Annotated in this window: 55 protein-coding genes, 1 tRNA gene and 1 pseudogene (1 of these 57 running past the window's edge); 20 read left to right on the top strand and 37 right to left on the bottom strand. The window is 64.0% G+C overall.

Annotated features, from left to right (window positions below; translation table 11 throughout):
- Window positions 1-1,194: the 5' portion of an amidase gene (locus FJ930_RS24785; RefSeq protein WP_141840481.1), read on the bottom strand. The gene continues 303 nt to the left of window position 1, outside the view; only the first 1,194 of its 1,497 coding nucleotides appear in the window; its start codon is at window positions 1,192-1,194; the stop codon falls past the left edge of the window.
- A gap of 136 nt (window positions 1,195-1,330) precedes the next feature.
- Here FJ930_RS24785 and FJ930_RS24780 point away from each other — a divergent pair, with 136 nt between their 5' ends.
- From FJ930_RS24780 to msrB, 4 genes are all read left to right on the top strand, one after another.
- Complete coding sequence (locus tag FJ930_RS24780; protein ID WP_141840499.1) at window positions 1,331-1,870, top strand: sigma-70 family RNA polymerase sigma factor; 540 nt, start codon at window positions 1,331-1,333, stop codon at window positions 1,868-1,870.
- On the top strand, window positions 1,867-2,589 hold the full coding sequence (locus FJ930_RS24775) for an anti-sigma factor (protein ID WP_141840480.1): 723 nt from the start codon (window positions 1,867-1,869) through the stop codon (window positions 2,587-2,589). The genes FJ930_RS24780 and FJ930_RS24775 overlap by 4 nt, the downstream gene beginning before the upstream one ends.
- Window positions 2,590-2,813: 224 nt before the next feature.
- A complete protein-coding gene (locus tag FJ930_RS24770; protein WP_141840479.1) occupies window positions 2,814-3,371 on the top strand; it encodes a fasciclin domain-containing protein in 558 nt (185 codons plus the stop codon).
- Between the two features lie 198 nt (window positions 3,372-3,569).
- Window positions 3,570-4,073: a peptide-methionine (R)-S-oxide reductase MsrB gene (gene msrB / locus FJ930_RS24765; RefSeq protein WP_140743914.1), complete on the top strand. Its 504-nt coding sequence runs from the start codon at window positions 3,570-3,572 to the stop codon at window positions 4,071-4,073.
- A gap of 117 nt (window positions 4,074-4,190) precedes the next feature.
- Here msrB and FJ930_RS24760 read toward each other — a convergent pair whose 3' ends face one another.
- Together FJ930_RS24760 and FJ930_RS24755 are read right to left on the bottom strand one after the other, a co-directional pair.
- Window positions 4,191-5,786: a DHA2 family efflux MFS transporter permease subunit gene (locus tag FJ930_RS24760; RefSeq protein ID WP_141840478.1), complete on the bottom strand. Its 1,596-nt coding sequence runs from the start codon at window positions 5,784-5,786 to the stop codon at window positions 4,191-4,193.
- Between the two features lie 72 nt (window positions 5,787-5,858).
- On the bottom strand, window positions 5,859-7,046 hold the full coding sequence (locus FJ930_RS24755) for an HlyD family secretion protein (RefSeq protein WP_141840477.1): 1,188 nt from the start codon (window positions 7,044-7,046) through the stop codon (window positions 5,859-5,861).
- Window positions 7,047-7,174: 128 nt separating this feature from the next.
- On the opposite strand from FJ930_RS24755, the gene FJ930_RS24750 reads away from it, so the two are divergent.
- Complete coding sequence (locus FJ930_RS24750) at window positions 7,175-7,900, top strand: TetR/AcrR family transcriptional regulator (protein WP_141840476.1); 726 nt, start codon at window positions 7,175-7,177, stop codon at window positions 7,898-7,900.
- A 23-nt stretch (window positions 7,901-7,923) separates the two neighbouring features.
- Here FJ930_RS24750 and yihA read toward each other — a convergent pair whose 3' ends face one another.
- Both yihA and FJ930_RS24740 read right to left on the bottom strand, forming a co-directional pair.
- Window positions 7,924-8,628: a ribosome biogenesis GTP-binding protein YihA/YsxC gene (gene yihA, locus FJ930_RS24745; protein WP_181763460.1), complete on the bottom strand. Its 705-nt coding sequence runs from the start codon at window positions 8,626-8,628 to the stop codon at window positions 7,924-7,926.
- A gap of 118 nt (window positions 8,629-8,746) precedes the next feature.
- A complete protein-coding gene (locus FJ930_RS24740) occupies window positions 8,747-9,061 on the bottom strand; it encodes a hypothetical protein (protein WP_141840474.1) in 315 nt (104 codons plus the stop codon).
- A 178-nt stretch (window positions 9,062-9,239) separates the two neighbouring features.
- Between FJ930_RS24740 and FJ930_RS24735 the strand changes: the two are divergent.
- The 3 genes and pseudogenes from FJ930_RS24735 to FJ930_RS24725 all read left to right on the top strand — a co-directional run bounded on the left by FJ930_RS24735 (window position 9,240) and on the right by FJ930_RS24725 (window position 12,535).
- Window positions 9,240-9,703: pseudogene (locus FJ930_RS24735) on the top strand (MarR family winged helix-turn-helix transcriptional regulator).
- Window positions 9,696-10,991: an HlyD family secretion protein gene (locus FJ930_RS24730; RefSeq protein WP_141840473.1), complete on the top strand. Its 1,296-nt coding sequence runs from the start codon at window positions 9,696-9,698 to the stop codon at window positions 10,989-10,991. Before FJ930_RS24735 ends, FJ930_RS24730 begins: the two are co-directional and overlap by 8 nt.
- On the top strand, window positions 10,988-12,535 hold the full coding sequence (locus FJ930_RS24725; protein WP_141840472.1) for a DHA2 family efflux MFS transporter permease subunit: 1,548 nt from the start codon (window positions 10,988-10,990) through the stop codon (window positions 12,533-12,535). Before FJ930_RS24730 ends, FJ930_RS24725 begins: the two co-directional genes overlap by 4 nt.
- Before the next feature lie 275 nt (window positions 12,536-12,810).
- Here the strand turns inward: FJ930_RS24725 and FJ930_RS24720 are convergent, their stop codons facing one another.
- The 5 genes from FJ930_RS24720 to rpmH form a co-directional block, all read right to left on the bottom strand.
- Entirely contained in the window at window positions 12,811-14,784 is a 1,974-nt protein-coding gene (locus FJ930_RS24720) for a protein-L-isoaspartate(D-aspartate) O-methyltransferase (protein WP_141840471.1), read from the bottom strand.
- A gap of 147 nt (window positions 14,785-14,931) precedes the next feature.
- Window positions 14,932-15,150, bottom strand: coding sequence for a hypothetical protein (locus tag FJ930_RS24715; protein WP_140744099.1), 219 nt, complete (start codon window positions 15,148-15,150; stop codon window positions 14,932-14,934).
- A gap of 376 nt (window positions 15,151-15,526) precedes the next feature.
- Window positions 15,527-17,338: a membrane protein insertase YidC gene (gene yidC / locus FJ930_RS24710; RefSeq protein WP_141840470.1), complete on the bottom strand. Its 1,812-nt coding sequence runs from the start codon at window positions 17,336-17,338 to the stop codon at window positions 15,527-15,529.
- Between the two features lie 14 nt (window positions 17,339-17,352).
- Window positions 17,353-17,706: a ribonuclease P protein component gene (gene rnpA / locus FJ930_RS24705; RefSeq protein ID WP_140609842.1), complete on the bottom strand. Its 354-nt coding sequence runs from the start codon at window positions 17,704-17,706 to the stop codon at window positions 17,353-17,355.
- A 14-nt stretch (window positions 17,707-17,720) separates the two neighbouring features.
- Window positions 17,721-17,855, bottom strand: a complete 135-nt coding sequence (rpmH, locus tag FJ930_RS24700) for a 50S ribosomal protein L34 (protein ID WP_008833937.1) — start codon at window positions 17,853-17,855, stop codon at window positions 17,721-17,723.
- Between the two features lie 279 nt (window positions 17,856-18,134).
- Here rpmH and FJ930_RS24690 point away from each other — a divergent pair, with 279 nt between their 5' ends.
- From FJ930_RS24690 to FJ930_RS24675, 4 genes are all read left to right on the top strand, one after another.
- The gene (locus tag FJ930_RS24690) at window positions 18,135-19,622 is read left to right on the top strand and encodes a HAMP domain-containing sensor histidine kinase (RefSeq protein ID WP_141840469.1); all 1,488 of its coding nucleotides are present in this window, start codon (window positions 18,135-18,137) and stop codon (window positions 19,620-19,622) included.
- 258 nt (window positions 19,623-19,880) lie between these two features.
- Window positions 19,881-19,957: transfer RNA gene (locus FJ930_RS24685), tRNA-Arg, on the top strand.
- A 219-nt stretch (window positions 19,958-20,176) separates the two neighbouring features.
- A complete protein-coding gene (locus FJ930_RS24680; protein ID WP_141840468.1) occupies window positions 20,177-23,557 on the top strand; it encodes an adenylate/guanylate cyclase domain-containing protein in 3,381 nt (1,126 codons plus the stop codon).
- 35 nt (window positions 23,558-23,592) lie between these two features.
- The gene (locus FJ930_RS24675; RefSeq protein WP_246677016.1) at window positions 23,593-24,885 is read left to right on the top strand and encodes an extracellular solute-binding protein; all 1,293 of its coding nucleotides are present in this window, start codon (window positions 23,593-23,595) and stop codon (window positions 24,883-24,885) included.
- Between the two features lie 547 nt (window positions 24,886-25,432).
- Here the strand turns inward: FJ930_RS24675 and FJ930_RS24670 are convergent.
- The 10 genes from FJ930_RS24670 to gcvA form a co-directional block, all read right to left on the bottom strand.
- Window positions 25,433-26,836: an MATE family efflux transporter gene (locus FJ930_RS24670; RefSeq protein ID WP_141840466.1), complete on the bottom strand. Its 1,404-nt coding sequence runs from the start codon at window positions 26,834-26,836 to the stop codon at window positions 25,433-25,435.
- A gap of 166 nt (window positions 26,837-27,002) precedes the next feature.
- Window positions 27,003-28,589 (bottom strand): FGGY-family carbohydrate kinase, encoded by a 1,587-nt coding sequence (locus tag FJ930_RS24665; protein WP_141840465.1) that lies wholly within the window; start codon window positions 28,587-28,589, stop codon window positions 27,003-27,005.
- A complete protein-coding gene (locus tag FJ930_RS24660) occupies window positions 28,586-29,269 on the bottom strand; it encodes an HAD family hydrolase (protein ID WP_141840464.1) in 684 nt (227 codons plus the stop codon). Before FJ930_RS24660 ends, FJ930_RS24665 begins: the two co-directional genes overlap by 4 nt.
- Before the next feature lie 15 nt (window positions 29,270-29,284).
- Complete coding sequence (locus FJ930_RS24655; protein ID WP_141840463.1) at window positions 29,285-30,763, bottom strand: mannitol dehydrogenase family protein; 1,479 nt, start codon at window positions 30,761-30,763, stop codon at window positions 29,285-29,287.
- 174 nt (window positions 30,764-30,937) lie between these two features.
- Window positions 30,938-31,708: an L-iditol 2-dehydrogenase gene (locus FJ930_RS24650; protein ID WP_140744034.1), complete on the bottom strand. Its 771-nt coding sequence runs from the start codon at window positions 31,706-31,708 to the stop codon at window positions 30,938-30,940.
- Window positions 31,709-31,710: 2 nt separating this feature from the next.
- Complete coding sequence (locus tag FJ930_RS24645; protein ID WP_140744036.1) at window positions 31,711-32,709, bottom strand: ABC transporter ATP-binding protein; 999 nt, start codon at window positions 32,707-32,709, stop codon at window positions 31,711-31,713.
- A 50-nt stretch (window positions 32,710-32,759) separates the two neighbouring features.
- The gene (locus FJ930_RS24640) at window positions 32,760-33,584 is read right to left on the bottom strand and encodes a carbohydrate ABC transporter permease (protein ID WP_140744038.1); all 825 of its coding nucleotides are present in this window, start codon (window positions 33,582-33,584) and stop codon (window positions 32,760-32,762) included.
- A gap of 10 nt (window positions 33,585-33,594) precedes the next feature.
- Window positions 33,595-34,467: a sugar ABC transporter permease gene (locus tag FJ930_RS24635; RefSeq protein ID WP_140744040.1), complete on the bottom strand. Its 873-nt coding sequence runs from the start codon at window positions 34,465-34,467 to the stop codon at window positions 33,595-33,597.
- Window positions 34,468-34,589: 122 nt separating this feature from the next.
- Window positions 34,590-35,900, bottom strand: coding sequence for a sugar ABC transporter substrate-binding protein (locus FJ930_RS24630; RefSeq protein ID WP_140744042.1), 1,311 nt, complete (start codon window positions 35,898-35,900; stop codon window positions 34,590-34,592).
- Between the two features lie 225 nt (window positions 35,901-36,125).
- A complete protein-coding gene (gene gcvA, locus FJ930_RS24625; RefSeq protein ID WP_141840462.1) occupies window positions 36,126-37,031 on the bottom strand; it encodes a transcriptional regulator GcvA in 906 nt (301 codons plus the stop codon).
- A 110-nt stretch (window positions 37,032-37,141) separates the two neighbouring features.
- On the opposite strand from gcvA, the gene FJ930_RS24620 reads away from it, so the two are divergent.
- Window positions 37,142-37,327, top strand: a complete 186-nt coding sequence (locus FJ930_RS24620; protein WP_140744113.1) for a hypothetical protein — start codon at window positions 37,142-37,144, stop codon at window positions 37,325-37,327.
- Window positions 37,328-37,391: 64 nt separating this feature from the next.
- On the opposite strand, the gene FJ930_RS24615 is transcribed toward FJ930_RS24620, so the two are convergent.
- Window positions 37,392-38,351, bottom strand: a complete 960-nt coding sequence (locus FJ930_RS24615) for a sugar-binding transcriptional regulator (protein WP_140744046.1) — start codon at window positions 38,349-38,351, stop codon at window positions 37,392-37,394.
- Between the two features lie 246 nt (window positions 38,352-38,597).
- On the opposite strand from FJ930_RS24615, the gene FJ930_RS24610 reads away from it, so the two are divergent.
- A complete protein-coding gene (locus tag FJ930_RS24610) occupies window positions 38,598-39,230 on the top strand; it encodes an HAD family phosphatase (protein ID WP_140744048.1) in 633 nt (210 codons plus the stop codon).
- Between the two features lie 143 nt (window positions 39,231-39,373).
- Here the strand turns inward: FJ930_RS24610 and FJ930_RS24605 are convergent, their stop codons facing one another.
- The 8 genes from FJ930_RS24605 to ureC all read right to left on the bottom strand — a co-directional run bounded on the left by FJ930_RS24605 (window position 39,374) and on the right by ureC (window position 45,591).
- The gene (locus FJ930_RS24605; RefSeq protein WP_141840461.1) at window positions 39,374-40,141 is read right to left on the bottom strand and encodes a class II aldolase and adducin N-terminal domain-containing protein; all 768 of its coding nucleotides are present in this window, start codon (window positions 40,139-40,141) and stop codon (window positions 39,374-39,376) included.
- A 72-nt stretch (window positions 40,142-40,213) separates the two neighbouring features.
- Window positions 40,214-40,855, bottom strand: a complete 642-nt coding sequence (gene ureG / locus FJ930_RS24600; protein WP_141840460.1) for an urease accessory protein UreG — start codon at window positions 40,853-40,855, stop codon at window positions 40,214-40,216.
- Complete coding sequence (locus tag FJ930_RS24595) at window positions 40,852-41,292, bottom strand: DUF3995 domain-containing protein (protein ID WP_140744054.1); 441 nt, start codon at window positions 41,290-41,292, stop codon at window positions 40,852-40,854. Before FJ930_RS24595 ends, ureG begins: the two co-directional genes overlap by 4 nt.
- A complete protein-coding gene (locus FJ930_RS24590) occupies window positions 41,289-41,960 on the bottom strand; it encodes an urease accessory protein UreF (protein WP_141840459.1) in 672 nt (223 codons plus the stop codon). The genes FJ930_RS24595 and FJ930_RS24590 overlap by 4 nt, the downstream gene beginning before the upstream one ends.
- Window positions 41,953-42,543, bottom strand: coding sequence for an urease accessory protein UreE (locus tag FJ930_RS24585; RefSeq protein ID WP_141840458.1), 591 nt, complete (start codon window positions 42,541-42,543; stop codon window positions 41,953-41,955). The genes FJ930_RS24590 and FJ930_RS24585 overlap by 8 nt, the downstream gene beginning before the upstream one ends.
- Entirely contained in the window at window positions 42,540-43,145 is a 606-nt protein-coding gene (locus FJ930_RS24580) for a glutathione S-transferase family protein (RefSeq protein ID WP_141840457.1), read from the bottom strand. Before FJ930_RS24580 ends, FJ930_RS24585 begins: the two co-directional genes overlap by 4 nt.
- Before the next feature lie 42 nt (window positions 43,146-43,187).
- Window positions 43,188-43,781: a hypothetical protein gene (locus tag FJ930_RS24575; protein WP_141840456.1), complete on the bottom strand. Its 594-nt coding sequence runs from the start codon at window positions 43,779-43,781 to the stop codon at window positions 43,188-43,190.
- Between the two features lie 97 nt (window positions 43,782-43,878).
- Window positions 43,879-45,591, bottom strand: coding sequence for an urease subunit alpha (gene ureC / locus FJ930_RS24570; RefSeq protein ID WP_141840455.1), 1,713 nt, complete (start codon window positions 45,589-45,591; stop codon window positions 43,879-43,881).
- A gap of 167 nt (window positions 45,592-45,758) precedes the next feature.
- Between ureC and FJ930_RS24565 the strand changes: the two genes are divergently transcribed.
- Together FJ930_RS24565 and FJ930_RS24560 are read left to right on the top strand one after the other, a co-directional pair.
- Window positions 45,759-46,148 (top strand): hypothetical protein, encoded by a 390-nt coding sequence (locus FJ930_RS24565; protein WP_140744066.1) that lies wholly within the window; start codon window positions 45,759-45,761, stop codon window positions 46,146-46,148.
- Between the two features lie 114 nt (window positions 46,149-46,262).
- A complete protein-coding gene (locus tag FJ930_RS24560) occupies window positions 46,263-46,757 on the top strand; it encodes a hypothetical protein (RefSeq protein WP_141840454.1) in 495 nt (164 codons plus the stop codon).
- Between the two features lie 71 nt (window positions 46,758-46,828).
- Here FJ930_RS24560 and FJ930_RS24555 read toward each other — a convergent pair whose 3' ends face one another.
- From FJ930_RS24555 to FJ930_RS24535, 5 genes are read right to left on the bottom strand one after another with little or no spacing between them, the layout of a single operon-like run.
- Window positions 46,829-47,134 carry an urease subunit beta gene (locus FJ930_RS24555; protein ID WP_141840453.1) on the bottom strand — a complete coding sequence of 102 codons (306 nt, stop codon included), beginning with the start codon at window positions 47,132-47,134 and terminating at the stop codon, window positions 46,829-46,831.
- A gap of 6 nt (window positions 47,135-47,140) precedes the next feature.
- Entirely contained in the window at window positions 47,141-47,728 is a 588-nt protein-coding gene (locus FJ930_RS24550; RefSeq protein WP_141840452.1) for a HupE/UreJ family protein, read from the bottom strand.
- 35 nt (window positions 47,729-47,763) lie between these two features.
- On the bottom strand, window positions 47,764-48,018 hold the full coding sequence (locus tag FJ930_RS24545) for a DUF1272 domain-containing protein (RefSeq protein ID WP_140744074.1): 255 nt from the start codon (window positions 48,016-48,018) through the stop codon (window positions 47,764-47,766).
- Window positions 48,019-48,027: 9 nt separating this feature from the next.
- On the bottom strand, window positions 48,028-48,330 hold the full coding sequence (locus FJ930_RS24540) for an urease subunit gamma (RefSeq protein WP_140777694.1): 303 nt from the start codon (window positions 48,328-48,330) through the stop codon (window positions 48,028-48,030).
- A 13-nt stretch (window positions 48,331-48,343) separates the two neighbouring features.
- Entirely contained in the window at window positions 48,344-49,186 is an 843-nt protein-coding gene (locus FJ930_RS24535; RefSeq protein WP_141840451.1) for an urease accessory protein UreD, read from the bottom strand.
- 202 nt (window positions 49,187-49,388) lie between these two features.
- On the opposite strand from FJ930_RS24535, the gene FJ930_RS24530 reads away from it, so the two are divergent.
- From FJ930_RS24530 to FJ930_RS24520, 3 genes are all read left to right on the top strand, one after another.
- Window positions 49,389-49,643, top strand: a complete 255-nt coding sequence (locus tag FJ930_RS24530; RefSeq protein WP_140491308.1) for an acyl carrier protein — start codon at window positions 49,389-49,391, stop codon at window positions 49,641-49,643.
- Between the two features lie 4 nt (window positions 49,644-49,647).
- A complete protein-coding gene (locus FJ930_RS24525; RefSeq protein WP_140612672.1) occupies window positions 49,648-50,856 on the top strand; it encodes a beta-ketoacyl-[acyl-carrier-protein] synthase family protein in 1,209 nt (402 codons plus the stop codon).
- A gap of 158 nt (window positions 50,857-51,014) precedes the next feature.
- Window positions 51,015-51,719 (top strand): glutathione S-transferase N-terminal domain-containing protein, encoded by a 705-nt coding sequence (locus tag FJ930_RS24520; protein WP_141840450.1) that lies wholly within the window; start codon window positions 51,015-51,017, stop codon window positions 51,717-51,719.
- 55 nt (window positions 51,720-51,774) lie between these two features.
- On the opposite strand, the gene FJ930_RS24515 is transcribed toward FJ930_RS24520, so the two are convergent.
- The 3 genes from FJ930_RS24515 to FJ930_RS24505 form a co-directional block, all read right to left on the bottom strand.
- The gene (locus FJ930_RS24515; protein ID WP_141840449.1) at window positions 51,775-52,092 is read right to left on the bottom strand and encodes a hypothetical protein; all 318 of its coding nucleotides are present in this window, start codon (window positions 52,090-52,092) and stop codon (window positions 51,775-51,777) included.
- A gap of 93 nt (window positions 52,093-52,185) precedes the next feature.
- Window positions 52,186-52,797: a nucleoside triphosphate hydrolase gene (locus FJ930_RS24510; protein WP_141840448.1), complete on the bottom strand. Its 612-nt coding sequence runs from the start codon at window positions 52,795-52,797 to the stop codon at window positions 52,186-52,188.
- A 95-nt stretch (window positions 52,798-52,892) separates the two neighbouring features.
- Entirely contained in the window at window positions 52,893-53,993 is a 1,101-nt protein-coding gene (locus FJ930_RS24505; RefSeq protein ID WP_141840447.1) for a hypothetical protein, read from the bottom strand.
- Window positions 53,994-54,196: 203 nt separating this feature from the next.
- Between FJ930_RS24505 and FJ930_RS24500 the strand changes: the two genes are divergently transcribed.
- Window positions 54,197-55,090 (top strand): D-alanyl-D-alanine carboxypeptidase family protein, encoded by an 894-nt coding sequence (locus FJ930_RS24500; RefSeq protein ID WP_141840446.1) that lies wholly within the window; start codon window positions 54,197-54,199, stop codon window positions 55,088-55,090.
- Window positions 55,091-55,331: the final 241 nt, after the last annotated feature.

The following is a 55,331-nucleotide window of genomic DNA, read 5'->3' as shown; positions in this document are numbered from 1 at the left end:
GCCTTTCGGGTCCATGGCGCCGCAGACAAGCGGCGGGTGGGCTATGATGGGCATCAGCACGGCGTCATATTGCGCGGTCTCGGCGATCAGTTGCCGCGAGGCGGCGTGCAGCCGCTGCAGGCCGGCATAGGTCTCGCCGGCCGAGATCATTTCGCCCAACCGGCCGAGCACCCGCGTGGCGCGCTCGATGTCGCCGGTGACGGAACGGCCGACGCGCAGCTTTTCCGCCCGCAGCATGCCGGCAACGGCGGAAGCGACCGTCCTGCAGAAGTCGGCGAAGAAATCGCGGCCGATGAAGGGCAGGTCGATGTCCTCGACCGTATGGCCGCCTTCGCGGGCGAGCGCCACCGCCGTGTCCAGCGCGACAAGCGTCTCGGCCGAAATCGGCAGGCCAAGCGGCGACTTGCGATACACGGCCAGCCTGAGCTTGCCGGGATCGCGCGCCGCGGCGGCGGCGAATGTGCCCTTCGGCGGCAGCGCCGCATAGGGCGACAAGGAGTCGGGGCCATGGGTGAGGTCGAGCAGCAGCGCGCAATCGCGCACCGAGCGGGTAACGGCATGGTCGACCACCATGCCGTACCAGCTTTCGCTCACCAGCGGCGTCAGCGGGATGCGGCCGCGCGAGGTCTTGAGGCCGACAAGCCCGGTGCAGGCGGAAGGCACGCGGATCGAGCCGCCGCCATCGGAAGCATGCGCCACCGGCACGACGCCGGCGGCGACCAGCGCCGCCGCGCCACCCGACGAGCCGCCGCTGGTGTGGCCGATGTTCCAGGGATTGCGGGTGATGCCGAAGGCTTTTGATTCGGTCATCAGCCGAAGCCCATGCTCGGGCGATGTCGAGGTGACGATCGGGATCAGCCCGGCGGCGAGGTAGCGCTCGGTCATGGTCGAATTGAAGTCGGGCAGCCAGGCCGGAATGCGACTGCCGCCATGCGACGGCACGCCTTTGATGGCAATGCCGAGGTCCTTGATGGCAAAGGGAACGCCGGCCAGCGGCAGCGAGCGGTCGATGGTCTTTGCCCGTGCCCGTGCCGCGTCATAGAGCGGTTCGGCCGTGGCATTGATCTCGGGCCGGGTGGCCTCGGCGCGCGCGATCGCCGCATTGGTCAGTTCGATCGCGGACAGGTCGCCCTTACGCACCATGCTGGCGAGGCTGGTTGCGTCTTCCTCCCAAAGGATCCGTTCGATCGACATCAGTGCTTCCCCACTCCCCCAAGTTAGCCAGCGGCGATTTACTTGGCAATTGAAGCCGGCGCCGGAACGCCGGAACTTTAGGCGCACGGAATATTCCGTCGTTGCAAATACAATGCAATCACCTAATTTGCCCCGCATGACGCCGCAGGACATCACGAAGCTGATCGTCCGGACTTCCATGAAGGATCGGGCCGCGTTCGATCTGCTCTACCGGCGGACCAGCGCGAAACTTTTCGGCGTGTGCCTTCGTGTATTGAACGACCGGGGAGATGCGGAAGAAGCGTTGCAGGAAGTCTTCGTCAAGATATGGACAAAGGCGGACCGCTTTGCCGTCTCCGACCTGAGCCCGATCTCCTGGCTGGTGGCGATCGCCCGCAATCACGCGATCGATCGCGTCAGGGCGCGGCGCAAGCCATCCGCCGATATCGATGCCGCGCTCGACGTGGCCGATCCGGCGCCTGGACCCGAAGCGATGGTGGTGGCGGGCGACGAATCCGAACGCGTCCATCATTGTCTCGACGAGCTGGAGAAGGACCGGGCGGCGGCCGTCCGGGGCGCTTATCTCAAGGGCGAAAGCTATGCCGAACTTGCGGAGCGCCACGGCGTGCCGCTGAACACCATGCGTACCTGGCTGCGCCGTAGCCTGATGAAACTCAGGGAATGCCTGGAAAGATGACGCTGGCAGAGGACAATGGACCGGAACGTGGCGGCGACGACCTGTTCGCCGCCGAATACGTTCTCGGCGTTCTGCCGGCGGAAGAACGGCGGATTGCGTCCAGGCGGATCGACGCCGAGGCCGATTTCGCGCGGCTCGTCGACGGCTGGGAGGCCCGCCTGTCGCCGCTCGCCGCCGCCTATCCGGACGTCGAGCCGCCGGCAGCGGTGAAGACCGCGGTCGATCGCCGCCTGTTCTCCGGCGCCACCGAGCCGGCCGCCGAGCCGCGCGCCGGCCTATGGTCCAGCCTCGCCTTCTGGCGCGGGCTGGCCACCGCGGCTGTCGCGGCACTGGCACTCTATGTCACGGTCCCCTATGTCAATCGGCCGGCGGAACAGCCGCAGACGCGGCTGGTCGCCTCGCTCGCCGCCGACGGCAGCGACGTCAAATATCTCGCCGTCTATGATTCAGAACGGCATGAAGTCAGCCTGTCGCATGTTTCCGGTGCGCTCGCATCCGGCAAGGACTTCGAACTGTGGATGATCGAGGGCAAGAACGCGCCGGTCTCGATGGGCGTCATCCCGGCCGGTGCGACGGCGCATATCGGCGTCTCGCCCGCCACGCAGCAGAAGCTCGCGCAGGGGGCTGTGCTGGCGGTCAGCCTGGAGCCATCTGGCGGTTCGCCGACCGGCCAGCCGACCGGACCGGTGGTCGCGGCCGGCGATCTGAAGGGCATCTGACCCGCCACCTCTCACCGCGAGGCCGCCGCCAGAATAATTACAATCCATCTTATGTCACGCATGTCCAAGCGACCGCGTGAGCCGGCAAACTTTGGGTGGAATAAATCCCTTCACTAAAGCTAAATAAGCTAAATAAGACAAAACATTCTGAAACTCCCGCATTTGTGCTCCGTATCTTTCGCGTCCCCAAAAATGGGAAGAGAAACCCGAGGAGTTTGAACATCATGCGCAGATTCGCCACCCTTTTGCTCGCCGGTTCGATCGTTGTCTCCGCGCTGGCCACCGCCGCCTATGCCCAAAACCCGATGGTTGGCGGCGCCGCCATGTATGCCAACAAGACCATCGTCGACAACGCCGTCAATTCGAAGGATCACACGACGCTGGTCGCGGCGGTCAAGGCCGCCGGGCTGGTCGACACGCTGCGGGGCGCCGGACCGTTTACGGTCTTCGCGCCGACCAATGAGGCCTTTGCGGCGCTGCCTGCCGGAACGGTCGAGACGCTGCTCAAGCCCGAGAACAAGGACAAGCTCGTCAAGATCCTGACCTGCCATGTGATCGGCGCCAAGGCGATGGCGGCGGACGTAGCCTCGATGGCGAAGGCCGACGGCGGCACGCACAAGGTCAAGACGGTCGGCGGCTGCGAGTTGTCGCTGAAGGCCGCTGGCGGCAAGGTCACCGTCACGGACGAGAACGGCAATGCAGCCGATGTGACGATCGCCGATGTCGAACAGTCCAACGGCGTCATCCACGTCATCGACAAGGTTTTGCTGCCAAAGATGTAACAAAGGACTTGCCGCCGACGAAGTCGCAGCAAGAGCTCTCGTCGATTGCATGGTCCCGCTCCCGTGATCGGCAACCGGCACGCGCTCCGCGCCGTTCACATCGAACGGCGCGGAGTTCGTTCGGGAGTGAACCGTCACCGGCTTTTGATTTCCGCGTGGCGGCGCGGTCTGGCAAAAGGACAACAGGAGGAATTGGTGATGAACCGTCGCGACTTTCTTTTGAGCGGCGCCGCCGCCATCGGCATCGTAGGAGCCGCGGCGACAATGCTGCGCATGGGCAGCCCGCAGCCCGCACGGGCCGCCGAAAAATTCGAGGTCACCAAGACCGACGACGAGTGGAAGGCCATCCTGTCGCCGGCCGCCTTCGACGTGCTGCGTAAGCAGGGCACGGAGTATCCCGGCACCAGCCCGCTGCTCAACGAGCATCGCAAGGGCATATTCGCCTGTGCCGGCTGCGATTTGCCGGTCTATCCGTCCGAGACGAAATTCGATTCCGGCACCGGCTGGCCGAGCTTCTGGCAGGAGATCGCCAATGGCATCGGCAAGACCGAGGACCGGTCGCTGGGCATGACCCGCACCGAGGTGCACTGCCGCCGCTGCGGCGGCCATCTGGGCCACGTCTTCGACGATGGCCCGGCGCCGACCGGCCTGCGCCACTGCATCAACGGCGTGGCGCTGACCTTCAAGCCCGCCACGGCCTGAAAGCTCTAATCCGAATTAAAAAACTCCGGGCCTTGCGACCCGGAGTTTTTGCGCGGTCAGGGTTTTCGGGCGTGGACTGGAGGAGCTTCCCGATCACCGCTGCCACGGTTCCTTGCTTCAGTGCCCGCCGCCGCCACCGCCACCGGGCGCTGCCGGCTTCTTGATCAGCATGGTGAACAGGCCAAGCGTCGCGAACAGCACCGTCAGCAGGTAGAACACATCCATGAAGGACAGCAGCGCCGCCTGCTGATGGACCATGCCCGACAGCTTGGAGATCGCGGCGGTGCTGGCGTCGAGGCCAATGCTCTGCTCGAAGTTGAGCGTCATGTTCTGCAGCTTGGTCTGCGCGGCCGCACTGCCCCACTGCACATGCTCGGCGAGCCTTGCATAGTGGAAGGCATTGCGGTCGATCAACACGGTGTTGATGAGGGCAAGACCGACCGCGCCGCCCAGATTGCGGGTGAGGTTGAACAGGCCGGACGCGTTCTTCAGCCGGTCGGGCGGCAAGGTGCCGAGCGCGATGTTGTTAATCGGCACCATGCACAGCATCATCGAGCAGCCGCGCAGGATCTGCGGGATGAGCAGCTCATAAAAATCCCAGTCGGCGGTCAGATGCGTCATCCACCATGTGCCGGTGGCGAAGCCGAAGAAGCCGATCATCATCATCAGCCGCAGGTCCATCTTGCTCGACAGGAAACCGGAGATGGGCGCGGTGACGAACATGGCCAGGCCGCTGACGAACAGCGCTTCGCCGATCATCATCGAATCGTAGCCGCGGATGTGGCCGAGGAACACCGGGTAGAGATAGGTGAGCCCGTAGAGGCCGATGCCGATAACGAAGGAAAACAGCGAGCCGAAGGCGAAGTTGATGTTGCTGAACGCCTTGAGGTCAACGATCGGCTCCTCGGCGGTGAACACACGCCAGAAGAAGATCACCGCGCCGATGGTCATGACGATGGCGCAGATAAACACGGCCTGGTCCTGCAGCCAGTCATTGTTCGGACCCTCTTCCAGCACATATTCCATGCAGCCGAGAAAGGCCGCCATGCCGGCCAGGCCCCACCAGTCGAACTTGTTGAACAGTTTGAGGTTGGGCTTGTCGAAATCGATCAGCGACCAGGCCGCGGTCGCCACCAGGATGCCGGGCACGACATTGACCAGGAACAGCCAGTGCCATGAAAAGGCGTGACTGATATAGCCGCCGACGGTCGGGCCGATGGTCGGCGCCAGCGTCGCCACCAGGCCGATCATCGGCGAGACGATGGCGCGGCGCGAGGGCGGGAAGATGGTGAAGGCCGCGGCAAAGACGCTCGGGATCATGCCGCCGCCGATGAAGCCCTGCACGGCGCGATAGACGATCATCTGGTCGATATTGGTGGCTGTCGCGGCAAGAGCGCTGGCTGCGGTGAAGCCCGCCGCCGCGATGGTGAACAGCACGCGCGTCGACAGCATGCGGCTGAGGAAGCCGGACAGCGGGATCATCACCACCTCGGCGATGAGGTAGGCGGTCTGCACCCACGGGATCTCGTCGGAGCTGGCGCTGAGGCCCGCCTGGATCTCGGCCAGCGAGGCCGAGACGATCTGGATGTCCAGGATCGCCATGAACATGCCGAACACCATCGCCAGGAAGGCGATGACGCGTCGGGTCGAGATGGTGTCGGGAACGGCCGGCCTTGCCGGCGGCGATCCTGCGGTGATGATTGCGGTTGCCATTTCCTGAGCCTCCTTGAGGCAGGCCGGGCGGTCCGGCGCTTGATAAGCCGCCGAGCCGCCCTCCGAAAGCGCTTAGTTGCTGGTCGTGGCCGGCGCCGTGCGGCTGTCGACGGCGACGACAACGCTGAGCCCGGCGCGCAACTTGCCGGTCTTCAGGGCATCGGCCGGGACATCGATGCGGACCGGGATGCGCTGCACCACCTTGGTGAAGTTGCCGGTGGCGTTCTCGGGCGGCAGCAGCGAGAACACCGCGCCTGACGCCGGAGCGAGTGACGAGACGGTTCCCTGGATGGGCTTGCCGTCGATGGCGTCGACCGAGATATTGACCTTTTCGCCCGGCACCAGCCGGGCAAGCTGCGTCTCCTTGAAATTGGCGACGATGTAAAGCTTGTCCATCGGCACGACGACGGCGAGTTTCTGGCCGGGGCTGACGAGGTCGCCCTGCTCGACCGAACGGTTACCGACGATACCGTCATAGGGCGCCTTGAGCACGGTGAAGGACAGGTCGCGCGCGGCCTTGTCGTGGCTGAGCTGCAAGGATGCGAGCGTGCTCGCCGACTCGGCGCGCTGCGCCTCGAGCACGCCGATATTGGCCTGGGCGGCCGCGATCTGCGCGTCGGCGCCGACGAGAGCGGCATTGGCCTGGTCGAGCGCGGTCTGGGCGTCGTCCAGCTGTGCCTGGGTGCCGACATGCGTCTTGACCAGTTGCGCGGCGCGCTGCTGGGCGCGGGCGGCGTTGTCGGCGGCCGCCTGGTCGGCGACCTTCTGCGCCTGCGCCTGCTGCAGGGACGCCTGCGCGGCCTTGGTCTGCGCGTCGATACGGTCGAGCGTCTTCGCCAGCGTGGAAATCTGCGCCTCGGCCTGGGCAACGGCTATTCTGTAGTCGCCGTCGTCGATCGTCAGCAGCGGGTCGCCGGCCTTGACCACCTGGTTCTCGCTGACCTTGACCTGATCGACATAGCCGGAAATCTTGGGCGAAACGAACGCCATGTCTGCCTGGACGTAAGCGTCGTCGGTCGAAATCATGAAACGGCCCGTGGTCCAGTAGTCATAGCCATACCAGGCGCCACCGGTCAGAAGGGCAAGGCCAATGATCGGCAGCAGGAACGAGCGCACCGAACGCTTCTTCCTTGCCGGCGCCTCCGCGGGCGGCGGTGCAACGACAGGCTGGAAAGGGACTTCCGGTGCTTCCGTCGCCGGGGCAACCTTGGCGTGGGGAAAAGGACGGACTTCGGCGGTCGAGGGCGCGTTCGAGGACATGACATCTCTCTAATTGTTATAATACTGAACCGTTCGGTTCGATCCGGCCGTTGACATAGCGCGAAAAGAGGACCATATCAAGAGGCAATCGAACCGGTTGGTTCGAATTATTTTCGAGGTGTCATCCGATGGCCGAACCCGATGTTGACAAGGAACAGTGCGACCTGTTGGAGAGCCTGCGCCGTGGCCGCCCGGCGGCTGGACAGGATCCGGTCAAGCGCAGCCAGATCATCGATGGCGCCCGCCGTGTCTTCATCGACAAGGGCTTCGAGGCCGCGTCGATGAACGACATCACGCGTGAAGCCGGCGTGTCGAAAGGCACCATCTATGTTTACTTCGCCAACAAGGAAGAGCTGTTCGAGGCGCTGATCGAGGAAGAGCGCGGCACCATCTTCAAGAACATGTACGACATGCTCGACCGTGCCGACGACCTGCGCCAGACGCTGGTGAAGTTCGGCAAGGTGCTGTCCATGAAGATCACCTCGGCCAAGGTCATCCAGGCGCAACGCACGGTGATCGGCGCTTCCGACAGGATTCCCGACATGGGCGCGCGCTTTTACGAGCGCGGCCCCAAACGCGGCCATGACAAGGTCGTGACGTTCCTCAATGCAGCCGTCGAACGTGGCCTGCTCAAGATCGACGATGTCGATCTTGCCGCCTATCAGTTCACCGAGCTTTGCCTGGCCGGGCTTTTCCGGCAGTGCATCTTCGCCTACCGGACCAAGGCTCCGAACCAGGAAGAGATCGACCACATCGTCAGGTCGGGTGTCAACATGTTCCTGAAGGCCTACGGCACCGAACAGCTCGCCGAGGAAGAAAGCCACGAGATGATTGGCCTGGAGGCCAAGTCATAGCCACCGGTCCTTACCTCTGTTCCCTAGCCGCCATTGGCCGCAAGCACGATCGCGGCCTGCAATTCCTCAAGGCCTTCGCCCTTTTCCGATGATGTCGCGAGCACGAACGGAAAGGCCGCCGGACGCTTCTTGATCTTGGCCAGCGTCTCCTCGATCAGCCTTGGCACGCCGGCAGCCTTGATCTTGTCGGTCTTGGTCAGCACGATCTGGTAGGACACCGCCGCCTTGTCGAGCAGCGACAGGACCTCGTCGTCCTTGGCCTTGATGCCGTGGCGGGCATCGATCAGCACATAGACCCGCTTCAGCGTGACACGGCCCTTGAGGTAATCGAAGACCAGCTTCGTCCACTCGTCGACCTTCTCCTTGGGCGCGGTGGCGTAGCCGTAGCCCGGCATGTCGACCAGCGCCATCGGCGGCAGGTCGGCGCCCTCGCCCGAAAATCCGTCCGGCACGAAATAATTGAGCTCCTGCGTTCGCCCGGGCGTGTTGGAGGTGCGCGCCAGCCCCTTCTGGTTGACCAGGGCGTTGATCAGCGAGGACTTGCCGACATTGGAGCGACCGGCAAAGGCGATTTCCGGCGGGCCTTCCGGCGGCAGGAATTTCATCGCCGGCACGCCGCGGATGAAGATCCATCCGCGCGTGAACAGGTCGGTGCCGATCACGGCGCTGTTTTGAGTGTTCAAGCTGCTGCCTCCAGAAGAGAGATGTCGGCGCCCCGGTCCGTCCATGTCGGTTCGTCCGGGAATTGGCGGATCGGCGCATCCGGAAACGGAAGGCGCCGGTCAAAATAACGTGATCCGCCCTATAGCACCAAACGGGGGAGCGAGTCTTCGTTGGCGGACAAGCTCATTTGTTGCCGCGGCAGATCACGATCGGATTGGACAGCGCGCTGTCGAAACCACTGCCCTGATAGACGGTGACGTTGGCGGCGCCGGGCGGCAGCATGAAGGTGCCTTCGACCACTTTCTGGTCGCCGGATGTCGTATGGAGATCCCAGCTAAACGTGCAGAATTGCTGGGGCGCCTTGGGTTCGACGTGGCTGCAGTTCAGCTGCGCGCCACCCAGCATGGCGGCACCGCCGCAGCTGACCGCCTCCTTTGCCACCGCCGCGCCCGGGCACCCGACGAGAGCCGTCACGGCTGCGATCCTGATCCAATCCATCGTCGAAATCCTTGCCGGAAAATTCTCGCCGCCTGGGCGCCTCTTGGGCGCCGTGGCCCATGCAATTTTCCTTCCGCGCGGCTTAATCCGTCTTGCACGCGCCGTCCAGCAGGATTATGTGCATGATGATAATAAGCATGCTCACGAAAAAGCTCCCGGCAGACCCTGATCTCCTTCCATGTCCTCCTCGCCCAATATCAGCTTCGTGCTGCACGATGTCGCGCGTCTGCTACGGAAGCGGTTCGAGCAGCGTTCGCGCGCATCGGGGCTGACGCGGGCACAATGGCAGGTGCTGGCCTATCTTCGCTGCATGAAGGCATTTACCAGAACAAGCTCGCCGATCTCATCGAGATCATGCCGATCACATCCGCCCGGTTGCTGGACAAGAGGGAAGCCCGGGGCTTCATCGAGCGCCAGCCCAATCCAACCGACCGCAGGGCCTGGCTGTTTTATCTGACGCCGCAGCCCCACCCGCTGCTCGAGCTCATGCGCGGCAACGGCCAGAAAACACGAGACGAGGCCTTCGCCGGCCTTTCGTCGGATGCACGGCAGCATCTGCTGCAAACCCTAAGCTTGACCAAATCCAATCTGCTCGCGGCTTGCACCCAGCCAGCCGTCGACCGGGAGAAATTACATGGCTGAATCAACATCACCCAAGAGGCCTGCTGACAAGGAAAGCGTCGGCGAAAGAACCGGCGACCAGGTCATCCGGCTGGACAGCGAGCGCGAACAGAGGCGCGCCAACGTCGTCATCGACAATGACGAGCTGGAAGCGCCGGTCGCCCTGGAGCCGGCGGCGCTCGAGGCCCCGTCCAGGGAGCCGCAGCCACGGCAGGCCCCGGTCGCGGCTGTCGCTCCCGGGCCGGTCAAGCCGAGACGCAGCCTGACGCGGCCGGTGCTCTTTGCCTTGCTGCCCGTCGCGCTGATTGTCGGCGGCTATTACTATGTCACCGGCGGCCAGGTCATGACGACCGACAATGCCTATATCCAGGCCCAGTCGCTTGGCGTGTCCACCGACGTCTCCGGCACCGTGCGGGAAATAGACGTGCACGAGAACCAGGCTGTGAAGAAGGGTGACGTGCTCTTCCGCTTGCGGCCGGCCTCCTTCGAAACCGCCCTCGCCGCCGCCCAGGCCCAGCTCGGGACCGTGCGCAACCAGGTGCTGACCTTGCAGGCGAGCTACCAGCAGTCGCTGGCGCAGATCGAGCAGGCCGAGGCCGACATTCCCTATTACGAGGCCGCCTTCCAGCGCCAGCAGGATCTGCTCAAGACCTCTACCGCCTCCAAGGCGTCTTTCGACAGCGCCCAGCACGACCTCGTCGCGGCGCGCCAGAAAGTGTCCGTTGCCAAGTCACAGGCGCAGGCCACCCTTGCCCAGCTTGGCGGCGACGCCAACCAGCCGGTGGAGAAGAACCCCTTCTACCTCCAAGCCCAGTCTGGCGTGGACGACGCCCGGCGCAACCTTGACGATGCCATCGTCAAGGCGCCGTTCGACGGCATCGTGACCAATGTCGATGCGCTTCAGGTCGGCAAGTATCTGCCGGCTTCGCAGCCGGCCTTCGGCCTGGTCTCGTCGACCGATCTGTGGATCGCGGCCGAGCCCAAGGAAACCGAGCTGACCTATGTGCGGCCAGGACAGACGGCGACGATCAGCGTCGACACCTATCCGGGTGCCGTGTGGCACGGCACGGTTGCCTCGATCAGCCCCGCCTCGTCGTCGTCATTCTCGCTGCTGCCGGCCCAGAACACCACCGGCAACTGGGTCAAGGTCGTGCAGCGCATCCCGATGCGCGTGACCGTGGACGATATCGGGGGCAAACCGCCGCTGCGGGGCGGCATGAGCGTCGTGGTCGACATCGATACCGGCCATGCGCGCGGCCTGCCGGACTTCATCACCAATCTTATCAAGAGCTTCGGACAAAAGTCATGACCAGCGCGACCGCGGCAGGTGCCACACCGGTGGTCGCCAATCGCGGCGCCATCACGGCTTGCGTGATCCTGGCCGTCATCATGCAGGCGCTGGACACGACCATCGCCAATGTGGCGCTGCCCTACATCCAGGGCAGCGTTTCGGCGAGCGCCGACCAGATCAACTGGGTGCTGACCTCCTATATCGTCGCGGCCGCGGTCATGACGCCGCCCTCGGGCTACCTTGCCAACCGTTTCGGCCGCAAGCGCATCCTTTTGACCTCGATCACCGGCTTCGTGGTCGCCTCGGTGCTGTGCGGTTTCGCGCAGTCGCTGCCGCAGATCGTCGGCTTCCGCCTGCTGCAAGGCCTGTTCGGCGCGGCCCTGGTGCCGCTGTCGCAGAGCATCCTGCTCGACATCTACAGCGTGGAAGAGCGCGGCTCGGCGATGGCGCTGTTCGGCGTGTCGGTGATGGTCGGACCCGTGCTGGGACCGGTCATCGGCGGCTGGCTGACCGAAAATGTCAGCTGGCGCTGGGTGTTCTACATCAACGTGCCGATTGGGGCGCTGGCCTTCGCGGGTGTGTCGATGTTCGTCCAGGAAACGAAGCTGGACTTCAAGGCAAGGCTGGACTGGCTGGGCTTCGGCATGCTCAGCATCACCATCGCCTCGTTGCAGATGTTTCTCGACCGCGGCGAGCAGCTCAACTGGTTTTCATCGTCCGAGATCATCGTCGAGTCCCTGATCTGCGCATCGGCTTTCTACATTTTCCTGGTCCACACCTTCACCGGCCGCAACACCTTCGTGAACCCGAGGCTGTTCCTCGACCGGAATTTCGCCGTCGGCATGGTCTTCATCTTCATCATCGGCATCACCTATCTCGCCTCGCTGGCGTTGATGACGCCCTACCTTCAGACGCTGATGGGATATCCAGTGGTGACGGCCGGCATCGTCATGGGCCCACGCGGCCTCGGCACCATGGCCTGCATGTTCCTCGTCGGCCGGCTGGTCGGCAAGGTGGACACCCGCTGGCTGCTGTTGACCGGCCTGCTGATCACCGCCTGGGCGATGTATGACATGACCGGCTGGACGCCCGACGTGTCGCAATGGACGATCGTCAGCACCGGCTTCATCCAGGGCGCCGGACTGGGCTTCCTGTTCGTGCCGCTGACCACCATCACCTTCGCCACGCTGGCGCCGGAACGGCGCGCGGAAGGCACCGGGCTCTACAATCTGTCACGCAACATCGGATCCAGCGTCGGCATATCGGTGGTCACCGCTCTGCTGACGCAGAACGTGCAGATCAACCATGCCAACATCGCCACCTATGTGACGCCCTTCAACCAGGCGTTCGGCAATCCGGCGATCGCGCAAGCGATGAACCCCTACACCGCCGCCGGCCGCGCCGCGCTGGACGGCGTGGTGACGCTGCAGGCGACGATCATCAGCTACATGAACGACTTCAAGCTGATGATGATCCTGTCGCTGGCCGCCATTCCGCTGGTGCTCCTGCTGCGCAAGCCCGGGACGCCGGCCAAGGTCGACCACAGCGCCGTCATGGAGTGACGCCAGAACCCGGCTGATTGCGTCGGGGTATCGCGCGGCGACGCCTCAAAAGAAACCGCAAGCGCATGTGGGTCTTCCACCGGGTGAGGGCTGATCGGAATTGACAGCCTTTGGAAACGCGCAAGCAGTCACGCCGCGCGGGTGCTTTCAGTTTCGCCGATCACGGGAACAGATGCCCGCCCCCCAAAAGAGCTCCGACGGAACCAGGCTTTCTCGACAGGCCGTGCGGTTGAGGACGTCTGACCCGCCAATGCACTGGAACGAAGATCCGGACCTCAGATGCCGAAGGGGAATGTATCCGGTACCTTGCCGGTGCTGTCGGCCGACATGGCGAGCGGCGTGACCGCGGACGTTCGATCGAACCAGACGAAGGCATCGAACTGGAGGGAAACGGACGAGTCCATGTAATGGCTGAGCCGTTCAGTCTCCGGCCGGTAGATGACGCCGATATAGCGTTCCGGCCTCGGCGCCGCCAGATCGGCCCCGAGCTGGCCATGGCGCCCAAAATCCAGCAGGAACGACGGTTTGCCGCTGTCGTGACACAGCCGCTCGAAGCTGTGCGGCAGCGAAGGTTTCACATCCTTCACCTCCATCTCACCGTCCCAATCCGAGGCACAGGCGACAGTACCGGTATCTGTTCCGAAGCCGATCAGCGCCGCCCGGGCACCGAAGCGTTCCCGGCAGAGCTGGCCGATGTTGAGCTCGTCGCGGACAGTGCCCATATCGGTATGCCGCGCATCGCCGATATGCGAGTTATGCGCCCACACCACGGCCTTCGAAGCCGGTCCTTGCGCTTCGAGAAGCTGATCGAGCGTTTCGAACATGTGCCGATCGCGGAGATTCCAGGTCTCGGCGCCACCATAATACATCACGCGGTAGTACCGCTCGGCCGATGCGACCAGACGTGCGCTCTGCTTGGCGTCGAGGAGATCGCCGTCGCCCTCAGCCATCGATCGTTCGAACAGATCCATGCACTGCCGCACCACGGCCTCTTCGCAGGTTCTGTAGCCCGGCCGCAGCGCCGCGCGTCCGTAGGTGGTGGGCTCGTTCTGCCAAGGCATCAGACAGCCATAGCGCTCGCGCGCGACGGCGGCCGCTTCGGGATCAACCTTTTCCAGGTAGGCAAGCACCGTGGCGATCGAGCCGCTCATATTATAGAGATCCAGCCCGTAGAAGCCTGCTTTCCGCGCATGATCGGACACATCCCGGTTGTGTTCACGCAGCCAGCCGATGAATGCGGCCACCTCGGTGTTGCGCCACATCCAGGTCGGGAAGCGCTGGAAAGGCGGCTGCGCATCCGACTGCCGGTCCTCTGCGCGAACATATCGATTGATCTGCGCCGCATCCGGCCAGTCCGCCTCGACGGCCACGATGGTGAACCCGTGTCGCTGGAGGAGGCGTTGGGTGACCGCCGCGCGCGCGCGATAAAATTCCGAAGTGCCGTGGCTGGCTTCCCCGAGCAAGACGACGCGCCGGCTGCCGAACCGGTCGAACATCGCGCCGAAGGCCGGATCGTCGATCGGCGGCAGATCTTCGGCCGCCCGCGCGATTTGCCGCGGCAATGGAGGAGGGCGTACCTCGCGCGCCGACCGCGGGCTTTCGTCCTGCCCGCCATGCTCGCCGATCAACGGCACGAACATGACACCGCCGAGGTCCTCCTCCTCGAACTTGTTTGCCGCAATCCGCGTGAGCCGAACGAGCCGCTGGGAGTAAGGGTCTTCACCGACCGGAATGATCAGCCTGCCGCCGATCTCCAACTGCTCCTGCAAGCCGAGGGGAATGGATTTGCCGGCGGCCGCGACGACGATAGCGTCGAAGGGTGCCTTTTCCTGCCAGCCTTTCGTGCCGTCGCCGACCCTAACCTCGATGTTTCGGTAACCGGCGGCATTCAGCCGCCGCTCCGCCTGTTGCGCGAGCGATCGGTGCCGCTCGATGGTGAAAACGTGTTCAGCAAGTTCGGCCAGTACGGCTGCCGCGTAGCCCGAGCCGGTGCCGATTTCCAACACGCGATCGGTAGCCTCGATTTCGGCCATCTCAGCCATTTTCGCCACGATGAAGGGTTGCGAGATCGTCTGTCCGCTGCCGATCGGCAGCGGGCTGTCCTCATAGGCGAATTCCTCAAAACCTTCGTCGACGAATTGCTCCCGCGCGACCCGGCGCACCGCATTCAGAACCCGCTTGTCACGCACACCGCGGCGCGCGATGTGCGCCTCCACCATCCGATGCCTGGCGTGCTCGAAATCCAGCATGACAGCCTCCAATCAGGCGGTTGATCGGGTCGACGTGACGTCATTGACGAGCGAACTCTTTTCCGCGGTATCCGCTCTCCCGGCTTCCGGCCCCGGACCATCGCTGCCGGTCTTCCTCCGCACGCTCGACGCCGGTCGTGCCGGCTCCTATTCGTTAGTTCGCCCGGTCTGACGAGGATTGACCCCGCCTTGCGGTGTGGTGTCGTTTTCGACATCTCCCTCAAAAGTGTTCTCGCCGTCCAGTTCCTCGTCCTCGTCGAGAAGATCGCCACCTTTGATCGTGCCCCTGGAGGCGCCAATTCCGGGATTCTGCTTCAAATCCTTGTCGGTGACCTTGCGTGTCTTTGGATGAATGTTGCTGCTCATCGGAATGCCTCGCTGCAAGTAGCATGTGATGAGGTCGATCCGCTGCACTGCCTTGAATTTAACGGGCGCGTCGACCTGATCCTCCCACGCGGGAGCTTTTAGGAAGCCTTGTGCGCGAACTCTTGAACGCAGGATAAGTTCCATACGGACAATCCGGCAGCAGCGAGGTTCGATTTGCGGCAATGAGGTAGGCGAAGATGCCGGCTCGGTCCCTGGTCTCTATCGCGTGCCGGGCCACGGCATCGCGCGCTGCATCACTGAAATGAAAGGCTGAGCCCTGCAGGACACAGGACCCAGCCATCAAATCCGCTCTTGCCCAAACCGCCCAACTTTATGGTTCGGTTTACCGGGGCGGGCTCTTTGCCGAAGAAGCCCTCTATTCCGCCGGCGACGGTTTCTTGCGGAACAGGGCCATCAGATTGTCCCACAGTTCGATCTTGGCGCCCTGGCGTTTCATGATCACGCCCTGCTGCAGGATCGACAGCGTGTTGTTCCAGGCCCAGTAGATGACGAGGCCGGCCGGGAAACCCGCCATCATGAAGGTGAAGATGACAGGCATCCAGGTGAAGATCGCGGCCTGCGTCGGATCCGGCGGCGTCGGGTTCATGCGCATCTGCAGGAACATGGTGATGCCCATGATCAGCGGCCACACGCCAATCATCAGCATATGCGGCAGGGTGACCGGAACGAGGCCGAACAGGTTGAAGATCGAGGTCGGATCGGGCGCCGCCAGATCCTGGATCCAGCCGAAGAACGGCGCGTGCCGCATCTCGATGGTGATGTAGAGCACCTTGTAGAGCGAGAAGAAGACCGGGATCTGCAGCGCCACCGGCCAGCAGCCGGCGAGCGGATTGATCTTCTCGGTCTTGTAGAGCTCCATCATCGCCTGCTGCTGCTTCATCTTGTCGTCCGCGTATTTCTCGCGGATCTCGAGCATCTTGGGCTGCACCTTCTTCATGTTCGCCATCGACGCATAGGACTTGTTGGCGAGCGGGAAGAAAATGGCCTTGACGATGACGGTGGTGGCGAGGATCGCCAGGCCGAAATTGCCGAAGAATTTGTAGAGCGTGTCGATCAGCCAGAACATCGGCTTGGTGATGAAGTAGAACCAGCCCCAGTCGATCACAAGGTTGAACTGGCGAATGTGACGGTCCGCCTCATAGGCATTGATCTTGGCGACTTCCTTGGCGCCGGCGAAGATTTCCGTCTCGACGGTCGCGGACTGGCCGGCCTCGACATTGATCGGGTCGGTCAGGAAGTCGGACTGGTAGCGGTGGCGGCCATCCTCGAAATAGGCGTAGCGCGGCTGGAAAGGCTGTTTCTCGGTCGGTACCAAGGTGACGGCCCAATATTTGTCGGTAATGCCGAGCCAGCCGTCGGTCGACTTGCCCGGCGTGATCTGCTTGTCCGACTCGATCTTGGAGTATTTGTATTCCGCCAGACCCTCGGTTCCGGTAACGCCGATCAGGCCTTCATGCAGCACGTAGGTGCTGGCGACCGCCGGCTTGTCATAGCGCGTGACGCGGCCGTAGTTGAACAGCGAAACCGCGCTGCTGCCCGAGTTCTGTACCGTGTCCGAGACGGTGAACATGTAGTCATTGTCGACGGATACCGTACGCTTGAAGGTCAGGCCCTTGTCATTGGTGTAGGTGAGCGTCACCGGCGTCGACGGGGTCAGCGTCGGATTGCCGTCCACGCTCCACACAGTGTCCGCACCCGGTACCGTACCCGTCTTGTCGTTGCCGACGAAACCGATCTCGGCGAAATAGCCGGTCGGCAGGGCCTGCGGGTTGAGAAGCTCGATCTCGGGCGAATTCTTGTCGACGGTTTCGGTGTAGTGCTTGAGCCTGAGGTCGTCGAGGCGTGCGCCGGTCAGGTTGATCGAACCCATCAGGCTCGGCGTGTCGATCTTGACACGCTTGGAAGCCGCCAGGGCCTGATCGCGGCTGGCAGCCGTGACGGCATCACCGCCGGGCGCGTTGGGAATGGTGCCCGGCGCCGGCGCCGGGGTTCCAGCCCCCGGATTGGTGGCCTCGGCCGCCTTCTTCTGCTCTTCCACGCGCTGCTGCTCGACCTTGGCGGCCTCGCGCTGCTGTTCGACGCGCGGGTTCATGTAGAAAACCTGCCACAAAGTCAGGATCAGCACCGACAGCGCGATGGTGATGAAGAAGTTCCGGTTGTTTTCCATCGAGAGCCCTTGGCCTATCGTGTTCCGCGAAGTCGGCGGGAGAGTTCGGCCTTCAACTGGCCGAAGGGGGCGCGCAGCGCATCATCGCGCCCGACGATGACATAATCATTGCCGGGCATCATGTCATCGGCCGCGTGGACGCGGACGGCTTCTTTCAGCCGCCGCCTGATGCGGTTGCGCACAACGGCTTTGCCGACCTTCTTGGTGACCGTGTAGCCGACACGCGGCATCCCACCGTCGTCGCGGTCGAGGACCTCGACGAGGAAAAACCGCCCGCGGCGCTTTTCACCACGGCGGACGGCCAGGAATTCCGCGCGCTTCAGAAGCCGCTTGGGATTTTGCCCCACTGGCTTGCCGGTTGCGGGCAACGATCTCGTCTCGCTTAGGCGCTGAGCCGCTTGCGGCCGCGGTTGCGGCGAGCCGCGACGACGCCACGACCACCCTTGGTGGCCATGCGGGCACGGAAGCCGTGCCGACGTTTGCGGACGAGTTTGGACGGTTGGTAGGTACGCTTCATTTGTTTTAATACCGCGGGGTGCGGCCCTTCTTGATTCTGTCACTTTGTAACAGGAGCTTTGCCGGGCCGGTTTTGGCGCGATCGAAACCGCGCCGGGACGAATGGCCCGAGCGTGAGCGGGCTTATAGAAAGAAGGGTTTTTAAAGTCAATCCGGCGTCGTCTCGCCAGGGCGGCGGGCCATCTGGCGCAAATTTAATGTTCCGACCAAGGATAAAATTGGCAAAAAAGCCGTAATCGCCTAATCTTGGCTGATCAAGTGATTGTGAAGACAGAGTCGCATGAGCGAAACCAGCCAAGCGGGTGAAGGGACCGGAACGGCGCCAGCCGCCGTCCGCACGGTGCCGCTGTCGCGCGGACTGTCGACAAAGCTGCTGCTGCTGACGATCGTTTTCGTGCTGCTGGCCGAAGTGCTCATCTTCCTGCCCTGGATCGCCAGCTACCGGGTGAGCTGGCTCAAGGAGCGGCTGAGCACCGCCGCCGCCGTATCGATCGTGCTGGTGCAGGGCGAATCGACCTCCTTGTCGCGCGCGGCCCAGAATGACGTGCTGATGGCGATCGGCGCCAAGGCGATCGCGGTGCGCGATGGCGGCGTCTCGCGGCTTCTGGTGGTGGCCGACATGCCGCCGCAGGTCGATTCCCATATCGACCTCGCCAATGTCGGCATGATCAAGGGCATGACCGGCGCGCTCGACACGCTGTTCTTCGGCGGCGACCGCATGCTGCGTGTCTTCGGGCCGGTCGGCGACAGCGACAAGGAATTCGAGCTGATCATGCCGGACTACAGTCTGCGCAAGGCCATGCTGATCTACTCGCGCAACGTCGCCTTCGTCTCGCTGCTGATCTCGCTGTTCACGGCCATGCTGGTCTATGCCGCGATCGACCTGATCATGATCGGGCCGATCCGCACGATGACGCGTTCGATGCTGACCTTCTCCGAGGCCCCTGACGACCCTGCGCGCATCATCCATCCCGCCGACCGCGCCGACGAAATCGGCGTCGCCGAACGCGAGCTGTCGCAGATGCAGATACGGCTGCAGAAAATGCTTTCCGAACAGAAGCACCTGGCCGACCTTGGCCTTGCCGTGTCGAAGATCAACCACGACATGCGCAACATCCTGTCCTCGGCGCAACTGATTTCGGACCGCCTGCGCCAGGTCAAGGATCCGACCGTGCAGGCCTTCGCGCCGAAGCTTCTGCGCACGCTCGACCGCGCCGTCTCCTATTCGGAGGGCGTGCTGGCCTATGGCCGCACGCAGGAGCCACCACCTTCGCGCCGCCGGGTGAGGCTGCGCCAGCTGGTCGAGGACGTGCACGGCCTGCTCGACATCGAACACGGCATCGAGTTCATCAACGCCGTCGAGACGGCGTTCGAGGTGGACGCCGATTCCGACCAGTTGTTCCGGGTGCTGACCAATCTGTGCCGCAACTCGGTGCAGGCGATGGCGGCCGACACCGAAAGCGCCGTCGTGCGCCGGCTGGCCGTGTCGGCCGAGCGCATAGGCAGCGTCAGCCGCATCGCCGTCACCGACACCGGACCCGGCTTGCCGCCGAAAGCGCGCGAGAACCTGTTCGCGGCATTCCGCGGCTCGGCGCGCAGCGGTGGAACCGGCCTTGGCCTGGCGATCGCGCACGAACTGATCCGGGCGCATGGCGGCACGGTGGAGCTGGTCGAGAGCATTGGCGGGCGCACCACTTTCGCCGTGACCATCCCCGATCAGCCGGTGCGGCTCGACCAGGCCCGAGGCACCCTGCGCCGCCCGGCGTGACGCTTGCGCGCTGTCTTTCCGAGGCGCGTCGGACGTGACACTTTCGCTGAAGCTTCTTTCCTCCCAGCTTGAAACCAGACCGGCTCCCGGCAGCTTCGAAGCCCGGGAATCGGGACCGTCGTCACCGGATGACAGGACCACGACAAAACTTTTGCCGGATCGACTTGCTTTTCGCGATTTCAGTCGTTAGGGAACTGCACACATTCGCGGCCGGTCTTTCGGATCGGATCGCGGGCCGTTGAAAACACGGCCTGTTGCGCGCCCGTAGCTCAGCTGGATAGAGCACCAGACTACGAATCTGGGGGTCAGGAGTTCGAATCTCTTCGGGCGCGCCAATCGTGACATACTGATTTGGCGCGACATTTTCCCCAGCACTGGAACAAAACTGGGCACCTGCGCCTGCTTCCGGCCCGAAGAAGACGCCTGGACGGCTCAACTCGACTGACTTGTGGGCGACCCAAAGCTGACACTGCTCCTCGCATAAGAGGCGCGACCCTACTTAGTGTTTGCGGTATAGTGCTCGGGCAAAGCCACCACCGCCTGGGAGTAGGCACGTGGATGTTCGAGCATGGCTGGTGAGCCTCGGCCTCGGCGAGTATGCCGACGCCTTCGGCAGCCAAGATATCGATGAAGAGGTGCTCCCGAGCTTGACCGCCGACGACCTGACGGCGCTCGGGGTCACGTCGATTGGCCATCGGCGCAAGTTGCTCAGCGCCATTGCGGCCCTCGCCGAGAGTCCGACCCGGCCAACAACGGCCCAGCCCGCGCCCGCCCCCTCGGATTCTCGTGCAGAGCGACGGCAACTCACTGTGATGTTCGTCGACCTCGTTGGCTCGACCGAGCTTGCGCAGGCGCTCGACCCGGAAGACATGCGCGAGGTCATTCTCGCCTATCAGCAGGTGGTTGCGCGGGAGATCGCTCGCTACGACGGGCGCGTCGCCAAGCTGATGGGCGACGGCGTGCTCGCCTATTTCGGCTGGCCACAGGCGCACGAGGATGACGCCGAGCGCGCGGTGCGAGGCGGCCTCGCCGCTGTTTCCGCCACCGGCCGGCTGGCCGCGCCCGGCGGCAAGCCGCTAGCGGCGCGCGTCGGCATCGCCACGGGACTGGTGGTCGTCGGCGATCTGGTCGGCGAAGGCGCTGCACAAGAGGAAGCCGTTGTCGGAGACACGCCCAACCTCGCAGCCCGGCTGCAGGCACTCGCAGAGCCAGGCGCGGTCATCATCGCCGACGCTACGCAAAAGCTGGTCGCGGGGCTGTTCGTGACAGCTGACCTCGGTGAGCGCCTTTTGAAGGGCTTTGCCGCTCCGGTGCGGTGTCGGCGCGTCGTCGGCGAAACAGCCGCCGAAAGCCGGTTCGAAGCGCGGCACGCCGTGCTTGCACCTCTGGTCGGGCGGGACCGTGAGCTGGCACGCCTGCTCGAACGCTGGCACCGCGCGACAGCGGCAGAGGGTCGGGTCGTGCTGCTCGGCGGCGAGGCGGGCATCGGCAAGTCGCGCCTGATTGCCGCGCTCGCGGAGCGGGTTGCCGCCGAACCGCATGCCGAGCTGCGCTTCTTCTGCTCCGCCTATCATACGAACAGCGCGCTGCATCCTCTCATAGCGCATCTCGAGCGAGCGGGGGGTCTCGTCAGTGACGACAGTGCCGATAGCAAGTTCGACAAACTCAGGGCACTGCTCGCCAGGCTCCATATGGAGACGGACGAGGCGCTGCCGCTGCTGGCGATCCTATTGTCGATCGACCCAGGCGGACGCTACCAGCCGCCCAGACTGCCCGCGCCGACACTCAGGGCGCGCACGCTGGCAGCGTTGATACGGCTGGTCGAGGCGTCGGCGGCGAATAGGCCGGCGCTTGTGCTGGTCGAAGACACCCACTGGATAGACCCGACGACGGCAGAGTGGCTCGGAATGCTGGTTGAGCGGCTCGCCGGCCTGCGCGCCTTGCTGGTGGTGACGGCGCGACCGGAATTCGAGCCGCGCTGGACGGCGCTATCGTCTGTGGAGATCGTGCGGCTCGGACGGCTCGAACAGGAACACGGCATAGCGATCATAGAGCGCGTTGCAGGCAACAAAAAACTGCCGCCCGATATTTCCGACCGGATCCTGGCCAACACGGAAGGTGTACCGCTGTTCGTCGAGGAGCTGACGCGGACGGTTCTCGATTCCGGGCTACTGCTTGAGGCCGATGGGCGCTATCTCGCGATCGGGTCGCTGCCCAACCTGGCAATTCCCTCGACCCTGCAGGACTCGCTGATGGCGCGCCTCGACCGGCTGTCGCCGGTCAAGGAGACGGCCCAGATCGGCGCCTGCATCGGGCGCATCTTCGGCCACCGGCTGCTCGCTGCGGTGAGCGGTACGGACCAGGCGCGGCTCGACGATGCGCTCCACCAGCTCGAACAGGCCGAGCTGGTGTTTCGCAGCGGCGTCGCGCCGGAGGCGACCTATACGTTCAAGCACGCGCTGGTGCGCGATACCGCCTACCAGAGCCTGCTGAAGAGCCGGCGCCAGCAAATCCATGGCAGGATCGCCGCGGCGCTCGAAGCCGAGTTCGCCGAAATCACCGAAGCCGAACCCGAGACCGTCGCGCAGCATTACACGCTGGCCGGACTGGGCGAGGGCGTGCCATGGTGGCTGCGGGCGGGGCAGCGCGCGATGGCAAGGTCTGCCAACCGCGAGGCCGCAGCTCACTTCGCCAAGGGGCTCGAGCTTGCCGCGTCGCTGCCCGCTTCCGAGACCCGGCTCGGGCAGGAAGTTTCACTGTGGACGGCGATGGGCTCGGCTCTTGTCCCCGCCAAAGGTTGGGCCGCCCCGGAACCCCTGCAGGCATTTTCGACCGCGCGGGAACTTGCCGCGCGGCTCGGCGATAAAGTCAAGCTGTTCGCAGCGGTGCGCGGCGAGAGCGGCTGCCGCACCATCTCGGGCGACCTGCGCGCCGCCGAAGCTCTTGCCATGCAGTGCAAGACGCTCGGGATGGAGCTTGCCGAGGCATCCGGCGATTCTGAGTACCTGCTGGAGGCACACCATCAGCTCTGGGGCGTCAATTTTTATCTCGGCAGGTACGAGTCCGCTGAATCGTTTGTCAGATATGGCCTCGAAACCTACGACTACGAGAGGCACCGCCACCTTGCGTGGGGCTATACCGGGCACGATCCCGGCGTCTGCTGCAGGTCGTTCCGCGCGCAGATGCTCTGCATATGCGGCAAGCCTGACAGGGCGATCCAGCAGGCAAGGGAAGCCGTCGCTCTGGCCCGGCGCGACTCGCATCCCCTTAGCTTGGCCCAGGCACAGATGGCCCTCGGCGTTGTCCACCTCCTGCGGCGAGAGCCCGGAGAGGCGCGAGGCTGGACTGAAAAAGCCATTGCGGTGTGCACCGAGTTCGCCCTCCCGCTGCTGCTGGGGCAGGCCCGCGCCTTCTTCGGCTGGGCGCTTGCCGGCCTGGGTGCGTTGGACGATGGGATTGGCGAGATGCGTGATGGGATCGCGGCGATGGCCGCGACCGGCGCCGACATGGGAATGGCCGCTTATCTGTGCGCGCTCGCTCGGGCCTGCGGCGAGCGCGGCGAGGCAAGCGAGGGGCTGGCCGTTCTGGAGCAGGCGTTCGACACGCTCGCCAAATCAGGCTCCACATATCAGCTGCCCGAGCTGTTGAGTGCGAAAGGAGAGTTGCTGTCACGGCTGGACCCGCGCGGCGACGCCGCCGAAGACCCTTTGCGGCAATCTCTGGCCGCCGCCCGCGAGCAGGGCGCGATACTGGCCGAGTTGAGGGCCGCCTTTCGCCTCGCGGGGCTTTGGGCCAACCACGGCCGCCGCAAGGAGGCGCGAGAGTTGCTCGCACCGGTCTATGCGGCATTCAACGAAGGCCTCGACACGCCTGACCTGATGGAGGCCGGCCGCCTGCTGCAACGGCTTCCGCAAGGAGCGACCGCGGTGCCCTAGGGAGGAGTGCCATGCTCAAACGAATGTGGATCGGCATGCTGGCGGGCGCTGCACTGCTGCCGCTTGGTGGCCAGGCTGCCTCGACAACCGAACTCACGATCCTGTGGGCAGAATGGGATCCGGCCAACTATCTGCAGGAGCTCGCCAACGAGTATGAGAAGGAGACCGGGGTCAAGGTCACGGTCGAGACCGTGAACTGGCCCGGTTTCCAAGACAAGGCATTCATGGAGTTCAATGCCCACTCTGATTCCTACGACATGGTCGTCGGCGATTCGCAATGGCTTGGAGCCGGCGCCACGGAGGGTCACTACGCCGAGCTGACCGATCTCGTGAAGGAGAGCGATCTGACCAAGGTCATGACCCCGGCGTCGATGACTTATTATTCCGAATATCCAAGGGGCAGCGGACGCTACTGGGCCGTTCCGCTCGAGGCCGACGCGGTCGGCTGGGCCTACCGCAAGGATTGGTTCGAGGATCCCGCCGAAATGAAGGCCTTCAAAGAGAAGTACGGCTACGACCTCGCCCCGCCGAAAACCTGGATGCAGCTGCGCGACATCGCCGAGTTCTTCTACCGACCGCACGCCAACCCACCGCGCTATGGTGTCGCGATCTATACAGAGCAGCACGGCGACGGGCTGATCATGGGCTTCATGTCCGAATTGTTCAGCTATGGCGGCGAGCTCGGGAACTACAGCACTTGTGCGGTCGAAGGCATCGTTAACTCGCAGCAAGCCATCAAGGCGCTTGAGGCTTACAAGGAACTCTATTCCTTCACGCCGCCGGACTGGGGTAATACCACCAATCGAGAGGAAGACCTGGCGATCACCGGGGGGCTGGCGGCAATGAGTATGAACTTCTTCGCCTTCTTTCCGGCGCTGGCGAATCCAGCGATAAATCCGAACGCCTCCGTTACTGGATTCTTCGCCAGCCCGGCTGGACCGGGCGGGGATCGATTCACGGCGCTGGGGGGCCAAGGTATCTCGATCGTCTCTTATTCGCGCAAACAGGCGGAAGCCAGGAAGTTCCTTGAATGGCTCGCTCGCGACGACACGCAGCAGAAATGGGCGGACCTTGGCGGCTATACCGCCGACGCCCACATTCTGGAGTCGGAGAAGTTCCGCAACGCTACGCCGTACAATGAAGCGTTTTATCAGAGCCTCTTCGTGGTGAAGGACTTCTGGGCAGAACCCTACTACGCCAAGCTCGTCGATCAGATGAACGCACGTCTGGCACCCTACCTGCTCAAGGATGGGGGATCGGCAAAGGAGACGCTCGACGGGATCGCGGCCGACTGGAAGATGACGATCGCCGAAAACGGCTGCAAATAGACGCCCTTGATCGCAAAATTGCGTCGCAAGGCGCGCGGCCTGGGCCTACCAATCGAGCCGCGCTCTCGAATGTTATTACGCCAATTGCTGCACTTTGTACATTATTCGCTTGGATTTCCATTACTTCTAATTGGCATCCGCCAAGGATGTTCTTGCAGCAATTCACGGATGGAAATCATTCGAGTGGGGCAGAGACGGACGCGGCCATCACCCAGATTCTCCAAAAGAGCTTCCGTACAGGAATGGCCGTTAGAGACTTGAAGTTTTCGTTGTCCGATGAGGGATTTCGAGACGTTCCGCCACCGCCGCCTGATTGCGTTCCTGTGGAGAAGCAAGCAGGGGCGCGAACAGTCTATACACCCTGCTATGACAACAGCAATCATATGGAATATTCGTGGACGATCGGATTTGTGTGCAGCGAGCACATCTACGTCAAATGGTCGACGGACGAAGACGGCAACGCTATTCGTCTTGAAGGCCACCACGGCAGTGCTTGCCTTTAGGTTGGGATGCAGGGCGGCAGAGCATTGCGACGCACCGTCTGGCTTCAATGTTCGAACGCCAGCGGCGGCGCGATCCTGTCCCGGCGCAGCCAGCGCGCCAGAAGCAGCGCCGCCACCACGGCCAGCCCGCTGGACAGCCCCATCCAGATGCCGACGCCGTGAAAGCCGAAATGAAAGGCGAGCAGCACGCCGAGCGGCAGGCCGACGCCCCAATAGCCGATCGCGGCATAGATCATCGGCACCTTGGTGTCGTGCAGGCCGCGCAGCATGCCGGCCGCAACCGCCTGGGCGCCGTCGAAGACCTGGAACAGGGCGGCAAAGATCAGGAACGACACGGCAAGCGCGATCACCCTGGCGTTGGCCGGGTTGGCGAGATCGATGAAGGCGCTGATCAGGAGATGCGGCCACAGGATCATCACCAGCCCCATCAATGCCATGAACGAGACGCCGATGACGAAAGCGGTCCAGCCGGCACGCGACACCCCCTCCGGGTCGCCCGCGCCATGGGCAAGCCCGACGCGTACCGTCACCGCCTGGTTGAGGCCGAGCGGCACCATGAAGGAGATCGAGGCGATCTGGATGGCGATGGCGTGTGCTGCCAGCGAATCCGCGTCGATCAGGCCCATCAGCAGCGCCGCGGCATTGAAGATCGTCACCTCGAAGGCGAGGATGCCGGCAATCGGCAGGCCGAGCCGCAGCAGGCCCTTGAAACGCGGCCAGTCGGACCGCCAGAAGCGGCCGAACAGGCGGTAGCGCCGGAACTTCTTCTCCCACATGACCACTACGGCCATGCCGACGAACATCAGCGTGCTGGAGAGCGTCGTGGCAAGGCCCGAGCCGGCGATGCCCATGGCAGGAACGCCGAGATTGCCGAACATGAACACCCAGTTGAACAGGGCGTTGCAGGCGACGGCGACGAAGACGATGATCAACGCCCAGCCCGGCCGCTCCAGCGCCGAGATGAACGAGCGCAGCACGATATAACCATAGAAGGGCAGCACCGCCCACTCCAGCCAGCGCAGGTAGATGCCGGCCTGATGCGCCAGCGCGGGCTCCTGGCCCATGGCCAGCAGAATGGCCTCACCGTGCCAAAGCACGAGCCAGATCGGGATCGAAATCAGGATCGCCAGCCACAGGCCCTGGCGCACGGTGCGGCGCAGGTCGCGCACGGAATGGCGGCGGCGGCCAAGCTCGGTGGCGATCATCGGCGAGGTCGCCAGCATCAGGCCGAGCCCGAAGATCAGCGGCATGAAATAGAGGTTGGCGCCAAGCGCGCCGCTGGCCAGCGTGTCCGCACCAAGGCGCCCCATCATCATGACGTCGGTGGCGGTCATCGCGGTCTGGCCGAGATTGGTCAGCACCATGGGCCAGGCGAGCGCCAGCGTCGCCCTGATTTCCTGACGCCAAAGATTTTCCGGCGCGCGAGCGCCGGCTCCGATCGCAGACATTGTTCCGCTCTTCCAGGCGCGGCACGTCGGCGAAAAGCCGGAAGCCGCATGTCAAACCGCAAAACCTTCGGCTTCGCTGCGTTTGCGTCAGCTTTTGTACGAAACGCGACATGAAGGCAAGGGAGGAGGTGCCGGAACAGATTGAGCCAGGCAGTCGGCCTTGGCTCTACCCGATCGCGTCGAGCGCTTGCCGCTGCCGGTGCATCTCCAGGAAAATCCGGTAGTCGCGATCGAAGCGCGCGCCGGCTGCCGGATTGGCGGCGCGCGTCTTGCCGCCCTGCTGCATGGCAAGACAGGCGGCGTTGAGATCGGAGAACAGCCCTGCTGCGGTTGCGGCGACCATGCCGGTGCCGAGCAGCACCGCCTCGTCGGCCAGCGGCTCGACCACCGTGCAGCCGGTCGCGTCGGCGTAGAGTTCCATCAGAAGCGGGTTCTTGGTGTGGCCGCCGGTGACATGCAGCGTGTCGATCAGATAGCCGTTCTCGTTCAACGCCTCCAGCACATGGCGCACGCCGAGCGCGATGCCGACGGCGGTGCGCCAGTAGAGCTTGCACAGGCTGTCGAAGGAGGAATCCAGCGTCAGCCCGCTGACGACGCCGACGGCGTGCGGGTCGGCGAGCGGCGAACGGTTGCCGTGGAAATCCGGCAAAACGTGCAGCCTTTCGGCCAACTTCTCGCCCTCGGCGGCGCGCAGTTCGGCGACACGCTTGGCGATCCTGGCGTGCATGGCGGCGTCCGGCTCGCCGCCGGCGCCGTGCCAGCGGATGATGTGGTCGAGCAGGGCGCCGGTGGCCGACTGGCCGCCTTCCGACAGCCACAGCTTCGGCAGCGCCGCGCCATAATAGGGGCCCCAGACGCCGGCGAAAGGCTGCGGGTCGGGCGACATCGCCATCACGCAGCTCGATGTGCCGGCGATCAGCGCCAGATGCCGGCCGATACCCTGTTCGTCGCCGGCGAAGCCGCCGAGCACGCCAAGCGCGCCGGCATAGGCATCGATGACCCCGGCGCCGACACGGCATTTTTCCGTCAGGCCGAGTTCGGCCGCCGCTTGCGGCGTCAACTGGCCGATGTCGGCGCCAACCGGGCTTGCCCTTTCAGGGAGATTACCGTGGTCGAAAAGATCGTCGAGCCCGACGATTTCGAAGAAATCGCGTTGCCATGCGATTTCCTGGTGCGCCAGATAGGTCCATTTGGCCGTCAGCGTGCATTGCGAGCGGGCCAGCGAGCCTGTCGCCTGCCATGTGAGGAAATCGGTCAGATCGAATAGATAGCCGGCTTCATTCCATGTCCTTGGCAGGTTGCGCTTCAGCCACATCAGCTTCGGCGTCGCCATTTCCGGCGACATGACGCCGCCAATATAGTTGAGCACCTCGTGGCTGCTTGCCGTGCATTCGTCGGCCTCGGCAATGGCGCGGTGGTCCAGCCAGACAATGGTGTCCCAGCGCCTGTCGCCCGACACCGAGACACTGAGCTGTTCGCCCTGTCGGTCGCGCACGACCAGTGAACAGGTGGCATCGAAGGAGATGCCGACAATATCGTCAGCGGCAACGCCAGCTTTCTGCCGGGCGGCGTGCACGGCGGCGCAGACGGCGGACCAGATATCGCGCGAATCATGTTCGGCGTGATCGGGCTTTGGCTGGTTCATGGCGATCGGCCGGTCGGCGCGGCCAAGCAAGGTGCCACTGGTGTCGAGAATGCCCGCGCGAGCGCTCCCGGTGCCGACATCGACCGCGCAGACAAACTGTTTCGTCAAGATGCTCTAACTCTCGCTCCCAGGCCTGCAATCAGATCGGGCAATTGCAGCATGTCAGCGAATATAAAGTCAGGTTCGGTCGACGCAAGCCGCGCTTTCAGGGCCGGGTTGCCGGCATGCGACCCGCCGGTGAAGGCGAAGACACGCATATCAGCCGCGCGCGCCGCCGCGATGCCGGCCGGACTGTCCTCGATGACGAGGCATTTGCGCGGCTGCGCCCGCATGCTGGCGGCGGCATGGAGGAAAAGATCGGGCGCCGGCTTGCCCCTGGCGACCATGGCAGCGCTGAACAGATGCGGCTCCATGAACCCGAGCAGGCCGGTGACGTCCAGCGCATAACGGATGCGTTCCAGCGTGCCGGAGGAGGCGACACAGAATGGTTGGCCGAGCTTGGGAAGCATCTCCTTGACGCCGGGGATCGGTTTCAGCTCTTCACGGAACTTGCGCATGAGATCGACACGCATGGCGGTGAGATGCTGATCGGTGATATCGAGCCCGAAATCGCGGCCGAGGATCTCGCGCACGCTTTTCATGCTCTTGCCGAGGAAATGCTCATAGGCGGCGTCCTCGCCGATGCTGCCACCGGCAAGTTCGATCATGCCGAGCAGCGCCGAGACGGAGAGCGCTTCGCTGTCCACCAGCACGCCATCGCAGTCGAAGATGACCAGTTCAGGCGTCATGGCGTCGGATGGCTCTCAGAGCTTGCCGTCGAGATAGCGTGTCAGCGTGGCGCGCGCGCCATTGGCCCACAGCACGTTGAGCGCATGGGCAAACGCCTCGACGAATGCCGTGGCGCGGCCGACATCGCCATAGATGTCGTCCATGGCCAGCCAGGCGGCGGGTGCGTCCTTCGCCGCCTTTGCCGTCGCCTGCAGCCGGTCCCAGCTCGGGTCGTTCGGCTCGATTACGGCGCCGCTGTCGGTGGTACCGAAGCAGTAGCGGCACCACAGCGCCGATTCCAGCGCTAGGCCGGCGACGCTTTTTCCCGCCTTCAGGCGGTCGGCGATGGTCGGGATGATGAATTTCGGCTGGCGGTTGGAGCCGTCCAGGCAAAGCCGGCGCACCGTGTCGCCGATCTTGGGGTTGGAAAAGCGCTTCTCGATGAGTTGGTAATAATCCTCCAGCACCGTGTCCGGCACCGGCGGCACGGTCGGAATGATCTCGTCATGTTCGAGCTTGTCGAGAAAGCCGCGAACCAGCGGCTCCTGCATCGCCTCATGGACGAAATGGATGTCCATCAGCCCGGCGGGATAGGCAATGGTGGCATGGCCGCCATTGAGGATGCGGATCTTCATCAATTCATAGGGAGCGACATCCCTGACGAACTGCACGCCGACCTTCTCCAGCGCTGGGCGGCCGGCGGTGAAATGGTCCTCCAGCACCCATTGCTTGAACGGTTCGCAGAATACCGGCCAGCTGTCCTCAACCCCAAAGTCCTTGGCCAGGATGCCGCGCTCGCGATCCGTGGTGGCCGGCGTGATGCGGTCGACCATGGCGTTCGGAAAGGCGACATTGTCGCTGACCCAGGTCGCCAGGTCCTCGTCGATCAGGCGGGCGAGCCCGATGACGCCATCCGAGGTGACATGGCCGTTGTGAGGGATGTTGTCGCAGGACATCACGGTGAACGGCACGATGCCGTCGTCGCGGCGGCGCATCAGGCCGGCGAGGATGATGCCGAACACCGTCTTCGGCACAGCGCCCGGCTGGGCGTCGGCGACGATGTCGGGATGGGTCGGATTGAAGACGCCGGAGGCCGGGTCGATGAAATAGCCGCCTTCGGTGATGGTCAGCGAAACGATCCTGATCGCCGGGTCGGCCAGCCGTTCGATGATACCGGCCGCATCGCCCGGCATCAGGAAATCGACCATCGCGCCGGTGACGCGGGCGCTCATGTGGCCCTCATCCTGTTCGACCACGGTGGTCAGCCAGTTCTGCTCTTCCAGCTTAGCGCGGCCGATCTTCTCGCCGGCGAAGACGCCGGCGCCGACCAGCGCCCAGTCGTGGCCGAGTCCGGCATTGAACAGGTCGTCGAGATAGACGGCCTGATGCGAGCGATGGAAGTTGCCGACGCCGAAATGCACGATGCCGGCCTTCAATTTGGAACGGTCGTATTTCGGTCCCGCGACGTTGGCGGGAAGCCTGGCGAGATTGGAAGAAGAGAGTTTCACGGTCATCTGCTTTACCCTTTGGCCGGGCTGCGGCCCTTGATCATTCTCCCTCTCCCCGTCCTTCACGGGGAGAGGGTAAGGGTGAGGGGCAGCGCCAACGCTTCTGATGTCTGCGATGCCCCTCATCTGCCTGCCGGCCTCCTCTCCCCGCGGAGGTACGGGAAGAAGAGGCCGCCCCCCTCAACTCATCCACTGGCCGCCATCGACGTTGTAGGTCTGGGCGACGATGTATTCGGCGTCGCTGCTGGCCAGAAACACCGCCATGCCGGCAAGATCCTGTGCCGTGCCCATGCGTCCATAGGGCACACTCTCGCCGACCAGCCTCTTCTTCTCGCCCTTCGGCCGGTTCTCGTATTTGGCAAACAGCGAATCGACGTGGTCCCAGTGCTCGCCATCGACGACGCCGGGCGCGATGGCGTTGACGTTGATGCGATGCTTGATGAGGTCGAGCCCCGCCGACTGGGTCAGCGAGATGACGGCGGCCTTGGTGGCGCAATAGACGCCCACCAGGGCCTCGCCGCGCCGTCCGGCCTGGCTCGCCATATTGATGATCCTGCCGCCCTTGCCCCGCGCGATCATCGAGCGTGCCGCCGCCTGCAACATGAACAGCGTGCCGGCGACATTGACGGCGAACAGCTTTTCATAGCTCGCCCTGGATATTTCGACGATCGGCGCCAGGTCGAACAAGGCGGCGTTGTTGATCAGGATGTCGAGGCCGCCGGCCTTGTCTTCCACCGCCTTTACCGCGGCGTCGATGGATGCCTGATCCGTGACGTCGAGCTTCACCGCATAGGTGCCGCCGCCAATCTCGGCGGCTGTCTTCCGAGCGGCCTCGAGGTTGATGTCGGCAATCGCGACGATAGCGCCTTCGCGCACATAGGCTTCGGCGAAGGCCTTGCCGATGCCGCGCGCCGAACCCGTGATCAGCGCCGATTTGCCAGCCAGTCGCATGCTTACATCGCCTTTCCGTCAGGACCGAAGCGATGCAGCTTGGCTTTGTCTGGCGTCAGGTAGATCGTGTCGCCGTGATGGACGGCCAGTTCGCCGTCGGCGCGGACCGTCAGTGGGCCGACGCTATCGGCCTGGACATGCAGGAACGTGTCGGATCCCAAATGCTCGGCCACGCCGACAGTCGCCTTCCAGTCGCCCGCCGTTGTCGAGATCTGCATGTGCTCGGGTCGGATGCCGATGGTCTTGGCGCCGTATTTGGCGGCGGGCGCGCCCTCGATGAGGTTCATTTTAGGCGAGCCGATGAAGCCGGCGACGAACAGATTGTTCGGGCTTTTGTAGAGCTCCATCGGCGAGCCGACCTGCTCGATGTTGCCCGCGTTCAGCACGACGATCTTGTCGGCCATGGTCATGGCTTCGACCTGGTCGTGGGTGACGTAGACCATCGTGGTCTTGAGCTGGTGGTGCAGTTCGCTGATCTCCAGCCGCATCGTGCCGCGCAGCGCCGCGTCGAGGTTGGACAGCGGCTCGTCGAACAGGAAGGCCGAGGGCTGGCGCACGATGGCGCGGCCGATGGCGACGCGCTGGCGCTGGCCGCCGGAGAGTTGGCCCGGGCGGCGCTCGAGATAGTTGGTGAGGTTCAGGACGCGCGCTGCGTCCTTCACCTTCTTGTCGATCGTCGCCTGATCCTCGCCCGCCATCTTCAGCGGGAAGGCGATGTTCTTGGCCACGGTCATGTGCGGGTAGAGCGCATAGGACTGGAACACCATCGCGAGCTTGCGCTTGGCCGGCGCCTCGCCGGTGACGTCACGGCCGTCGATGTTGATGGTGCCGCCGCTGGTGTCCTCCAGCCCGGCGATCAGCCGCAGCAGCGTGGACTTGCCGCAACCCGACGGGCCGACGAAGACGACGAACTCGCCATTCTCGATCACCAGGTCGAGGCCGGGGATGATGGAGGTCGATCCGAAGGATTTGGAGACGTTCTTGAGCGTGATGTTTCCCATGATTTCCTCCCCGAGGGGTTATTGTCCGTCGTCCATTGCTTGCGGCGGTATTATTTCACGGCGCCGAATGTCAGCCCGCGCACCAGCTGTTTCTGGCTGAACCAGCCCATGATCAGGATCGGCGCGATCGCCAGCGTCGAGGCCGCCGAAAGCTTGGCCCAGAACAGACCTTGCGGGCTGGAGAACGAACTGATGAAGGCGGTGAGCGGCGCGGCATCCGTGGTGGTCAGGCGGATCGTCCAGAACGCCTCGTTCCAGGCCAGGATGATGTTGAGCAGCATGGTCGAAGCAATGCCCGGCACCGCCATCGGGGTCAGCACATAGATGATCTCGTTCCATAGCGAGGCGCCGTCCATGCGCGCCGCTTCCAAGATCTCGCCGGGGATTTCGCGGAAGTAGGTGTAGAGCATCCACACCACGATCGGCAGGTTGATCAGCATCAGCATCACCATCAGGCCGATGCGGCTGTCGAGAAGGCCGGTGTCACGGAAGATCAGGTAGATGGGGAACAGCACGGCGACCGCCGGCATCATCTTGGTGGACAGCATCCACATCAATATGTCCTTGGTCCGCTTGGTCGGCGAGAACGCCATCGACCATGCCGCCGGTATCGCCACCAGCAGGGCGAGGATGGTCGAGCCGACCGAGAGCAGCACCGAGTTCAGGAAGAACTTGAAGTAGCCGCTCTGCGCCTGAACCTCGGAATAGCTCTCGAATGTCCCCGACGGGATCAGGTTGAAGCCCTGGATCGCCTCCTGTTCCGACTTGAACGAGGTGATGATCGTATAGAGGATCGGGAAAAAGATCAGCAGGGCGACGATCCAGGCGGCTGCCGTCGCGATGGTCTTGTGCCGGGTGGTGACTGCGCGTGCCATCTTTTCCTCCTTACTTGTCCAGGTTCTTGCCGACGGCGCGCATGGCGAAGAAGGCGACGATGTTGGCGAGAATGACGGCGATCACACCGCCCGCGGATGCCTGGCCGATTTTGAACTCCAGCAGCGCCTTCTGGTAAACGAGGAAGGGCAGGTTGGTGGAGGCGTAGCCGGGGCCGCCATTGGTGGTGACCAGGATTTCGGCATAGACCGAGAGCAGGAAGATCGTCTGGATCAGGATGACGACGGTGATCGCCCGCGACATGTGCGGCAGCGTCAGATAGATGAAGCGGCTGATGAAGCCGGCGCCGTCCATCTCGGCGGCTTCCTTCTGCTCGCCGTCGAGCGACTGCAGCGCGGTCAGGAGGATCAATGTCGCGAAAGGCAGCCACTGCCAGGCGACGATGATGATGATTGCCGTCATCGGATGCTGCCCGAACCAGTCGATTGGTTGTGCCCCGAAGAAGCGCGCTATGTCGGCGAACACGCCATATTGCGGGTGCATGATCATGTTCTTCCAGACCAATGCGGCCACCGGCGGCATGACGAAGAACGGCGAGATGACGAGGATGCGCACGATCCCCTGACCCCACATCGGCTGATCGATGAGCAGCGCCAGCAGGATGCCGCCGATCACCGTGATCAGCAGCACGCTGATGACGAGTGTGAGCGTGTTGAGGATCGATTGCAGGAAGGCCGGGTTGGAATAGAAGAGCTTGTAATTGGAGAACCAGACAAATCCATCGTGGACCGGATTGAGCGGGTTGTACTGGAGGAATGAGAACCAGATGGTGAAGATCAGCGGCACGATCATCCAGACGAACAGCAGCACCACGGAAGGCGCCATCATGAATCGGGCAAGCGAACGGGTCTGCTGAGTAGCCATGACGGTCACCCTTCAAGGATCAGGCTGAATTTTCAGAGGCATTGAAGACGGCCGCCCGAACTGGGTTTCGGGCGGCCGTTGCCGGTCAGCAAGCTGGCCGGCATTCGGCACCGGGAGGAGCCTTACTTGATATACCCGCCCTCGGTCATCGTCGCGGTGGCGGCGTCCTGGGCCTGCTTCAGCGCATCGTCGACGCTCGACTGGCCGGCAAGAGCCGCCGAGAAGAGTTGGCCGACGGTGGTGCCAAGACCCTGGAACTCAGGGATGGCGACGAACTGCACGCCGACATAGGGCACCGGCTTGACGGTCGGATGCGTCGGATCGGCGGCGTTGATGGACTCCAGCGTCATCTTGGCGAACGGAGCCGCCTTCTGGTACTCGGGGTTGGCGTAGAGCGAGGAGCGCGTGCCCGGAGGAACGTTGGCCCAGCCTTCCTTCGACGCGACGAGCTCCGCATAGTGCTTGCTGGTCGCCCACGACACGAACTTCTCCGCGGCGTCAGCCTTCTTGGTGCCGGCGGGAATGGCCAGCGACCAGGCCCACAGCCAGTTGCCGCGCTTGCCCAGGCCGTTGTCGGGCGCCAGCGCATAGCCGACCTTGTCGGCGACGGTCGAATTCTTCGGATCGGAGACGAAGGATGCCGCGACGGTGGCGTCGATCCACATGCCGCACTTGCCCTGCTGGAACAGCGCCAGGTTCTCGTTGAAGCCGTTCGACGAAGCGCCTTCCGGACCGTCGGCCTTCATCAGGTCTACGTAGAACTGCAGCGTCTTCTTCCATTCGGGCTGGTCGAACTGCGGCTTCCAGTTCTCGTCGAACCAGCGGGCGCCGAAGGAGTTCGACATCGCGGTCAGGAAGGCCATGTTCTCGCCCCAGCCGGCCTTGCCGCGCAGGCAGACCCCGTTCACGCCGTTGGCGCGGTCGGTCATCTTGTCGGCGGCCTGCTTGATGAAGTCCCACGTCGGCGCGTCGGGCATCTTGAGGCCGGCCTTCTCCATCAGGTCCTTGCGGTACATGACGAAGGAGCTTTCGCCGTAGAAAGGCGCGGCATAGAGCTTGCCGTCGACCGAAAGGCCACCGGCGATGGCCGGGATGATGTCCTTGACATCGTAGTCGGCGCCGAGCTTGTCGAGCGGCAGGAGCCAGCTCTGCTTGGCCCAGATCGGAACCTCATAGGTCCCGATGGTCATCACGTCATACTGGCCGCCCTTGGTCGCAATGTCGGTGGTGACGCGCTCACGCAGGACGTTTTCCTCGAGCGTGACCCAGTTGAGCTGGATGTCGGGATTGGCCTTGGTGAAGTCGTCGGTCAGCTTCTGCATGCGGACCATATCGCCATTGTTGACGGTGGCGATGGTGATGGATTCGGCATGTGCGGCGAAGGCGAGGGCGCTGGCCGACAACAAGCCCAGGGTGAGCGTGCGAAGTTTCATCAAATTCCTCCCATAAACCAAGATGAGCATTTGCCTTGGCTGTGAGCAATTACTCACTAAGTCTTAATTATGTCAAGACGGATTCGATGCTGCAGCGCAGCACGCGACCCCAGAACGGCGACAAACGGCCGAGGATCGGGGGCGCAATGGTCGGGTTACCACCGCCTGAAGAAAGGCAGCGGGATCAAAATCTCTGAATCGTATGTTGGTTCCGTCGCCTGCCGATCAGCAGGCGATTTCAGCCAACAGCCAGTCGCGGAAGGCGCGGATCTTCGGCACGTTGCGGCGCGCTTCGGGATAGACCAGCCAGTAGGCGTGGCCATCGTCGCCGACCAGGTCGAAGGGCTGGATCAGGCGGCCGTCGGCGAGTTCGGCCTTGAACAGCGCTCTGGTCAGGATCGCCACGCCATGGCCGGCGATCGCGGCATTGGCCTCGTAGGCCTGCGCGCCCATGCTGCTGCCGGGCCGCTTGGCAAGGTCGTGCGCGTGCACGCCGGCGGTTTCGAACCACTGTGTCCACCAGATGTCACCGGGATCGAGGATCGGCAGCCGCAGCAGGTCGGCCGGCTCCTTGATGCCGCCAATGCTCGCAGCGAGCTTGGGGCTCAGCATCGGCGTGAAATCGGCGTCAAGCAGCTTGTGGGCTTCCAGCCCCGGCCATTTGCCGCCGCCCGAACGGATGGCGAGGTCGACGTCCTCGCGGGCGAAATCCGTCAATCGACTTGACGTCTCCAGCCGCACCGCGAGGGACGGATGAGCGATCTGGAAAGAGCCGAGGTGGTGCGCCAGCCAGTTCGAGGCGAAGGTCAGCACAGTCGTGACGCACAGCAAACCATCCGCGCCGCCACGCGCCGCGGCATAGGCCTGGCCGAGAATGGCAAAGGCTTCGCTGACAGCTGGTGCCAGGCGCTGTCCGGCTTCGGTCAGCGCAATCTGGCGTGGGCGCCTCAGGAACAGCGGCGCGCCGATCCGCTCCTCCAGCACCTTGATCTGATAGCTGACCGCCGCCTGCGTCATGGCAAGCTCCTCGGCGGCCTTGGTGAAGGAAAGATGCCGCGCCACCGCTTCGAACACCCGGATCGCCTGCAGCGGCGGGAGCTGCGAAACCTGGCGCGAGCTGAGGTCCGGCATAAAACCTCCTTATGGGTCCTTATCGACGTTCGATTGGCAAAGCTGGCCGGTAAGACCGACATTCAATGTCAACCCGTCATTCGGGTTCAGGATAGCGAAGGTTGACGATCATGACCATGGCGCAGCAAAAGTGCACTCCCGCTCCGGATCACCGCTGGATTTCGTGGCTCACGGACGGTTTTGGCTGGTTCGCGATCAGAAAAAGGGCGCATCTCGACATCAGGGACCTGTCGCCGCATCTGCAGCGCGACCTCGGTTTCCTCGATGGCAACGACCCTTTCGGGCGGCACAGATAGCCCTGTTGGCTTTATCGCGACGCAGACGACATCGGCCCATTCCGCCGGCAGCAGCGGCTGTCGGTCAGACGCCGGCCAAAAGGGCGGTCGCCGTCCGCTCATCGGTGATGAGCCCGTTGACCAGACGGCGGTTCACGGCCGCCAGTATGCCCGGCAGCTTGCGCTCGCCCATGGCCAGCGCAATGACCAGCGACTTCTCGCGCGATGGCAGCGACGCCGACGACACCCGGTCGTTGGTGATGCCTTCGATCATCCGTCCGTCGCGATCGAACACCCAGCCGACGATCTCGGCGATGCCGCCTGCCTTCTGCAAGGCCTTCAACTCGGTTTCGGAAATGAAGCCGTCCTCGTAGAGCGGCGCCTTTGGGCCGAGGTCGCCGATGCCGACGAAGGTGACGTCGGCTTCGGCGGCGAGCGCCAGCGTCGGCTGGATCATCGGCTGGTTGAGCAGCATCTCGCGCTCCTGCGGCGAGGAGGCGATGACCGGCAGCGGCATCGGGAAGGAGCGCGCCTTGACCCTGTCGGCCATGGTGAAGATGACGTTGTAGAAGGCGGCCGAACCGTCCGGCGAGATGTTGCCGGTCAAGGACACCACCTTGTGCTGCGGACATTCCATCGGCGGCAATTGTTCGATCGCCGCCTTCAGCGTGCGGCCTGTGCCGATCGCGAGCACGATCGGAATCGGCGATCTCAATCGCCTTTCGATCTCGGCTGCAGCCGCCTCGGCAATGCCGATAGTCGTCGACGACGAGGTCGGGTCGCTCGGCACAACCTCGACGAGGTCGAGCGCGAAGCGCGATTTCAGCCGCGCCGCCAGGTCCAGGCAGTTGGCGATTGGATGGTCGACGCGGACCTTGATCAAGCCTTCCGACACAGCCAGCGACACCAGCCGCTGCGCGGTCTGCCGCGAGATGCCGAGTGTGGCTGCGATCTGGTCCTGTGTGTTGCCGGCAACATAATAGAGCCAGCCGGCGCGCGCCGCGTCGTCCAGCCTGTTGCTGCCGCCATCCTGCCGGGTATTCACGTCCTGCCTCCCAAACCCGCTGGTCACACGAGCGGTCCGCTTCTAGTTTCGCAGGGAACGGCTCTCTGCGCAATTGTCAATCTCAAGAGCAAATGCTTGCTTTGCGTATCCGGGTTGATTTTGCCGCACGATGTCTTTGCCGGGCCAAGCGGGTGCTCTTGTTCCCGGCCGATGGCACGTTCTGTCGCTCGGATGGTTTATCTCCCGGTGTAAACCCTTTAAGGGATCGCAAAAAAGGAGCGCTGCATGACACCGAAGGCGGTTTTCTGGGACATGGACGGCACGCTGGTCGACAGCGAACCGCTGCATGCGGCGGCCCTGGTGGCTGCAATGCACAATGCCGGCCTCGAGCCGCCGGCCGACCTGCACGAGCGCGTGCTGGGCGTTGCCGCCTGGCCGGTCTACGAGATGATGCGCGACGAGTTCGGTCTTGATATGCCTTTCGACGACTGGATCATGCGCAAGTACGAGCACTATCTGCCATTGGTGGAAGGTCTCAAGCCGCGTCCCGGCGCCGTCGAGGTCTTCAATGAATTGCGCGCGCTTGGCGTGCAGCAGGCGGTGGTCTCCAATTCGGACCGGATGATCGTGGACGCCAATCTGCACATGGTCGGGCTGACCTATCCCGGCATGAAGTCGATCAGCCGCAACGACGTGCGCGAAGGCAAGCCGCACGCCGAACCCTTCCTGCGCGCCGCCTATCTCGCGGGTGTCGATCCCGCGCACGCGGTTGCGGTCGACGACAGTTGGCCGGGCGCCATGGCCGGACTGGCGGCGGGGATGAAGACGATCTTCTGGCCGGAAGCGCCGATGGAAGGGCCGCCTGGCGCTATCGTCATCAACAGCGCGGTGGAATTGCGCAGGGAACTCGGGCTCTGAGCGAGAATTAACATAGGTTCGCGCTGCCCCTCATCCGCCTGCCGGCACCTTCTCCCGTGAGGAACGGGGAGAAGGGCAGCGCCAAGCTCCCAAAATCAAGTGGAGCTCGCGAGAGCCGCAGCATCAGCTAAAACGCGGGATCTTCAGTTCCGGTAGATCGGTTCCTGCTCGTCGAGGATCGCCTTCAGCTCGGCGAGGTGCCGCTCGGCCTGGCCGGGATAGTCGTCCATCTCGGCCGCGGCCTTCTCGGCGATGGCGTCGGACAGCGTACGCAGCGGACGGCCGGTCCACAGCGCCTTGATGTAAGTCTCGGCGGCGCGCTCGAAATAGAACATGCGGTTGAAGGCATCGGCGACCGTATCGCCGATGACCAGCACGCCGTGATTGCCCATCACCATCACTCTGACCTTGGGATCGGTAAGAAGCTGCGAGCAACGCTCGCCCTCCTCCTCGAAGGCCAGCCCGCCATAGTGGGCGTCGACGACATGGCGATTGAAGAACATCGCCGAATTCTGGTCGATCGGCGGCAATGTCGAGTCGGCGAGCGAGGCCAGCACCGTGGCGTGGATGGAATGGACATGCATGACGCAGCGCGCGTGCGGCACATTGCGATGGATGGCGCCGTGCAGGCCCCACGCCGTCGGGTCGGGCGCGGCGGGGCCGGACAGCGTGTCGGGGTCGTTGGCATCGATCTCGATCAGGTCGCTCGCCTTGATGCGCGAGAAATGCACCTGGTTGGGATTCATCAGGAACCTGGTGCCGTCCTCGTTGACGGCCAGCGAGAAATGGTTGGCCACCGCTTCATGCATGTTGAGCCGCGCCGTCCAGCGAAAGGCACAGGCGAGATCGACGCGCTCCTCGTAAAAGGGCAGGTTGGTCAGCGTTTCCCTTGGCAGGCGGGCAATGCTCATGAAAAATCCTCCGAGTTTTGGAAAGAATGCCGCGCTCCGCTGGTGCCCGCAACCGCTTTCGTTTGGTGCAGACTACGCTGCGGTGCTCGCGGTAGCGCTCGCCCTCAGCCCGCCATGCTCGACGATGAAGTCGACGACTTCCTGCAGGCCCTTGCCGCGTGACAGGTCGGTGAAGCCGAACGGCCGCTTGCCGCGCATGCGGGCGGCGTCGCTTTCCATGACATCGAGGTTGACGTTCACATAGGGCGCCAGGTCGCTCTTGTTGATGATCAGGAAATCGGAGCGGGTTATCGCTGGACCGCCCTTGCGCGGGATTTCCTCGCCCTGGCAGACCGAGATGATATACAGCGTGAGATCGGCAAGGTCAGGCGAGAAGGTGGCGGCAAGGTTATCGCCGCCGGATTCGATGAAGATGATGTCGAGGTCCGGGAATTTGCGGTTCAGCTCGGCGATCGCCTGCAAATTGATCGAAGCGTCCTCGCGAATGGCGGTATGCGGACACCCGCCCGTCTCGACGCCGACGATGCGGTCCTCCGGCAGCGCCTGCAGCCGGGCCAGTATCATGGCGTCTTCCCTGGTGTAGATATCGTTGGTGACGACGGCGATGGAAAACGCATCGCGCAACTTCTTGCAGAGTTTTTCGGTGAGCGTCGTCTTGCCCGAGCCGACGGGGCCGCCAATGCCGATGCGAAGAGGACCGTTGGGCTGCGTCATGTTGGGAACTCCGTGACGGCAAGGACTGCGAAACCGAGCCCGATCAATACGCACAGCGGCGAATAGTAGCGGACATCGAGCCGCGCGAAAGGCTGCTCGGGCGCCAGCCGCCGCCACCACGGCGTGAAGCCGGCAATACCGCGCCCCAGGAACACCAGTCCGATGAGCAGCGACGTGGCGGCGAGGCCCTCGCGGGGAAAGGGCGAGGCAAAGAAGCCGATGAGCGCCAGCGGCCAGAGCGTTGCCAGGCAAAGGCACGCCGCGACGGCGAAACTGGCGAAAGGCGTCGGCATTTCATCGACGCCGCGAAATCCGACCACCGCGCGGGCGCAGGTCGCGGCGTCCTTGCCCGGCCAGACGCCGCCGATACCCCAATAGACATGCAGCGCGGTGATCAGCAGCAGGACGAATGAAAGGATGAAGGCAAGGAGGATCATGAGCGGAACAGCCGCGAATACTGGGTTTCGTGCCTCATCGCCATGATTTCGGAGACGAAGGCGCAGCCGCCGAGATCATCCAAAGTCGAGCGCGAAGCGCGGGCGGCGGTCGCCAGGGCCAGCGGCTCGAAGCCGGCCAGCAGCGCAGTGGCTTCGTTCTGCCCGATGGTGCCGAGGCGGATGGCCGCCTGGACGAGATTGGAGAAAAAGGCTTGCAGGAAGGCGGACAGCGCACTTGGAAGCGCAATGCCATGGCCGCCGGCCACCGCGCCGACGGCGACGCAATAGGCGCAGCCGGCCGGCAAGCGCTTCAGCACCGGATTGGGCCATGCGGCGGCGGCCTTCAGGAAGGCGGCGCCTTGCAGCGTGGTCTCGGTATGGCGTTCCCGCGAGCCGGCGAGCGCCTCGGCCAGTGCGGCAACGTCGTCGAGGTCGACGGCGTCGCGGGCGCGGCGCCAGCTCTCGGCGAACAGCACGGCATCGTTCCAGCCCGAACCCATCTCGACCAGCGTTTCCAGCCAGGCAGCCAGGCTCCCGGCGTCGGCAATCAGCCCATCATGCACCGCCCGCTCCAGGCCGTGGCTGTAGGCAAAGCCGCCGACCGGAAAGGCAGGCGACAGCCACGCCATCAGCCGCAGCAGCGCCATGTTCGAAGGTTGGTCAGTCATGATCGTGATGGTCGTGCGAATGGCTGTGTGAATGCGCCTCGCTGTGACTGTGGCCATGACTGTGCGCTTCGGCGTGGGCATGAGCGTGGCCGCGATCATGTCCATGCGCGCCGCCATGGGCGGAATAGGCGCCGCGCACCGGCTTGAACGGCTCGGAGACGTCGGTCACCGTGGCGCCCAGCCCCTGCAGCATCGCCTTGATGACGTGGTCGCGCAGGATGAGGATGCGGTGCGCCTCGATCGCCGCCGCCAGATGGCGGTTGCCGATGTGCCAGGCAAGCTCGGCCAGATGCACGGCGTCGCGGGCGCGGATGTCATGGACCTCTTCCGGCGCGGCGGCGATCTCGATATGGCGGCCATCCTCCAGCACCAGCCGGTGGCCGTCGTTCAGGGCAACGGGCTCGGGCAGGTCGACCAGCACCTTGCTGCCGTCGGCGAGTTCGATGGCGCGGCGGCGCAGATGCCGCTCGTCATGAGCAAGAACCGCGCGGCCCGCCGGTGCCGTGGTCCCGGCCTCGTTTCCCGTTAGCACCGAAACGGCGCGCGGGAATTTGGTGAAATCGGTCTTGATATCGAGCTTCATGTCATGGCTCCGCCATTGGCTTGTGCCCGCGCACGGGCAGGGCGCGTCAGCACCCGGTCGAAATAGGCGTTGACGCGCTCGGAGTCGATCGGGAAACGGCCGGCGCGCGCCCAGGCGCCCATGTCGCCGAGCAGGATATCGACAGCCGAGAATCGGTCGCCGAGCGCGAACGGCTTGTCGCCAAGCCGGCGGTCCAGCGCCTTGACCTCCGAGGCGAAATCGTAGGCCACCGCAGGACCGACATCGACCCGGACGTCCTTGGGCAGCAGGAAGCGGTGGCGCAGCTTGTTCCACAGCGGTGCCTCGAACTCGCTCTGGGCGAAATGCATCCAGGAATCCATCTCCGCGCGGCCGGCAACACCGGGATTGGCGCCCATCCCCTTGTCGGCGTGCTTGTCGGCCAGATAGACGCAGATCGCCGCCGAATCCGTTACCGTCAGCTCGCCGTCGATGAGGATTGGCACCTTGCCCGACGGGTTGAGCGCATAGGCCTCCGGCGAGCGCAGTTTGACCTCGGTGAATTCATAGTGTTGCCCGAGTTCCTCGAGCATCCAGAGGACGCGGCTGACCCGGGATCCGCGCGATCCGATGGCCTTGTACATGAGAACCTGCCTTTCCCAGTAAGCCTAAAGCATCGGCGGTCGTCATACGATCGTGTCGAAGAGCCGCAGGATGAACGATATCTGGTAGATGAGCGCGGCCGCGACGAAAGCGATGTGGAAGCGGCGGTCGCGCACCAGGATCGCGGCGATGCAGAGCGCGACGAAGACCGGCGTGCGGAACAGATATTCGTTGCCGAAGCGGGCGAAATGCTCCGGTCCTTTCAGCAGCGTGTCGATCACATCGAGCAGGTAGGTCGCGGCCAGCAGGCCGAAGAACCAGGCGCGGCGCGAATAGAAGAAGTCCTCGTAGCTGGTGTAGTCCAGCATCGAGTCCGGAAACAGCAGCGCACAGAGCAGGAACAGCGTGATGGCGTAGAAGATGATGAAAAGGTACTTGCCGAACGTCCATGTCTCGATGGCGTAGAGGCCAAACTCCCACCACCAGAAATGCACCAGCGTCAACAGCACCGAGGCCACCCAGGCCAGGTGCACGGGATAGAGCCGGTATTGGCCGGGATGCTGGACGATGCGCGCCACCCCTGACAGCAGGCGGGCGACGCCGAGCCCGATCACCATGCCCATGACGATGCGGATATGCGGGAAGATGTCGTGCGGAGAGGCTATTTCGCTGGCCATGCCTGATCACGATGCGGCTTTTCGAGGCCGCATATTGCGGTGTCGTATCCTCTGCTGCAACGGATTTTGCAGCACCTGTCGCAATCCCGATTCTGCCTCAAAACAGAAAATACCGCTGCGCCATCGGAAGCACCGTTGCCGGTTCGCAGGTCAGCAACTCGCCATCCGCGCGCACCTCGTAGGTTTCGGGATCGACCTCGATATGCGGCGTGGCGTCGTTGAGCACCATCGAATGTTTGCCGATGCCGCCCCGAGTGTTTTCGACGGCGACGAACTGCTTGTCGACGCCGAGCCTGCCGTGCAGGCCAGATTCGAGCGCGGCCTTCGAGACGAAGGTCACGGACGAATTGGTTCTGGCCTTGCCATAGGCGCCGAACATCGGCCGGTAATGCATCGGCTGCGGCGTCGGGATCGAGGCGTTGGGGTCGCCCATGGGGGCGGCGGCGATCATGCCGCCGATCAGCACCATGTCCGGCTTGATGCCGAAGAAGGCCGGATTCCACAGCACCAGATCGGCGCGCTTGCCCACCGCGATCGAGCCGATCTCCTTCGACAGCCCATGCGCGATGGCCGGGTTGATCGTGTATTTGGCGATGTAGCGGCGGACGCGTAAATTGTCGTTGTCGCCGGTTTCCTGCGGCAGCGCGCCGCGCTGGCGCTTCATCTTGTCGGCGGTCTGCCAGGTCCGGATCGCCACCTCGCCGACACGGCCCATCGCCTGGCTGTCCGACGAGATGATCGAGAAGGCGCCGATATCGTGCAGGATGTCTTCCGCCGCGATCGTCTCCTTGCGGATACGGCTTTCGGCAAAGGCGATGTCCTCGGGGATCGACGGCGACAGGTGATGGCAGACCATCAGCATGTCGAGATGCTCGGCCAGCGTGTTGACCGTGTAGGGTCGCGTCGGATTGGTCGAGGACGGGATGACGTTGGGCAGGCCACAGACCTTGATGATGTCGGGCGCATGGCCGCCGCCGGCGCCCTCGGTGTGGAAGGCGTGGATGGTCCGGCCCTTGATCGCCGCCACCGTGTTTTCGACAAAGCCGGATTCGTTCAGCGTGTCGGTGTGGATCATCACCTGTACGTCATAGGTGTCGGCGACCGAGAGGCAGCAGTCGATGGCGGCGGGCGTCGTGCCCCAGTCCTCGTGCAATTTCAACGAACAGGCGCCGCCCAGCACCATTTCCTCGAGCGCCGCCGGCAGCGAGGCGTTGCCCTTGCCCGACAGGCCGATGTTCATCGGGAAGGCGTCGAAGGACTGGATCATCCGGGCCATATGCCATGGTCCCGGCGTGCAGGTGGTGGCCAGCGTGCCATGCGCAGGGCCGGTGCCGCCGCCAAGCATGGTGGTGATGCCGCTCATCAGCGCTTCCTCTATCTGCTGCGGGCAGATGAAGTGGATGTGCGCGTCGAAGCCGCCCGCGGTCAGGATCTTGCCTTCGCCGGCAATGATCTCGGTGCCGGGCCCAATGATGATGGTGACACCGTCTTGAGTATCCGGATTGCCGGCCTTGCCGATTGCCGCGATGCGTCCGTCCTTGAGGCCGATATCGGCCTTGAAGATGCCGGCGCCGGCATCGATCACCAGCGCATTGGTGATGACGGTGTCGACCGCGCCCTGCGCCCGCGGCACCTGGCTCTGGCCCATGCCGTCGCGGATCACCTTGCCGCCGCCGAATTTCACCTCCTCGCCGTGAACGGTGAGATCTCTCTCGACCTCGACGATGAGTTCGGTGTCGGCCAGCCGCACCCTGTCGCCGACTGTCGGACCATACATCTGGGCGTAGGCGGCACGGGTTATTCTGGCCATCGGCGATTGCTCCCGAAATGCGCTGTGGTTGAAGCCGGGTTGCACATTGCCGCCATCCAATGGTCACGCAATGACCCGCTGGGCGACACCTTCTCATCCCATTTGGCGGTTGAGGTTGGCAGGTCACCCCAAAACGACCGTTTGCCAAATCGATGGAAGGAAAATCCATGCGCAAATCGATAGTTCTTGCAGCCGCCGCCAGCCTGATGCTGGCCGGTGCCGCCAGTGCCCAGCAGCAGCCAGCACAACAGCCCGCTCCGGCCACGCCGGCTCCCGCGGCGAAAACGCCGGCGCCCGGCGGCCAGCAGGCCGCGCCGGCGATCCAGAGCGTCAACATTGTCGACATCACCGAACTGCCAAAGGACACCCAGACGCAGGTCAATCAGGTGATCGCCCAGCGCGGCGATGCCGGCCTGCAGAAACTGCGCAGCTCGATCGACGCCACTCCCAAGGTCAAGTCCGCCCTTCAGGCCAAGGGAATGACCTCGGCGCAGGTGGTTGCGGCCAGCATGGAGCCCAATGGCGCGCTGACCCTGATCACCAAGAAAGCCAGCTGACGAACCAGTGCGGCGGGCCGGTACCCGGTCCGCCGGTCGCATCAAGAAGGGAACTGTGACAGGGCCGGAGTCGTTTCGTCTGGTAAGTGTTAAAACAAGCCTCGAAAGCGAACGATGACCGTCACCACCTTGCCCGATGCCCGATGGCTGCATGCCATCGCGGCGGCTGCGTTTCTGGCTGCGAGCCTTCCGCATGCCGCGCTGAACGCGCAGGGCCTCGAAAGCCCGGAAACTATCGACCGGATCGTCGGCTCGCAGGTCAACCAGGAAGAAGCCAAGACAACAGCTGAAATCGATAAAGTGAGTTCGGCGATCGACCGCACGCGTGAAAACATCAGCACGGTGCGCAAGACGTCCAAGCTCGACAAGGTCGACATCGTGTTCTTGACCGACGCCGCGCGCAGCGAGGGCGGTCCGCCGCCGGCCATCGAAAACAAGGTCCGGCAGCATCAGGAGGATGTCGCCGAACTGCGCAAGGAGATCGAGGCCAATGCCTTGCTTTACAATGCCATCGATTCGCGGCGCGTACTTGCCGAGGACGTTCTCGCCGTGGAGTTCGATGACCCCGGGAAGATCGTCATCTATGCGGCGGCCAAGCCGTCGAACTGAGCCGAAAGCAGCGTCTGCTTTCATGCTTGCCCCAAAGCCGGGCACACGCCGCGCACGAGACGCCGCCGGTCTCACAGCTTGCCCATCACCTTCTGCTGGAACCCATGGACCTCGCGCTTGCCGCCAAGCGGCACCAGCGTGACATCGCGTTCCTGGCCGGGTTCGAAGCGAATGGCCGTGCCCGCGGCGATGTCGAGGCGCATGCCGCGCGCCCGTTCACGGTCGAATTTCAGCCCCTCATTGGTTTCGTAGAAATGGTAGTGGCTGCCGACCTGGATCGGTCGGTCACCGCTGTTGGCGACTTTCAAGGTGACGGTCGGCAGGTCCTTGTTGAGTTCGATGTCGCCTTGTGCGGGAATGATTTCGCCGGGAATCATCTGAAATCACACCATGCCGAAGGCGAGGCCGGCGCCGATCGCCGCGCAGGCCGCGCCCGCAACGCGAGCCAGGCCAGGCAACCTCTGGCCAAGGCTCAGGCCGGCGGCGATGCCGATGGCATGCAGCAGCACCGTGGCGATGGCAAAGCCGGCCATGTACTCGAGCCCGCCGGCATTTTCCGGCACTTCGGTGCCGTGGGCATGTCCGTGAAACACCGCGAACAGGCCAATAATGGCGACACCGGCCGAAACGGGCAGGTCGACCGCCAACGCCAGCAGCAGGCCGAGCGCCACGACGGAGGCCAGTATGCCCGGTTCCACGAACGGCACCGGCACATGGGCCATGCCAAGGGCCGCGCCGCCCAGCATGACGCCGACGAAGGCGAGCGGCCAGGCCCAGATCGCTCGGCCGCCCTTGAGTGCCGCCCACAGCCCGACCGCGATCATGGCGGTCATGTGGTCGAGGCCGGAAAGCGGATGCATGAAGCCGGCCGTGAAGGAGGAGGTGGTGCCGACACCGACATGGGCATCGGCCGGCATGACGGCGGCCATCAACAGGATCGCAGAGAGGCAGAGGCGTTTGGCTGACATCATTCCACTTGCCTTTCGTTTTTACGGTGTCGCGGTGGTCATGCGGCCTTGCGGGGGCCGCAGCCTTCGGCCTTGAGGACGCGCTTGGTCGAAGCCGGATATTTCTTCAGCATCGCGGCGGGTCGGATCGGTCGGGCCGAAAAATTGCCGCCGCAGTTCGGGCAGACGCCATCCAGCACATGTTCCACACAATCGGCGCAGAAGGTGCATTCGAAGGTGCAGATCAACGCATCCGCCGCCTCGGGCGGCAGGTCCTTGTCGCAGCATTCGCAGTTCGGGCGCAGTTCAAGCATTTTCTCTCCTCACCGGATGGGTTGGTGCACGGTCACCAGCTTGGTGCCGTCGGGGAAGGTCGCCTCCACCTGCACGTCATGGATCATCTCGGCGATTCCTTCCATCACCTGTGCGCGGCTGACGACATGGGCGCCAGCCTCCATCAGTTCGGCGACCGGGCGGCCGTCGCGGGCGCCCTCGACGACGAAATCGGTAATCAGCGCAATCGCTTCCGGATGGTTGAGCTTGACGCCGCGCTCCAGCCGCTTGCGTGCCACGATCGCCGCCATGGCGATCAGCAGCTTGTCCTTCTCTCGCGGCGTCAGGTTCATGCGGTTTCCTGAATCACAGTGACCATAATTTGGGCAGCCCCGCCCTTCCATTGAGCAATCCGACGAGCGGAACCAGCCGCTGGCGCAGCTGGTAGCCGTCCTCGGCGTAGAGCCTCGCAAGAAGCTTGCCAGATCTCTTCACGCTCCAGGCGCTCGCACCGCCCCGGTCGCCGATGATTTCGCGCACCGGATCGAGCAAATCCTCGGCCTGCACCGACACCATCAACAGCGTGGCCATGGCGATTGCGCCTCCGGCGACTGCCGGACGGGCCATGCTTGCTGCGATGTCAGGCCCGATGCGGAAATCCTCGGCATGGATGAGAAAACCGTTCTGGCGAACTCGCCAGCGGTCCCGGAAAGTGCCCAGCGTGGCGCGTTCGCCCATCGCCAGCCGGCCGAAGACTGTCGCTTCCAGCACCAGCGCCTCGGCTCCGGCGGCAAGTTCGACATCGAGCGTGCGGGCGAAGGCCGCCTGGTCGAAAACGATGGTTTCCTGCGGCAGCCAGGCGATGCGGCCGTTTTCGCCGACGGTCAGCTTGACCCGCACTTCGGCATGGTCGGATGCGGCGCGATAGACCTTCTCGCAGGCCTGGGTCGTTATCGTGGCGCTGGCATCCGCGCCGACATCCACATCCCATTCGAGGCGATCGCCGCCGGTCAGTCCGCCGGCGGTGTTGATCAGGACCGCTTCCAGCGGCTCGACCGAAACGGCCGGCAGCCTGATCTTGGCGGAGCCGTCCTGATAGAGGCGCCGCAGCCGCGTGCGGCCGCCTGCGCTGGCGCAGCCCAGCTGTGCCAGGCCCGCGGCGCGCTGGGCGCGAGGGGCCGAAAACCTCGTATATTCGATGGTGTCCACGCCGTCAGGTTAAGCACTGCGGCGGTTTTGTCGATATATAGCTTGTTGCTTGATGGCGTTTCCGTTTCTATAGAGGGAGCCACCTTGGTGCGGTCACGCGATGCTTGGCGGGGGTGTAAGGCGACGGTCGCGGCCTGATATCGAGGACAACAAGGCGCTGTTCAGTTGGCGTCGGGAAACGACAAAGTGGGGAAGAAACCGAATGGCTGACCAGCTGGCAACGGAAATCATCGAGAAGATCAAGGCCCATGCCGAGCCGGGCGGTGAAGAAATCACCACCAGCACCGAATTGACGGCGCTCGGCATCCATTCGCTGGAGCTGACGGAGATTATCTTCGATCTCGAGGAGCAGTATGGCATCGAGATCGAGATGAACACCGTCGATGCCTGGAGCAATCTCAAGAATGTTGGCGACATGGTCGAGGCCGTTCGCGCGCTGATCGCGAAAAAAGCCTGACCGAATGCTGAAGCGCGTCGTCATTACCGGCATTGGTGGGCTGTGCGGACTAGGCGCCGATGCACAGGCAATCTGGGCCGAGATGCGGGCCGGCCGTTCGGCGATAGGCCCGATCGATAATCCTTTCCTGCACGACCTGAAGGTCAAGACCGGCTGCGAGATCAAGGCGCTGCCCGATCACGGCATCGAGCGCAGGCAACTGGTGTCGATGGACCGCTTCAGCCTGCTGGCTGTGATCGCGGCGAAGGAAGCCATGCAGCAGTCCGGCCTGGTCCCGCATGCGGACAACACTTACCGGATGGGCACGGTCATCGGCATCGGCGTCTGCGGGTTCGAGACGATCGAGGAGAACTACCGGGCGATCCTGATCGAGGGCAAGAACCGCGCCGGCATTTTCACCGTGCCCAGGGTCATGCCTGGCGCTGCCGCCGGCCAGGTCAGCATGCATCTTGGCCTGCGCGGGCCGGTGTTCGGCGTCACCTCGGCCTGCTCTTCGGCCAACCACGCCATCGCCTCGGCGGTCGATCAGATCAGGCTCGGCCGCGCCGATGTCATGGTCGCCGGCGGCACCGAAGCGCCGCTGGTCTGGGGCGTGCTCAAGGGTTGGGAGGCGTTGCGCGTGCTGTCGCCCGACACGTGCCGGCCGTTCTCGGCCGATCGCCAGGGACTGGTGCTGGGCGAAGGCGCCGGCATGGCGGTTCTTGAAAGCTACGATCATGCCATGGCGCGTGGCGCCACCATCCTCGCCGAAATCGCCGGTGCCGGCCTCTCGGCCGACGCCTCCGACATCGTCGCTCCGACCGTCGAAGGACCGGAGGCGGCAATGCGCTTCTGCCTCGCCGATGCCGGGCTCAATCCCGAAGACATCGATTATCTCAACGCCCACGGCACCGGCACCAAGGCCAACGATCAGATCGAGACCAACGCGATCAAGCGCGTCTTTGGCGAGCATGCGCGCTCACTGTCCGTTTCCTCGACCAAATCGATGCATGCGCATTGCCTGGGCGCATCGGGCGGACTGGAGATGATCGCCTGCGTCATGGCGATCCGCGAGGGCGTCGTGCCGCCGACCGCGAATTACCGGGAGCCCGATCCCGATTGCGATCTCGACGTGACGCCCAATGTCGCGCGCGAGCGCAAGGTGCGCGCCGCGATCAGCAACGGCTTTGCCTTCGGCGGCACCAACGCGGTGCTGGCGTTCAAGGCCATCTGATCCCGGGGCCACCATCTGTCTCGGGCGGTCCGATTGAGTGGACTGTCCCTGCGCGGCGAAACTGTCGCCGCATGTTGATCATGCCGGGTCGCGCGCATAACTCTTGGCCTGTCCCGCCACACCGCGCCCTTGGCGCAAATCCCCCGCAGGAGTTCCCGATGGCCGATTTGTCCGCCTTTCCGATCACCACCCGTTGGCCGGCCAAACATCCGGACCAGATCCAGCTCTATTCGGCAACGACGCCGAACGGAGTGAAGATATCGATCGCCCTGGAAGAGCTCGGCCTGCCCTATGAGCCGCACCTGATCAACATCAGCAAGGATGAAAGCTGGACGCCGGAGTTCCTGTCGCTCAATCCCAACGGCAAGATACCGGCGATCATCGATCCCAACGGCCCGGACGGCAAACCGATCGGCCTGTTCGAATCCGGCGCCATCCTGCTCTACCTCGCCGACAAGACCGGCCTGCTCGTCCCGGCGGACGCAGCCCGGCGCTACGAGACGATCCAGTGGGTGTTCTTCCAGATGGCCTCAATCGGTCCGATCTTCGGCCAGGTCGGTTTCTTCCACAAATTCGCCGGCCGCGAGATCGCCGACAAGCGCCCGCTGGAGCGCTATCGCGATGAGTCGCGGCGGTTGATCGGCGTGCTGGATGGCAGGTTGAAGGGCCGAAAATGGATCATGGGCAACGACTACACCATCGCCGACATCTCGCTGCTCGGCTGGGTGCGCAACCTGATCGGCTTCTATGAAGCGCGCGACCTCGTCGGTTTCGATGATTTCGCCAATGTGGCGGCATGGCTGGAGCGCGGCCTGGCTCGGCCGGCGGTGCGGAAGGGCCTGATCATTCCGTCCAAGGGCTAGCAGCCTTCTCGCATCAGCGTCGCCAGCGGCGGTTTAGCCGGCTGGTGCAGGACGGCTACTTCGCCTTGGCTTTCGGGCGTCTTTTGCCGATCACGGAAGCCGCGAGCGAGGCGGCACCGCGCGCGGTCGCGATAACCGCGCCAGCCGCCACACTTGCCACGGTCCGGGCGCCACCGGCGTTGGAGGGCGCCGGTTTACGCGGGCTGGCTGTCTTCGCGGCGGTCGGCACGACCTTTCTCGGCGCGGCCTTGCCGAAAGCGGCCTTGGCGTCTTTCGAGCGCTCGGCAATCGCCGGACCAGCGCCAGCCTTCGCTTGGCTGGCCTTCGCGGTCCTGGTCTTGGCGGCTGCGGGTTTTCTTGCCTTGGTTGCCATTGGAAAATCCCTTACGCCTGACAATCGGGTTCTCGGCCATAACGGCGAGAAAGTCTTAAGGTTCCCGTCAAAAAGTATCGAAAATTAAGCGGGTTAACCAATGACCAGATCGGCGGCCCGGCGCCGTGCCAGCACCCGTTCGATGTTGGGCATGTCGTTGGAGGCGATCCAGGCGCGCGCATCCTCGTCGGAACGCCCATGGCCATGCCAGCGCTCCATCAAGCGGCGTTCGAGTTCGTTGCGCGGCACCTCGACGAAGATCGAGTAATCGAACAGCGGCGCCAGCCGCGACCACGGCTCCTCATCGAGCAGCAGATAATTGCCTTCGACCAGGATGAATTTGGTCTCGGTGCCGATGATCGCCGCCGCGGCACGTGACAGTTCCATGCTGCGGTCGAAGACCGGGATGGCGATGTCGGGTTCGCCGGCACGAATGCGTTTCAGCAAGGTTTCGAAGCCGGCGAAATCGAAGGTTTCCGGCGCGCCCTTGCGCGCGCGCAGGCCGCGCTGGTCGAGCACGACGTCGTCGTAGTGGAAGCCATCCATCGGCACGACTTCCACGGCCCCTTCCGGCAGCAGGTCATGCAGGCCGGCCGACAGCGTCGACTTGCCCGCGCCGGGCGGCCCGGCAATGGCGACGATGAAGCGCTTTGCCTTGCCGGCGCGCTTGAAGATGGTGGCGGCCAGGTGGGCGATTTCGGACATGGGAGCCTCACTTGCCTGGATGATCGGCACAATGTTTCCGCCGCATTTTGGCGGCAGTCGCTGGAAATTTCAAACCCCGTGTTGCGCAACCCTGCTCAAACAGGGACGGGCTGACCAATGCGCAGGAAATCGCCGTCGAAGGGGACGTCCCATTGGGTGTCGCCGGCCGAGAGCCGCATCTGGCCGTTGGCCGTGGCGATCGCCCGCGGCGGCGTGCCGCCTGACAGGGGCAAAGCGCCGATGACGTGGCGAAAGGAAAAACTGCGCCCTTCACCGAGCGTAAACGCTGTCGCCACACCTTCGCGCTTCAGCCAGTTGTCGCCGATCGAGGCGGCATGGCCGACGGCCGTGCGCCCATCCTCGATGCCGAGCACGCCCAAATGACGGCCGCTCCAGGGCGCGTAATCGCGCCCGCCATTGCTGAGCCACAGCATGGTGACCGGCAGTTCGGCCGGGTTCTTCAGCACCAGCACAAGGTCCTCCTCGGCACGGCGCGCCAGCGCCGTCCAGCCCGGCCCGCCATGGTCGGCCTCGACAAGGGTGACGAAATCCTCGCGCGGGTCCTCCATGCGGTACTGCGTCAGGTCGAGCGTGCCGTCGCCAGCGGCGGGAAAATGGCTAAGGTCCGCCGACCGCGCCGGATAGGCCAGCATGAAGCGGCCGCGCGCGGGGTCCGGCTCCAACGGATCGGCCGGCGTCGCGGCAAAGCGCTTGGGCGAGAAGGCCAGCCTGCCGCCGCCCGTCATCACCGTCATTGGATGGTGGGCGACGGAAATCGCGCCGGAACCGCCGGAAAACACATGTTCCTGATAAAGGAAGGGATGGTCGTCGATGAGCGTGAGGGTCTTGTCGACGCTGGCGCCCATGACCCTGTGCCGCAGCCGGAACACAGCCCGCCAGCCGCCCTCTGTCGCGCCGTTGTCGACCACATCCCAGGCGCTGTTGGCCGGCCAGCCATGCAGCGGCGCCTCCTCGACATCGCTGCGCGAAAACGGCGCGCACAGAAAGTCGCCGGACAGCCGAACCGTGCCTTGCGGCAGGTCCTTGGGCAGCGTCTCGCCCGCATCGACCCATGGCGCGCGGTGCAGCGGCTTTATCAGGCGGCTGCCGCTCTCGACGGTCATGTCGGCGATATGGCCGACGGTGAGATCGAGCGAAACCGAAACGCCCTTTGCCTTGATCGTGCAGGTATCCATAGCGTGCTCACCCGATTCTGAAGGCGCAAGCAGAACCCTTTCGGCGCCCGTTGCGCAAGCGCCGCAACCGGCATTTTGCATCAGCGGTGCTTGTGAAGGCGGACAATCCTGGGGCTAACCACCATTAACCAAATGGACGCATCAATCGCGTTACGTTAGCTTCGCCTCATCTCAGCAACGCCATCGCCAGAACAGACCTGCCCTTGTCCAATTTGCGTTCCTTCCCGTTTGTCCAGAGACTTTTCGTCGCTCTTGGCCTGTTGCTGCTTGTTGCCGGCTGCTCGACCACGACCCCGCCGGACTCGGTGCTGGCCGTGCCCGCGCCGCCGCAGAAATATGCCGCCATCGTCGTCGACGCCAGGACCGGCAAGCAGCTGTTCGAGGTCAACGCGACGGCGCAGCGCTATCCGGCGTCGCTGACCAAGATGATGACACTCTATCTCCTGTTCGAGGCGATGGAGTCCGGCCGGGTCACCAAGGAAACGCAGATCCCGGTGTCCGGCCACGCCGCCTCGCAGCCGCCCACCAAGATGCGCTTCCGGCGCGGGGAGTCCATCGATGTCGATTCCGCGATCCGCGCCATCGTCGTCAAATCGGCCAACGACGTGGCGGTGGCGGTCGGCGAATATCTCGGCGGCTCGGAGGACCAGTTCGCCGCCATGATGACATCCAAGGCACGCGCGCTCGGCATGACCGGCACCACCTTCCGCAACGCATCCGGCCTGCCCGACGACGGCCAGATGACGACGGCGCGCGACATGGCGGTGCTCGGCATGGCGCTGCGTCAGCGCTTTCCCCAGCATTTCCACTATTTCTCCGAAAGCGATTTCATGTTCCGCGGCAGGCTGGTGCGCGGCCACAACGACATGCTCGGCCGCGTGCGCGGCGTAGACGGCATCAAGACCGGCTACATCAGGGCTTCCGGCTTCAACATCGTCACCTCCTACAATGCCGATGGCCGCCAGCTGATCGTGGTGGTGATGGGCGCCGACAGCGCCCGCCAGCGCAACGACCATGTCGAGGCGCTGATCCAGCGCAGCCTGTCGCCCGCGATGGCCGACAGCAAGGCAAGGCTGATGTTCGCCGAGCAGCAGTAGCAAGAGAGGGGCAGCGGAGCCGCCCTTGATTTCGTCATCCCAGGGCGAAGCAGCCGCGCAGCGGCGTCGCGGAGACCCTGGGATCCATGCCGCGACACATGAGCGCCGCAGCTGTGCGGAGTTCTGCTCCGCCGCATTCCTAGGCTGGCGCAACGGCATGGATACCAGGGTCTCCGCGACGCCGCTGCGCGGCTGCACGCCCTGGTGCGACGAAGTCGGGCAACCCCGAATGCCTGCGATA

The sequence above is a fragment of the Mesorhizobium sp. B2-4-15 genome, from assembly GCF_006658505.1.
Classification (GTDB): Bacteria; Pseudomonadota; Alphaproteobacteria; order Rhizobiales; family Rhizobiaceae; genus Mesorhizobium.
This window is presented reverse-complemented; position numbering and strand designations above follow the sequence as displayed.

Excerpts from the sequence above, each read along its gene's own strand:
- FJ930_RS24780 (WP_141840499.1), top strand. The coding sequence starts at position 1,331 with ATGACGCCGCAGGACATCACGAAGCTGATCGTCCGGACTTCCATGAAG.
- FJ930_RS24775 (WP_141840480.1), top strand. The coding sequence starts at position 1,867 with ATGACGCTGGCAGAGGACAATGGACCGGAACGTGGCGGCGACGACCTG.
- FJ930_RS24770 (WP_141840479.1), top strand. The coding sequence starts at position 2,814 with ATGCGCAGATTCGCCACCCTTTTGCTCGCCGGTTCGATCGTTGTCTCC.
- msrB (WP_140743914.1), top strand. The coding sequence starts at position 3,570 with ATGAACCGTCGCGACTTTCTTTTGAGCGGCGCCGCCGCCATCGGCATC.
- FJ930_RS24760 (WP_141840478.1), bottom strand. The coding sequence starts at position 5,786 with ATGGCAACCGCAATCATCACCGCAGGATCGCCGCCGGCAAGGCCGGCC.
- FJ930_RS24755 (WP_141840477.1), bottom strand. The coding sequence starts at position 7,046 with ATGTCCTCGAACGCGCCCTCGACCGCCGAAGTCCGTCCTTTTCCCCAC.
- FJ930_RS24750 (WP_141840476.1), top strand. The coding sequence starts at position 7,175 with ATGGCCGAACCCGATGTTGACAAGGAACAGTGCGACCTGTTGGAGAGC.
- yihA (WP_181763460.1), bottom strand. The coding sequence starts at position 8,628 with ATGGACGGACCGGGGCGCCGACATCTCTCTTCTGGAGGCAGCAGCTTG.
- FJ930_RS24740 (WP_141840474.1), bottom strand. The coding sequence starts at position 9,061 with ATGGATTGGATCAGGATCGCAGCCGTGACGGCTCTCGTCGGGTGCCCG.
- FJ930_RS24730 (WP_141840473.1), top strand. The coding sequence starts at position 9,696 with ATGGCTGAATCAACATCACCCAAGAGGCCTGCTGACAAGGAAAGCGTC.
- FJ930_RS24725 (WP_141840472.1), top strand. The coding sequence starts at position 10,988 with ATGACCAGCGCGACCGCGGCAGGTGCCACACCGGTGGTCGCCAATCGC.
- FJ930_RS24720 (WP_141840471.1), bottom strand. The coding sequence starts at position 14,784 with ATGCTGGATTTCGAGCACGCCAGGCATCGGATGGTGGAGGCGCACATC.
- FJ930_RS24715 (WP_140744099.1), bottom strand. The coding sequence starts at position 15,150 with ATGAGCAGCAACATTCATCCAAAGACACGCAAGGTCACCGACAAGGAT.
- yidC (WP_141840470.1), bottom strand. The coding sequence starts at position 17,338 with ATGGAAAACAACCGGAACTTCTTCATCACCATCGCGCTGTCGGTGCTG.
- rpmH (WP_008833937.1), bottom strand. The coding sequence starts at position 17,855 with ATGAAGCGTACCTACCAACCGTCCAAACTCGTCCGCAAACGTCGGCAC.
- FJ930_RS24690 (WP_141840469.1), top strand. The coding sequence starts at position 18,135 with ATGAGCGAAACCAGCCAAGCGGGTGAAGGGACCGGAACGGCGCCAGCC.
- FJ930_RS24675 (WP_246677016.1), top strand. The coding sequence starts at position 23,593 with ATGCTGGCGGGCGCTGCACTGCTGCCGCTTGGTGGCCAGGCTGCCTCG.
- FJ930_RS24670 (WP_141840466.1), bottom strand. The coding sequence starts at position 26,836 with ATGTCTGCGATCGGAGCCGGCGCTCGCGCGCCGGAAAATCTTTGGCGT.
- FJ930_RS24660 (WP_141840464.1), bottom strand. The coding sequence starts at position 29,269 with ATGACGCCTGAACTGGTCATCTTCGACTGCGATGGCGTGCTGGTGGAC.
- FJ930_RS24655 (WP_141840463.1), bottom strand. The coding sequence starts at position 30,763 with ATGACCGTGAAACTCTCTTCTTCCAATCTCGCCAGGCTTCCCGCCAAC.
- FJ930_RS24650 (WP_140744034.1), bottom strand. The coding sequence starts at position 31,708 with ATGCGACTGGCTGGCAAATCGGCGCTGATCACGGGTTCGGCGCGCGGC.
- FJ930_RS24645 (WP_140744036.1), bottom strand. The coding sequence starts at position 32,709 with ATGGGAAACATCACGCTCAAGAACGTCTCCAAATCCTTCGGATCGACC.
- FJ930_RS24640 (WP_140744038.1), bottom strand. The coding sequence starts at position 33,584 with ATGGCACGCGCAGTCACCACCCGGCACAAGACCATCGCGACGGCAGCC.
- FJ930_RS24635 (WP_140744040.1), bottom strand. The coding sequence starts at position 34,467 with ATGGCTACTCAGCAGACCCGTTCGCTTGCCCGATTCATGATGGCGCCT.
- FJ930_RS24630 (WP_140744042.1), bottom strand. The coding sequence starts at position 35,900 with ATGAAACTTCGCACGCTCACCCTGGGCTTGTTGTCGGCCAGCGCCCTC.
- gcvA (WP_141840462.1), bottom strand. The coding sequence starts at position 37,031 with ATGCCGGACCTCAGCTCGCGCCAGGTTTCGCAGCTCCCGCCGCTGCAG.
- FJ930_RS24620 (WP_140744113.1), top strand. The coding sequence starts at position 37,142 with ATGACCATGGCGCAGCAAAAGTGCACTCCCGCTCCGGATCACCGCTGG.
- FJ930_RS24610 (WP_140744048.1), top strand. The coding sequence starts at position 38,598 with ATGACACCGAAGGCGGTTTTCTGGGACATGGACGGCACGCTGGTCGAC.
- FJ930_RS24605 (WP_141840461.1), bottom strand. The coding sequence starts at position 40,141 with ATGAGCATTGCCCGCCTGCCAAGGGAAACGCTGACCAACCTGCCCTTT.
- ureG (WP_141840460.1), bottom strand. The coding sequence starts at position 40,855 with ATGACGCAGCCCAACGGTCCTCTTCGCATCGGCATTGGCGGCCCCGTC.
- FJ930_RS24595 (WP_140744054.1), bottom strand. The coding sequence starts at position 41,292 with ATGATCCTCCTTGCCTTCATCCTTTCATTCGTCCTGCTGCTGATCACC.
- FJ930_RS24590 (WP_141840459.1), bottom strand. The coding sequence starts at position 41,960 with ATGACTGACCAACCTTCGAACATGGCGCTGCTGCGGCTGATGGCGTGG.
- FJ930_RS24585 (WP_141840458.1), bottom strand. The coding sequence starts at position 42,543 with ATGAAGCTCGATATCAAGACCGATTTCACCAAATTCCCGCGCGCCGTT.
- FJ930_RS24580 (WP_141840457.1), bottom strand. The coding sequence starts at position 43,145 with ATGTACAAGGCCATCGGATCGCGCGGATCCCGGGTCAGCCGCGTCCTC.
- FJ930_RS24575 (WP_141840456.1), bottom strand. The coding sequence starts at position 43,781 with ATGGCCAGCGAAATAGCCTCTCCGCACGACATCTTCCCGCATATCCGC.
- ureC (WP_141840455.1), bottom strand. The coding sequence starts at position 45,591 with ATGGCCAGAATAACCCGTGCCGCCTACGCCCAGATGTATGGTCCGACA.
- FJ930_RS24565 (WP_140744066.1), top strand. The coding sequence starts at position 45,759 with ATGCGCAAATCGATAGTTCTTGCAGCCGCCGCCAGCCTGATGCTGGCC.
- FJ930_RS24560 (WP_141840454.1), top strand. The coding sequence starts at position 46,263 with ATGACCGTCACCACCTTGCCCGATGCCCGATGGCTGCATGCCATCGCG.
- FJ930_RS24555 (WP_141840453.1), bottom strand. The coding sequence starts at position 47,134 with ATGATTCCCGGCGAAATCATTCCCGCACAAGGCGACATCGAACTCAAC.
- FJ930_RS24550 (WP_141840452.1), bottom strand. The coding sequence starts at position 47,728 with ATGATGTCAGCCAAACGCCTCTGCCTCTCTGCGATCCTGTTGATGGCC.
- FJ930_RS24545 (WP_140744074.1), bottom strand. The coding sequence starts at position 48,018 with ATGCTTGAACTGCGCCCGAACTGCGAATGCTGCGACAAGGACCTGCCG.
- FJ930_RS24540 (WP_140777694.1), bottom strand. The coding sequence starts at position 48,330 with ATGAACCTGACGCCGCGAGAGAAGGACAAGCTGCTGATCGCCATGGCG.
- FJ930_RS24530 (WP_140491308.1), top strand. The coding sequence starts at position 49,389 with ATGGCTGACCAGCTGGCAACGGAAATCATCGAGAAGATCAAGGCCCAT.
- FJ930_RS24525 (WP_140612672.1), top strand. The coding sequence starts at position 49,648 with ATGCTGAAGCGCGTCGTCATTACCGGCATTGGTGGGCTGTGCGGACTA.
- FJ930_RS24520 (WP_141840450.1), top strand. The coding sequence starts at position 51,015 with ATGGCCGATTTGTCCGCCTTTCCGATCACCACCCGTTGGCCGGCCAAA.
- FJ930_RS24515 (WP_141840449.1), bottom strand. The coding sequence starts at position 52,092 with ATGGCAACCAAGGCAAGAAAACCCGCAGCCGCCAAGACCAGGACCGCG.
- FJ930_RS24510 (WP_141840448.1), bottom strand. The coding sequence starts at position 52,797 with ATGTCCGAAATCGCCCACCTGGCCGCCACCATCTTCAAGCGCGCCGGC.
- FJ930_RS24505 (WP_141840447.1), bottom strand. The coding sequence starts at position 53,993 with ATGGATACCTGCACGATCAAGGCAAAGGGCGTTTCGGTTTCGCTCGAT.